Genomic DNA, 57,671 nt, shown 5'->3' with positions numbered 1-57,671 from the left:
CAATGGGGCTCATAACGCCCTTGCGCAGGGCATCCGGGATTCCCTTCACTACGTTCAAAAGCGCATGGTCATCGCGCTTGTCGAAGTATTCGAACAGCGGGCAGGCTGCTGCCATCAGAAGGATCGAGCTTGGCCCTTTATCTTCCCATTGCTTGTCGCGAAATGCCTTCAGGTAACGCACGACACGGATGAGTTGGTCACCCTTTTCCCGGCACTCGCGCTTGAACCAGTTTTTCATCGCCATGGGGTCGGACTTACGCCAGCCCTGCTCGCGATCAGCCAGCAGTATTTTATTCGAGGGCAGGGTCTTCCAGCTGTCACGCTCGGAGTTGATCGCGCTGTCGAATACGGCATGGCCACGGTTTTCCATGCTGGATTTGATCAGCAAAAAAAGCGTGTCAGGGATCACATATAACGGAAGATCAATGTGGGCATATGGGGAGATCGTCACCCGTACACAGGTGTCCTTGCTTTCGGTGTGCCACCCCTTGTCGGCGCACATCGGGCGAAGCACGTCGATAACGGCGTCAAAGAACAAGGTGATCGCAAGCTTGGGGCTGTTCTCCTCGCGCATGACACTCAGCGGAAGGTACACTCCATCGTCGATATCAGACTGTTGAGGTGGCGTCGTGCAGGGGCTGTTGAGAGTTTTGTAGGCACGCGAACCCTGAATGTAGAACCGAGGTTCACAGATCTCACCCTCCAGGCCTTTTTCACGGAGCACCCGAGGCAAGTCAGCCTTCAAGGCCTCCCGGATATCGTTACGAGCCCCATCGATTTCAGCCAGCTCATCGGGAGCCAGGTTGAGTTCATCAAGGAAGCAGGCTTCCCCGGTAGTAGTGAATAGCAAGGGACTAAAATTTGGCATGAAGCCTCCGCTCAAGCGCTAAATGAACGGTGCCTCCAGCAATTGCTGACCTTCACATCAAGACTACCGAGCGCTTATGCGCTCCTGAATCTCGTCACTGCCACCCTACGCCAACCACGTATTCCAAAGGGTGCAGTCCTTCCCGGCTGTCAGCTACCATGCTCGATGACACGTGCGAGATGACACAGTGCCACGCCACAACATATAGATCAACAAAAAATAAAAAACACTACATGTAGTGCATTTGACTCATCGTCGTGCTTAACAGGGCTGCATCAGAGGCGATCAGTCAGGTGGCTTTAGCCCTGGTAAATGTGACTTGCCCAGCCGTGTTGAGCCCCTCTGTCCACTTTCGGTCGGTGAAATACGTGCCTTCCATGATGATGTCATCGCCCGATTCCTTGACGAAGACCCGAGCAGCACCGGTGTGCGTATTTGTGTCAGTCGCCACAGGGATCTGGGTGTAATTGACGAACATGTAGTTCAGTTCAAGGATACCAGTCTGATCGCTGGGTCGAACGGAGACGCTGATCGTCTTGGACTCGGAGTACGGGATGTCCGAAATGAACTCCATTTTTACGCTGAACAGACGCGCCTTGATCTTGGCCTTTCCCTCAACGACGTAGAGCGAAGAGCCGTCGCCTTGCCCGAGCCATTTCTGCATAATCCCCCAATTGGATTGCAGTTTCATGTTCCATTCGCCGTCGATGGGCGGGAAAAATTTGCGAACAAAAGGCAGCTTGCACAACCATACGAACACAAAAGTTTGGCCCAGCACGTAGAAAACGGCGGCGCCGACTCCTACTGCTGATGTCACAGGCCGACGAAGATCGGTTAACGGCCCAGACAACAGCTCTGACATGTCTTTGTAGTGCAGCACCAGGAAAACGACCAGGCATGTGGTAGCAAAGTACCCGAGGGTCTTGGTGATCCCTATGACTTGATACATGCCAGTCCTCAATATCCGGGCATTAGCGCTCTACCCTATACGCTCGTCGACATGCTGTACATGGCGTTGAGCTTCGACACTATTGCCCGTGCCGCACGACCTTCAGCTCATCGCGAAATGGCTAGGATACCCAGCTCACCAACACATACGCGGCGATACCAGCAACTACGCCCTTGCAGCCGTGCATACCACCAGTAGACTTATGGCCTCATATCCGAAAGCTGCAAGCCAGGGACACTGGCTAAGCGGGCCGCTGCAGTAACCACCCTTGGCTTGGTCGGCCCAATCACGGACATGACCACAGATCATCACCGAGTGGTCTCAGGCCGTCCATAACACCTGGCGACAGTCAGTTTTCGCCTACAGCCATGATCTGATAAACCACGCTGTCGGAGCCAGTCACGTCAGCCCGCTGTGCAGCTATATGTTGATTGGCTAAGTGGTTGCCGAGTAGAAAAAACAAAGCCCCGGAGGTTCGCGGCTCCAGGGCTTCTATTTTCGCCTCCATCCCTTAATGGTTAGACGAACGTAGCCAAGACATTACCAGCGTCGCTTTGGTATTTCACTACGACTTTGGATAAACGTGTTCGATCAGCGAAGCATCGAGGAAAACGCTATGTCGTGTTTACCATTGACGCCGTTTCAACAGGAGGACTGCAAATGGATCTGAAATTCAGTCACGTAGATGTACTGGTCAAGAATCTCGACGAAGCCTGTACTTACTACGCGCAGATACTTAACGCCAGGATCTCCAAAACGCTCGTCTGGGAACGAGGTGGTCTGCATGTGCGCTACGCGATTGCGCTGATGGGCCAGGAGCGTTTCATGCTGGTACAGCCGTAGGTGGGGAATCTGAAAGAGCTATTGAAATCGTCAGGTGAGCGCCTGATCTGTTGCTCAAAATAGGTTGCCTGTCTTGTCGGCATTGATCTTCGATATCTACTAGGTCGGAGCTAGCCCAACCATCGGTGCAAGTGAGTGAAGCAATCAACTGTAGACTATGCTTCATGGCGTTTGTGGGGACGGCCTATCGCCAAGCTCCACCACGGATGGAGCGAAAATGCATGAGCCTGGTCGATGATTTATTGGTGTGGTCTGCCGAACTTAAAGATTGGCAAAGAGATGCTCTCAGGCGGCTATTTACCCAAGACACGCTAAGTCCTGCCGACCTTGATAGCCTGGTTGCGATGATCAAAGAGGCTCATGGGAATGGGCCTGCTTCCCCCGAACGTGCCTCACCACTCACTCAAGATCATGTAGCAGGAATTGGAAGTGGTTCAACTGTCCAACTTTTAGGTCTCTCCAATCTGTCTAACATCAATGGCTTCCCAGCAGGGCGTGGAGTAGATCTGCAGCCTAATGGTTTGACCGTGTTGTTCGGCGAAAATGGTGTCGGTAAATCAGGGTACGCAAGGCTACTCAAAAATACCTGTCGAGCTAGGCGACGCGACAATGTCCGCTGCAACGCATTCGGTGAGGCAGGAGTGCCAGCGGCGGATGTTTCTTACCTCGTCGATGGCCGTCCTCTGCAAAATACGTGGACGCAGGGGGAGCCTTCAAACTCAGATTTGAGCATGATCTCCGTGTATGACGCGGCATGCGCTATGGATTACGTGGAAGAAGAAGGAACGCCCGTCTTTTTACCCTATGGCTTGGGGCAAATGAATCGCCTTGTACTCGCACAGCGAGAGCTGCACCGTATCATCACAGTTGAGCGTGACGCAGTGGCCCTTAATGCTGGACTGTTTGACCCTGTACGCGGTGAGACAGAGGTGGGTGCTCTCATTAAAGAATTGGGCGTGGCGACTGACGTCGAAGTCATGAGAACACTAGGGACATTGAGCGCAGAAGACGAAACCCGCTTGCAGCAACTCGCACAAACCCTACAAGACATGAACCCGGAACCCAAGGCTCAAGCCTTGGACAGACAGTCCGAGCGGCTGGAGGTTGGCGCTCAGCACGCAGTGTCAGCTTATGCCCTAGTGTCTGATGAAGCCCTTCAGACTCTCAGGCGCCTTCATGATGAAAACATAGATGCCGAGGCGGCCTACCAGGCTGCACAGAAAAACTTACGCGAGGTGGATGAAGCAACGCTTCCTGGAACTGGAAACGGTCTTTGGAAATTACTCTTTGAGGCCGCCGAACGCTTTTCTACTACGGATGCGTACCCAAGGCACCCGTTTCCACACACAGAGGACGGAGCGAAATGCGTTTTATGTCAGACAGTTTTGGCCCCTGATGCACAGCAGCGCATGCGAGATTTTTCAACCTTCGTCAACGAGCATGCAGCGGCAAATGCAACCGCTGCTGCGAACGCACTTCGAGCAGCTTTAACTGTACTGAATAGTGCAAGCTTTACCCCGCTCGACGCCCCCTCATTGGCCGAATTGATAGCAATAGCACCGGATGAGCATGCTCATTTGGTAGCAGTTTGTGAGGCCTGGCAGTTACGCAGAGCATGGCTGAAAACGGCGGTCGAAACGAATGATTGGACTCCGGCGGCTCCGGACTTCCCTGACGGCGATCGGCTGGAAATCCGGTTACGCCGGTTAATAGAAGCAAACAAATTAGCTGCCAAAACGCTGCGCGAATCGGATGATCCGGAGAATCGAGCGCGACTTCAGGAGGAGCTTAAGCAGCTCAGGGCTCGTCAGGCGTTCGTATTGTTGCTGCCACAAGCTGAGCAATATGTTCAAAACAGCATCGTGCGGCAAAATCTCGATAAGTGCCTAGCAGCACTAAGTCCGACCGGTGTCTCAACAAAAATGACGAACCTCGCCAGGCTGTACGTCACTTCTGCTTTGGCCGAAGCTATGACGGCCGAGTTGCAGCTTCTAGGATATCGACGTGACATTGAACCTGAGCTCGCTGGGCGAACGAGTGCGGGCACAACCAAAGTCACACTGAAAATAAAAGGTTCCAATCTTGATGCTCACCATCTGCTTTCCGAGGGGGAACAACGAGCAATTGCACTGGCACTCTTCTTGGCCGAAATCCGCTCGTTGCCTCATCACTCCGCCGTCATATTCGATGACCCGTCGACATCATTGGATCACCGCTACCGCCGGAAAATGGCAGAACGTCTCGCATTATTGGCAGAGGAACGACAAGTCATTGTGCTCACCCATGACGCGGTTTTCCTCACAGAGCTGAACACCGCTCAACGAAAATCGGGAGTCGAGGCTAGCTACAAATCCGTTCGTTGGGATAACGCGCCAGGCCAAATAGTCGACGGTCTTACCTGGGAAACCATGAATTGCAAGATGCGTTTGGAGGACATCGCTGAGGTTGCCCAAGAAATACAAAAGACTATGGGGACGTATATGAATGACGACAGCGCGCAGGCTGTGACAAGGGCATACGGAAAATTACGGGGCACCATTGAAAGAGCTGTTCGCGAAGAATTTATGAACAATACCGTGCAGCCTTTTAGCGATGTCGTATCGGTTGAGTCCTTCGGAGCAGTGATCGGTCACACCCAAGCTGAGTGGGAAACATTGATCGACATTTATGACCGGTCGTGCGAGGCAATTGAAGCGCACGATACGCCCGCTGCACGTCAACTGCCGATCCCACCACCTGAACAACTGCTACGTGATGTCGAGGTAGCTATCGATCTAATAGGTGAAGCGACAAAGAGGAAAAAGGCGTACGAAAAGGCCAGATCAGATCGCAATGCGGCCAGGAAAAAGCCATTTCAAACGGCCTGACTTATCCGATATTCATGCTGTTTCCTAGACGAGCCCTGCTCGACAGCGTGCATTTTTTGAGCTTACTCACGGAAGAATCACAATGCCGAACGCAGACTTACTCCCTTCCCTACTCTTCAAGATCAATCAAAATCAGTTAGCGCTTGAAGCTGCGATCATGGAGCTGTCACTGTGGATTGAGCAGCGTGGATCAACAGAGGTTGCCGGCAACGTTCGTGGCGCTTTGGACACAATCAGCATGAACGAGGAATTCATCAACATGACGCTTGCGGTGCTGATGTCGCCAGAGTGATAGGTTTCGAGTTTGTAAGGCTAGCCGGGTCTGGTTTGCCCGAAGGCGCGACCTCTCCATTCACGCCACTTCATACCGCAGCCTGGCTATGGGCAAGCGACGACGCGAGCGCAGAACACTTTGAACACGCCCCCTCTCCTACCGGCCCGCGAGGTCTACCAGATGCTGACGGACGTCGCGCTCGGCAAACGCATCATGATGCGAAGCTCCATCCAGTCCTGGAGCGAGATCTACCACGGCCTCATGCCCGTGGAGATTGATGGCTGGCAGCTCACGCTTTTCAATGACTGTGACACCCTGGACTACTGCGATTACTGCAGGTCGCCTGATGGCCGAATCGGGACGCTTGAGCTCTGGGAGCGCGATGGAGTTGACCCTGTCGAGCTGTTGAGCGCCTGGGAGCGAGAACAGCTCGAACGATTGCTCGCTGCCCTCTGAGCCTCCATGCAAAAAAAGGCAGGTGAGGGTTTGGTTACTTCAGTCATCTCGAAAGCTGCATCCAAGACTGTAGCTATGACATCATTTTCATCACAGACGGTTGCCGCCAAGGCTTGGTAGGCTTACCAGGATTTTTAACCTGCAATCCGGGCAACTGCCAATCTGCGATGCAACCACGAAATAAACGGCCCTGCCCTTACCAACGGCTCAATGTACCAATCGAATGGCTAGTGCCTGGCTCCCGAATAGGAGTAACAAATTGCTGAACCGTCCCGACAAAGATGCGCTCCGTGCAATGCTGGAATCGCAAGTTCAAGAAAAGCTGCAGCACGATCCAGACGCGGTAACGACTTACGCAGCCCAGCCTGTACCTGACCGAAAACCATACACCAGCAAACCCACGGTTCAGGACAAGGCATTTCACAAAGAGCTCGACCAGATGCGTGCAGATGCTGAAGCCGGAGTGATACATACGCCCAAGCGCGAGCCGGAGGACGGAGGCGCTCCTAGCCTTAAGCTTGATGATTATCCGGATCTGTAAACGTGCCCCGGAGAATCTACTGGCGGGTACTGCTTGCCGGCTCATAGCAACGGCGACCAAACGTGAGGAGGTAAAGTGGAGCCGGGCTAAAGCCCGAAAGAGCGATAGCCGAAGTAGCTTTAGCTCCGCAGCCGAACACATCACCTATCGAATCTCACATGTGCCACCCGCGCAATGTATGGCGACCGCAGTCAGTCATAGAGCGAGTGCTGCCTCGATCAAGCGTGCGTTAGGTAAGGCTCGGCGCAGGTCTTCTATGGCGCCCTCTATTGCGTCATGTGCAGAGGCTGCTTCACGGACAAACTCCAATGCCAGGCGACCTGGCTGTCCGACTCCAACCAAAGCATCATCACAGCCTGCTTCCGCCAAGCGATCCATAATCGCATCCATATCTTTGTCGTCAGACAGCAATTGGTACGTCAGGGTAAAAGTACATTCCATCTCTAATCCTTCGTCTCAGCAAGTTCTTGATTGGTGTTTGGTTTTGCGGGATACAACGAGCAGTTGCTCAATAGGCAGGGTCGGTTTGATCGATGACAGCACCATACTACCGTCTCTGGTCAGTGCCCCCGACGTCATTCAAGCTGACTCAGCCGGGCCCGCCGGCCCGAAGCAGCGACCTTAAGAAAAATGCATCCTCACACCACCTACTGCTGAGCCGGCCTTCCCGCAAAGGCGAGTGCATTGCACTGTAATAAATTGTCTCAGCTGAAGCCCGTCCCGTTCTTGAAGTCGTCTCCTTTTGCGGGTACTTGTAGGACACCAATCTCATGCACGGAAAGCAACCATGCACCCAAGATTCAGAGTGATCGAGACCACCACACTGGACGATGGCAGCAAGCGATACAGGGTCGTCGATCTTGTTGAGGGAGGCTCAGCTAGCAAGCATGGAGTGTTCAAAGCGAGGCCTGAGGCAGAGGCGGTTTGCTCAAACTTGAATGCCGAGCATCCGATTCAGTTGATGCATGCATCGCCTAGTGCCCACTGAGCCGATGCGATGTCTCACTCGCCTCCACGCTGTTGCGCCCAGAGACCTGGTTTCTATCATAGGAGCATTGCCCTGAGCTCCCATGCGGCTCGAATAGGAATAACACCCGCCTGCTACGCTGACCTCTTTCTATGGAGGTATCCCGATGTCGAATGCAGACTTACTCCCTGCCGTACTCTTCAAAATCAACCAAAATCAATTGGCTCTTGAAGCAGCAATCATGGAACTCACGCTCTGGGTCGAACAGCGCGGATCAGCGGAGGTCGCCGGCAACGTACGCGGTGCTTTGGACACAATCAGCAAGAATGAAGAGTTCATCAATATGTCGCTCGCGGTGCTGATGGCACCAGAATGACAGTCGGCTATCCGCACTGCTTCAGGCAGCACCAATGGCGATCGACGTGATTCGCCTGGCCGGCGTCGATTATCTGGTCTGGTTGGGGGGCGGGATGATCATCAATAGTCGCCAACCCGTGACGGCAGAGCCGCTACGAAAGCTGGGGGTTTTGCGCGACAGCGTGGTAGTGGAAGTGCTCAACCCGAAAACGGCATTGTTTTTTCTGACCTTTCTACCGCAATTCGTCGATGCCACCAGCGCCGCGTCGGTATGGCTGCAATTTCTGTTGATTAGCAACTTCGTCAACCTGGTCTTTTCCCTGGCTGACGTGATGGCAGTGCCAGGCGCTTCGCTACTTCGCGGCCCATTCTCGGCGACAGGCTTCCAACGTTTGGTACCTTGCGTGAGCAGCGCCATCCTGATTGGGCTAGGCTGCATATTCGTGCTGCAAAGCGGCATACCCACGAAGTAGGTGCACGCACACCAAATGGAAGCACCGCCAGTAACCTGGCGCCCGCGAGTGGCTTGGCAATGCCGCGATATCACGTCGCTGCTGTAAGACGCAGAAATGAATGCCACCGCCTGATAGCCGATCAATAGGGAGAAATCTACGTCCCCCCCCTTTTCAAAGAATGCGTCCAATGTTCAGTCTCGGAATCCAAGATCAATCGTCATGCTTGTGTCTATGTTTATTCTTGTACTTATTTTTATGCTTGTAATCGGAATCGTGGTGGTCGTTGTCATCGGCCATATTGTTGCCGATAGCACCACCTGCTGCGCCGCCCAGTCCAGCGCCGATCAAGCCACCGGTGGAACCACCGACACTGTTGCCGATTACCTGTCCACCCGCTGCACCGAGCCCCCCGCCAATAGCTGACTCGGTCTTCTTGCCACTCTTCGCGGTCATTGCGCCCCCAGTCGCGCCACCTACGCCGGCTCCAATCGCAGCGCCAGTGCTCCCTCCCACAGCCTGACCGACGACGCTACCAAGGGCGCCACCGACACCGCCACCGATAGCCGTGTTGCTGGTTTCGCTGGCGAAGGAGTACTGCGATACAAGAAGGCTTAGTACAACGAAAGATAATACTTTACGCATCAGGCAGACCTCTAGAAAGAAAAAAGAGAAGAAAAGTTTGTTGGCACATCGCATTCAGGTCAATGCATAACCGGCTGTACATTAATTTGGATCAATCAATCGGTGAGTAGTACGACCGCTTGTCGTTCGAATATGAGCTGCGGATTATCCCGCTAAGCGATGAATAGATAGTTATCGGCCCAGGCTGTGTGAAAATGCTTGGATCGCTTGTTTCCCTATGCTGATCAACTTCCCGAATCAAACATTGTTGATCTGGTTCATGTAGAAGAAACTCAAGTAAATCCGACGCTACGCAACGGTTTTTTTTGCGTTGCTCATCCCGTGGCATAGCGTCATCGGTGCAGAAATCTCAACACACTCTATGTCCAGTTCGCCATCTGGAAGGCCAAGCGGGATCCAGAAGCAAGGCGTCTAGTGAATAGCACTCGGCACGGTCGAACCACATCGTGAGCAAAAATCGTTTCTCTACCCGCTACGTTTGTGCTGACAGGTGATCGCATCCTGCTCTGCTTCTCAACAAAAGTCTGGAACCTTGACTAGCGTGGCGACATTATGGCCGACCCCGGCCAGCTTGCGGCACAGGGTGCAATGGCAGCGATAATAAAATCTTGGTTCAACCCCAGGGAAAAGCGTACAGCCGCGCAAAGACCTTGCCCTGATGCCATTTACATCTCCATTGAAGAATGTTTCATCGGTATTTACCAGTTCGAACGTTGGTATCGGAAAAAGTGGCCGTCAGAGTACTGATCTTTCATTGCCATTGATAAAGACCTACTCAGCAGTCGCATTATTGTGCCGGGGTTCATAGCGGCTGAGCTCAGCGCACCAGATGCAGATAGTGCAAATAACGTTCGTACTGATTGAGGATATCGCCGATCACGTCCTCACGGCTCCAGCCCATGATGTCGTAGTCCTGCCCCCCTTCTCGCAGGTGGACTTCAGCGCGAAAGTATTTGCGGGCGTCAGAGCCATCCTCGCTATCACCAACCACGAAACTCGGGCTGGTGAACGCACGCGGGCGTACTTCATAGAGGAAGCGCCCTTCCCCTGCCTGCAACAACTCCAATACCACACTGCCACCCTCGGACTCATTCACCGTGACCTCATAACCCTGCTTGCGCAATTCGCCAGCCACCTCTTCACAAGCGGGTTTGACCACCTCGGTGATGAAGCGATTGACATGGGCACGTCGGGGACGCATCGCAATACCGCGCAATCGCCGCTGCCATCCGCCATGAGGGTGGCGGGTGTTATGCAGCCCAGGCAACGCCTGGTTGCGCAGCCCACGGCGGGTAGCGTCCAGACTGAGCGCCTTGAACAAACCCCATATGGACGCCAGCAGAATGATCGAGAACGGCAAGGCACTGGCGATCGTTGCGGTCTGCAGTGCCTTCAACCCATTGGCCAGCAGCAGTGCAATGGCCACTATTCCGATCGTCACCGACCAGAAAATGCGCTGCCATAATGGAGAGTGGTCATGCCCGGACGACGCCAGCATGTCGACCACCAGTGCCCCCGAATCGGCGGAGGTGACGAAAAACACCACCACCATCAGGACTGCCAGCATCGAGATCAAACCGGAAAAAGGGAAATGCTCTAGAAAGGCAAATAACGCCAGCGAACTGTCCTGATCAATCACCTTCGCCAACTCTGTGACGCCCTCGTTGAGAATCATATGGATTGCCGAATCGCCGAATATTGTCATCCACAACAACGTAAAGCCGGCCGGTACGAAGAGGACACCACAGACAAATTCGCGAATGGTTCTACCGCGCGATATGCGAGCAATAAACAACCCCACAAACGGTGACCAAGACAGCCACCAGCCCCAATACAACAGCGTCCATCCACCGATCCAGTCGGTGGGTTCGTAGGCGTACAAGTTGAATGTCTTGTTCACGATGTCTGACAAATACGCGCCAGTGTTTTGCACGTAAGCCTGAAGCAGAAAAACCGTCGGCCCCAGCAACAGTACAAAGATCATTAGCACTACGGCCAACCCGAGGTTGATCTCGGACAGTATGCGGATCCCCTTGTCCAGTCCGCTGGCGACCGACAGCGTTGCGAGCGCGCAAGTCGCCGTGATCAATATGACCTGAACCGTGGTGTTCACAGGCAGGCCGAACAAGTGATGGAAACCACTGTTGATCTGTAGCACGCCATAACCCAACGAAGTCGCCACACCAAACACGGTACCGAGGATGGCAAATACATCCACGGCATGACCAATCGGGCCGTAGATTCGCTCGCCAATCAACGGATATAACGCCGAGCGCAAGGTCAGTGGCAGGCCATTGCGAAAGCTGAAATAGGCCAGGATCAACGCAACCATTGCGTAGATCGCCCAGGCGTGCAGGCCCCAGTGAAAGAAAGTGATTTTCATCGCTTCGCGCGCTGCGGCGACTGTGCCACCCTCGCCCACTGGCGGGCTGGTGAAATGCATGACCGGCTCAGCCACCCCAAAAAACATCAAGCCGATGCCCATGCCTGCGGAAAACAGCATGGCAAACCAACTGCTATTGCGATAATCCGGCTCGCTGTGATCCGGCCCCAACTTGATATCCCCATAGCGACTCACGGCAAGAAACACCACGCTGATCAGAATCAGGGCGACAGCCAAGATATAAAACCAACTGGCATTAGTATTGATCCAGCGCTGTATGTGATCGAACTGAGTCTGGGCTTCGACCTGAAAGACGACGGTGTAAAGAACCAACAACAAAATCAGAATCGCGCTGGTATAGAACACCGGCGGATTTAGGGTGCTCTTTGGATTGGAGGGGCTGTCCATAAATGAGTCGCTCTCTTTTGAAGCAAAGAGTTCACATGTCCTGTCCAACATGCGCGTGGGCTACAACTACTCATCGAGTGTAGTCCAGAAGAATTTCATTTCATTTCCGCGTACTGTTCACCTTGGATAAAGCGCTTCATGGGCGGTTCCCTGCGATGAAATCCTCAGAAATCATAGCAAGGGTTCGCGCAGGCGTTTTTACACACTCTCGGCCAACAGCGGTCGCACGCATAAGGTCGCATATTAGTTGTTTCACCAGCTTGCACGCCTCAACCGCTACTCCTTTACCTAGAGCCTGGAGTTCGAGCGCTTCAAAATTTCAATCGATGAGGTGAAGGTCGCTTTCGTGCAGAACTCGGGGAACCGTAGAAGCCGTTTTTCTTATCCCGACACGTGATTGCTGGTACCGCATAAGTGATGCCACAATGCCACACGAAGTCCCGCACCCTAAGCAATAACCGCGACTCACGGACGACCACCATGCCCAGTCTCTGTTGCTGCTCTATCACGCCACGCCAGCCGGAGAGAGCCTTGTCGACTCGTCTGCGTCGACTGCTGTTCTTCGTGCTGCTCTCAGGTCAGGCCGCGTGGGCAAACCCCGTCACCCAACAGAATGACGACGTACAGGTGATTGACGTCCAGCTACGTTGGAAACATCAGTTCCAGTTCGCTGGCTACTACGCCGCCATCGCCCAGGGCTATTACCGCGAAGAAGGTCTGGAGGTGCGCCTACACGAAGGTGGCCCCAGCATCACACCGGTCGAAGAAGTGCTCTCCGGGCGCGCCCAGTACGGCGAAGCCAACAGCGAATTGCTCTACGCACGTTTGCAGGGCAAGCCCTTGGTGGCGCTGGCGGTGATTTTTCAACACTCCCCCTCAGTGCTCCTGGCTCGCGCCGACAAAGGTGTTCACTCCGTGCATGATCTGATCAGCAAGCCGGTGATGCTGATGGATGCACAGACCGATGCCGAGTTTCTGGCCATGTTTCGCCACGAGGGTATAGCCCTCGATAAACTGCAATTGCTACCCAGCAGTTTTAAAGTCGAGGATCTGGCCAACGACAAAGTGACGGCCTTCAACTCCTACCTGACCAACGAGCCCTTCTACCTGCAACAGCGCGGCATCGACTACAACATTATCGCGCCCATCACCTACGGGATCGACTTCTACAGCGACATCTTATTCACCAGCCAGGGCGAGATTGACGATCATCCACAACGGGCCGAGGCCTTCCGCCGCGCCAGTCTGCGTGGTTGGCGCTATGCGATGGACAACCCCGAGCAAATCATAGACCTGCTGCTCAATCAGTATTCGGTGAAGAAAAGCCGCGCACACCTGCAGTTCGAAGCTCAAGCCATGCGGGCGCTGGTGCTACCCGACCTGATCGAGATCGGCCACATGAACCCCGGGCGCTGGCAACGTATGGCTGAAGACTTCCTCGAACTGGGCATGGTCAGCAATATCGAAGGTCTGAAGGACTTCATCTATGATCCTAATCCGCCACAGCTTGAGCGACTGCGCAAAATTATTGTCCTGATCAGCATTGGCTGCGCGCTGGCGCTGATGCTCACCCTGATTCTGTTGAGGGCCCAGCGCCGCCTGCACAACGAGATCAAGTTACGCAAACAGGCCGAAGAAGAAGTACGCAAACTGGCTTTCAATGACAGCCTGACTGGTTTGCCCAATCGCAACAGTTTTATCCCCTTCGCTACTCAGAAGCTGCTCAACGCCGAGCGTTGTGGGGAGCACCTGGCGCTGTGCTATATCGATCTGAACAACTTTAAGCAGGTCAATGACCGTTTCGGCCACCAGGCGGGCGATGCCATCCTGATCCACGCGGCTTGGGCCATAAAATCCAATATTCGCGAGTTCGAAATAGCCGCGCGCATGGGCGGGGACGAATTCGTCGTGTTGCTCGACGGCGCGCATCACAGTAGCGATATCCAGCGTGTCACCCAGGAAATCTGCAAGGCCATCGCCTTGGCCATTCCTTGGAAAAACAGCCAGATCAAGGTCAGTGCCAGCCTTGGCGTGGCGCTGTACCCGGAAGATGGTGAATACCTCGACGAGCTGATGTTCAAGGCCGATACCGCCATGTTCCAAAGCAAAGCCAGTATCACTGCGCAGGGCTGAACCTGTTTACGAGCGGCTGTGCATCGGGCATGTGCCTTATCGATATTCCGATTCTCGATTATTAATCGAGCAGTTCCCCGTCATCTCGATGACTCCTCTACGACTCCCGCCTACTAGGGCTGGATCCCGGCAGGGAATGCCTGACTTCCCAGCGGCGCACCGTCAACGGTCTTACCGTAATAGCCCTGATCCGAGTCATGAAACGCTTTGGTGGTTCTTGATAGGTCACCGTCAAATCGGGGATCCTGCGGTCGTTCGCGGCTATTCATGAACGCCGCCACATCCCAGGCCTGCTGAACATCGAGTTGCACCCCCTTGCCCAGCGGCATGTTTTCGAAAATGAAAGTGGCGGCAGTATTGACCCTATGCATTCCGGCTCCCCAGTTGTAGGACTCCGGCCCCCAGAGTGCAGGGATGACGGGGACGCCGGCCATCAAGCGCCCTTGGCCTTGTTCACCATGACACACCGCGCAGTGCTGGGCGTAGACCTGTTTTCCACGTAAGGGAGACGCTGGCTGGGTTGGTTCCTGCAGAGCAGCAAATGCGCGGCCCGGCATGTGCTCGCGCCCGGCCAGCTTGACTTGACCTGTCAGTGGCCCAGGAAGGACGAACGAGTCGTCTCTCCCACCCAGTTGAAGTCGCGTGTCGTTGAGTTCGGGCACGGGCTTGTCCCGCATGCCGTACATATCGAGCAACCCACCCATTAGTAACCAATATGAATAAGCGGACATAGCCACCAACTCGGGGGAACCAATAGCTGGAGCTTTTCCATTCATCGAATAATTGAAGCAGCCTTGGATGCGCTCTGCAAAATTGCTCACCCGGTTATCCTTTTTGCGAAACGCTGGGTAGGCTAAATAGGCAGCCCACATTGGCGCGGCATAGGCTTTTGTACCGGCATCCAAATGACAGTTGGTGCAATTGAGCGTATTGCCAACATAACGACCCTTGAGTTGCTGGGTATCGACAAACAGCTCGTATCCCTTGCGCACCTTGTCACCAAAAGCGTCGTTGGGAATACGCGACAGGTCACGCGGCGTGAAATAGTGCAGGTCAGCCGCTTTGGGCTGGGCTGCAATTTCATCTTGCATGTCCGGATAGGCGCCCAGGACTAGATTCGGAAGTACACTGCAGAGCAGTATCACCTGCCTGAGTTTGGCAAATCTCATGACTGTTTCCTCACCGAATAGACGACAGATAGCTAGCTAGCGCCTGAATATCTTTTCCGCTCAAACGATTGGCGATGGTGCCCATCATGTTATCCGGGTCACCACTTCGCTCGCCCTTCTGCCAAGCTACTAATTGCGCACCCAGGTAATCCGCCTGCTGCCCAGCGAGACGCGGGAAGGGGCCTCCTCCCACTGCGGCCGGCCCATGGCAGCTAAAGCAAGCAGGTATATCCCGTGTGGGGTCACCCTGATAGTAGAGCTGCTCCGCGAGCGACTTAGGCTGACGCTGTCCTCGCAACTGCAATTGCGGTTGTTTCCCTTGGGCAGCGAAATAGGCTGCCACGGGTTCACGCAGTTGAGGGTCGGTATAGCCCTGAGCCATTGGGCTCATCTGTATGTTGCTGCGCCGCCCAGAAATGAAGTGCCCAATCTGTGCGTAAATGTATTCCTTCGACAGTCCTGCGAGCATCGGGCCTTTGGCTGTGCCCAAACCATGTTCGCCATGACAGGCGACACAGGGTTGTGCCTCTCTCGGCATTTCTTGTGCACAAACTGTTCCTACAACCCCGACTATAAGCAGCACCGCAGCCTTTCTCACAAGACGCATCTAGCACCCCCAATTCATCTAATTGGTCAAGAATGCCAACAGCATAGGTGAGAAATAACTGGAGGACTTGGAGCCATTCACTTTCTTGTACGCCTAATTTTCAATGACCTTCAGCCCTAACTGGTCGCCGCTGAGCTTGAATTTCATTAGCCTCGCCAAATGCGACAGAAAGTAGTGGCGAAATGACTGCAAGTGAGTTATTAATCTCACCGCTTGACAAGGAGATGGTTCAAGGAGAGATGTATGGTGACTGATCGCGAAATTGCACTTGAGCAGGCACTTGTTGCGTTTATTGGAGCTGTGGTTGCCAGCGGAATAGACTCGGCCGCTTTGGTTGAAAGTGCGACGGTTGGTTTACTTGAGGGTGAACATTACCGCTGGGTTGGCTTTCCCCATTTGTCGAATGCCATTCAGGTATTGCGTGTTGCCCATGAACAGGTGTTGAACAATACCTCAGAGTAACAAATGCCTGAGTGAAGGCGACAGACGGCATCGCCCCAAGTGGATTGACCCTATAAGGTTCATAGTCATCTACCCGCCCAACCGCAATCCATAGCGCTCAAACGAAACTGAACAAGACCTCTGCGCCATTTCGCATTGACGGCTAATGGTAAAACCATAAGTCCTTACATCATCCGTCACAGAATTAATAACGCTTCCTCGACCTCAATACAAGGCACACATTCGATTCGGCGCCTATTCGCAAGCCACTCCCTGGTTTTTCCCACATCGAAAATTTGCCCTTGCTCCATTAGCGTTAGAACCAACGCATCCGCCACGCGATACCGTCCGCAACTCGGGCAATCTCTTTCTTCCCAAGCCCCTTTGCAATTAATACGCTCTGCTGTACCAGCGCATATCAAACAGTTCATCGGCAGCCTCTTTTCTTCACTATTTTTTGCCACCTATACAGTTTTTTCCGCTGGAAGGCTACAGCGATTCGACCCGCCCCTCCTCCAATGCATCACGACACGCTTCCAACGACAAGCGGTTCCTGGTCTGGAGGTACTCACTCGACACACGGATGGGGAATCCAAATTTTGTACTAATCTGGAACGATCTATGGTCACAAGCTTTTCCCAGGGGAACAATATGAAAGCAGTGCTGCTCACCATAAAGCATGAAGTCATCAAGGCAATTCCACCTACGCTATTCTTTTTCGTCATTCTGCACATAGTAGCGGCCATCCGTTCGCTCATGATTAAAGGAACGGGCGTTTCGCTTCCGGTTTCAGCGTCGGTTCTGATTGCTTCTCTAATACTCGGCAAGTCAGTATTAGTTGCAGATATGTTGCCCTTTATTAACCGCTTTCCGGAAAAGCCACTGATTTGGAATGTCACCTGGAAGACGCTTATGTATACCTTGGTCGCGCTTGTTGTTCATTATTTGGAACGGCTATATGAGTTCTGGAAAGAAGCTCCGAGCATCATGGATGCGAACTCCACGCTTTGGAACTCTATGAATTGGCCCCAATTTTGGGCGGTACAGCTTCTGCTCGTTACGTTGATATTCATGTACTGCGTTATCTCGGAGCTTGCGCGTGCCATCGGACATGATCGTCTGAAAAAAATGTTCATAGGGCCGCTCCCATCGGTAGGCACCGAAAATCAAAGGCCATCCGAAAACCATACAAAGTGAGACGCTGAGTCATAGATGGGTTGGCAAGCTCGGCTGCGCCTAACGTCAAGTTGACAATGGAGATTAACCATGCGCATCCCTTTTCCTATCCCTACCTTCTTATGCCTAATCTCCTTGGTCAACACTCAGGGAGCAATTGCGCAGGAGCAAGAAAATGACTCCGCTAATGCGGTGGCGCAAAAACTCGCGAACCCGAACACCGATCTCGCCAAGCTAACATTTAAGAATGAGATGTACTGGTTTGATGGCAAGCTTCCCGGCGCCGATAAACATGGTTTCGGTACCCTCTTCCAGCCCTCATTTCCGATTAGTCTCGACGATGGTTATATGATTTTCGCCCGTCCCGCGATACCGATTATTTACGAGGGGCCTGTACACAACAATCAAACGGGAAACTTCCAAAACGAAACCGGCTTGGGCGATATGGGATTCGATCTCTCTTATGGGCATGGTTCCGCGTCAGGCAATATTTGGTCAGTCGGTATCACTGGCTCTTTGCCTACTGCCACCAAAAGCGAACTAGGTAACGGCCAAGTCAGTCTCGGCCCGGAGTTCTTTGTGGCTAAAAAGACTCAAACGTATATCGTGGGTATTTTCCCTTCCCACCAATGGGACGTGGCCGGTTGGGGCGAGACCCCCGTCAATCGAACCTCCATACAACCCTTGGCCCTCGTTCTTCCCGGTAATGCCTGGATCTACGGCACTAATCCGACCATGACTTACGATTGGGAAACCGATCAATGGACGGTGCCCATCAATCTCACAGTTGCCAAAACAATAATTATTGGCGACACACCTTGGCGTTTTGGTGTGGAAGTCAATTACTACACCGAGCGTTCCGATGCATTCGGCCCTCGGTGGATGCTTGGCTTCAATGTCACTCCCGTGGTTAAAAACATTTTCGCGGATTGGCTCCGGAAGCGAGCCCCTTGAAGCTTAGGCGTTCTACTAAGATGGCTATTACCAAGCATGCGTCAATTACCTGCTGGTTTAATTCAAAATCGATACCTTGAGGAATACTTCTCATTTTACAACGGTGCGCCGGGCCGTTTCATACCTTGTTCTGACAGGCTCTATTAATACTGCCTGTATGTACTCGATTTTTTTTCAATTCCTACTACTTTTAGATTAGCTCGTCGCTGCCCAGCTTTAATGGCGAATTGGCACTACAAGAAATGGAAGGTGAACCATGAGATACCGTCTAAGAAGCGCGCTGCAGCTTTTGGCCCGCTTAAGCGCAAGGCCCAGAAGTGGTATCCGCTCCTTAAAGAATATCCTCAACAGATGGCCGCACTCAAAAGCGCTACCGTCAGAGTAGCTGCCCTAGACGCCCTAACGATTTCAAAAAATTACTCTGGAGCCTTTATGCAAATTAAGCCAGTCGCCGTATGTGTATTGATCCTGGCGCTCGCCGGTTGCGCCAGCCCCTATGTTGATTCTGATCAGTACTCGGGCTTCCTCAAGGATTACAGCGCTCTAAAAGAGGAAAAGTCGCCATCGGGCGAACCCGTCATGCGCTGGATCGATCCGAAAGTGGACGCGAACCGCTACACCAGCGTTTTTGTCGAACATAGCCAGTTGTATCCACCACCGCAGCCAACCGAGAAAATTCCCCAAAGTGCCCTTAACGGCATTACTCAGTTTTATGATCAAGCCTTGAAAAATGCATTTGCCAGAGAGCTTCCATTAGCTACTGGCCCTGGCCCAGGCGTGTTGGTTGTGCGTCCAGCTATTACTGCTGTCAGTGCCAAGACTAAGGGGTTGCGTCCTTACGAGATCATCCCGATTGCCTTGGTGGCCGCTGGTGTCAGTGCAGCGACCGGCATTCGCGACCAGGACACTACCCTCGCCACTGAAGCGGCGTTTCTCGATGGTGGTAATAGTAAGGTAGTGGCTCAAGTGGTTCGTAAAGGCGCTGGTGCTGATCTGGAAAACTCCTCAGAAGTCGTGCAAGCCAAAGACTTCAGGGGAGTGCTCGATATTTGGGCACAAGATATCGTCAAATCATACAAACAGCTTAAAACCAAGTAGTACCTAAATACGGCCTAAAAGATTGCCTTGCCTTGACTCATTGCAATGCTTGACGCAGCCTGAGAGGTAAGCATCTTTGCGGCCGTTTTACTATCAGCACGCAAGATTTTCCTTCGTGCCTGAGAGCCTCGCAGAGGACGCGTAATGTATAGAAGCTCTTACTCTCTTCGGTTACCCTTATCGTTGGCTTTTGGTTTGAGCCTAGTCACCAGCAATGCCTGGGCTGGTGGCATCTTGATTTACGAGACAGGGCAGGAAGGCAACGGCCTGGCTAACGCGGGAGCCGCTGCACTGGCAACAGATCCAAGTGTGCTGATGAGTAACCCGGCGGGCATTACCGAACTGACTGGTACACAGGTCAATGCCAACGCTCAAGTTATTCTGGGTGATCTCACCTTTTCTCGCGACAGCCACAATCAATTCGACGGCAATGAAGGCGGCAACTCGTTGCAGTACCTGCCGGGCGCCAGTTTTTTTATCAGCCATCAGATTGACGAGCGCTCCGCCATCGGTTTCGGCATGTACGGTAACTTCGGCTTGGCTCTGGACTACGACGATGACTGGGCTGGTCGCTACTTTAACCAGGAGGCGGCGATCATTGGTGTTTCCTTCCAGCCGACATTGGCGCACAAATTCACCGACGACCTATCCATCGGTATTGGCCCACGCATCATGTACGCCTATTACCGCAACGAAACAGCCATCAACAATAACTTGCTCGGGCTACGCGACAGCCCAGATGGCCAGCTTGAATACAAGGACACCGATGTCGGTACAGGAATTAACCTTGGCTTGCTCTATCGGCTGAACGAACGCACCAAAATTGGCCTCGCCTACACCAGCAAGATTAATCTGGAATTCAAGGACAGCCCCAGCGTGCGAAAGGTCGACAACCCGATCATCAACGCTGCATTACGCCGCCTGGACGTCGACTCTCTGGAACTGGACATGTCGGTTCCACAAACAGCGCTGCTCAGCGTCGCGTACGATCTCGACCCGCAATGGAAGTTGCTCAGCAGTCTCGGTTGGCAGGATTGGAGTGAGTTCGGCAACATCGGGGTGGAGGTTGACGCGAACGCCACTAACGTCAGCCGTACTGTCGACCGTCAGTACAAGGATACCTGGCATGCCTCTCTCGGGGCTCAGTACCAAGCGAATTCAAAGCTGCGCTGGAGCATGGGCCTTGGCTACGACAGTTCAGCGGTGGACGACAAGGATCGCACCGTTGACAATCCCATGGGGGAGGCATGGCGCTTGGCCACCGGGATCAACTACAAGGTCGATGAAGAGCTGGACTTGCACGCGGCCTACACTCTCGTCTGGTTGGGAAATATGGACGTCGAGCAAACCAAGTCGCGCTCGGGAGAGACCCTTTCAGGCACCTATCGAAATTCGGCTTTGCACATCATAGGCGGCGGAGCAACCTGGCGCTTCTGATACGATGTTTCATAGCCCAAGTACGGAGTGAACCAAACTCTTCTGGAATTTTCCGCCCGCATTTTCTTGCGGGCTTTTATCTGCACGAAACTGTATATCCTTCCCGCATAACCGCAAACCAAGCGAGTCCTAGCATAAATCGGGCATGATAAATCCCTCAAAACGAGCTTTGTTTTTGAATAGGTTCATAGACAAATCTGCAGCGAGGTCAAGTGCTTCTTGGATATCCAGCGATACGTCATGGCGAAATACTTAACTGTTGAGCGATCCGCGTCTGCTTGAATATCGACTAAATATGCTTCGCCGACGGTCGACACCGTGTAACTCCGTTACTGCCAGATTCTTGCGTTGCCTCGGAATTTCCCTCAAAAACAGGCATATTCTGCCATGCATGCTGAACGTATTCAGCGATGACTTTATCGGTTTTTTTGAATGCAAAACCTGTTTAGGCTCTTCTTGCCGTATTTCGTTCTTGGTAGAAGTTGTGTATCCGTCAACAGCGCCCACGCTAACATCCATAAGACAGTCTTCATACTATTCCCTCGCAAAATTTTACATATATCTTAACTACGGAAAGTACAAAAAACACCTCCTCGCTTGGTAGCGCCTTGGAAGTGCACCCAAAGACGATCGAACAAATTTAGCAATTGCCTTGGATGCTTACTTGCATCAATCGAAGCTCCATCGCCAAACCATGCTCTATCCAAACCACCAACTTTCTTTTATCTTTCGTTAAGTCATTCGCGGTCGAATGCTCGCAAAGACTGCGTTCGCAACCCCCTAGGCGACGAATCAATTGCAACTTCAGAATTCGCTGCTACTCTGATCACAACAAAGATGACAATTGCGACGAGTCACACACATGATTTAATGCCCACAACCAAACTTCAATTTATTAATACGAACACCAGAAAAATACATTTATTTTCTTTGGAGGACAAAAACTTGTGCGCTACTTATAACTTCCCACTCAGCAAAATGCCACGCATCGAAAATGTCATCCAAGAATGCATGAGCTGGATATTATGCCTACCCCACACCAACTTCAAACCTGATGATATCAATCGAGTTAATCCTGACAATAACTTTGAGCTTTCAAACCTTCAAGAGCATATTATTTTCTCCAAGCCACAAGTAGAAAACACCTCATTAAGCTCATTGACATATCATAAAATGTCGCCAACGTATAACCTGACCATTCGAATCGAAACAAGAGTAGATAAAAGTCAACTCTGGATAAAATTTTGCTCACTTGAAGCCGTTAAGGAACTCCCTACCCAGCTTCCACGACTCAACAATTCGAGTTTAACCATTAGATTAGTCAGCCAATTCGGCGGTGGGCTGGACGGTGAACTCCCTATTGAGATCGCACCAATAACATTAAAAGACACTGAAGCCGATAGAAAAATTGCGCATTCTATATTTGATCAAAAGCTCAGCTGCTCATTGCCTATCATTTACATTAGCGCTAGCGAAAAAGACAAATACGCCGTAATTCCTGACAGGTTAGCTAGAAGCCTGTGTGGTTTGGCTCACATCGTTATTGAGCCAAGCAGATTATTTTCCCGCAAATTACGATGCGTGGTTGATTCTCGAAACATTTATGGGGGCATTGTAGGAATATATTGGCCCAATGGGGTGGGAGCGACGCTTTTCCGAAGAGGTTCTCAAGATGTAAAAGGATTTGAACGCTCAATTATTGACGAGGTTTTCAGGGATGCGTCCACACGGGATGGAAAAAAAGCTGAAGGCGTCCATTTCAAGCAAAATATTTGAGCGTTCCAGCGTTTCGTCTACTGTTTTATCTCATTGACTCTGACTTTCATGCTTAAAAAAGGAAAACCGCATGACAGCGCTCAACGACATAAACGCCCTGCAAGCCAGCATCGCCGAAGCGGTGTTGGGTCAAGATAAGGTGATCCGGCAGATCCTCGTGGGCCTGCTCGCTAACGGGCATTTGCTGCTTGAAAGTTTGCCCGGATTGGCCAAGACACGCACAGTCAAGGCATTGGCCAAACACCTGGACGCGAAGATGAGCCGCATCCAGTTCACGCCCGACCTGCTGCCCTCAGACATTACCGGTGCCGAGGTGCTGCATCAGGTTGACGGTAAAAACGAGATCCGTTTCCAGCCAGGGCCGTTATTCGGCAATCTGATTCTGGCCGACGAAATCAACCGCGCCCCGGCCAAAGTGCAGGCGGCATTGTTGGAGGCCATGGAAGAACGGCAAATCACTGTGGCCGGCAACAGTCACGCGCTGCCGGAGTTGTTCATCGTAGTGGCAACTCAAAACCCGATCGAACAGGAAGGTACCTACCCGCTGCCGGAAGCGCAGATGGATCGCTTTTTGATGAAGGTGTTGCTTGACTACCCGAGTGCGGATAACGAAAGCCAAGTGTTGCGCCTGTTACGTGAAGAAGAACAGGCCCTCGGCGCAAAAACCACCGCTATGCACGGCTTCAAACTCTCCCAGGACGTGGTTTTTGCCGCGCGTCGGGAAGTCAGTACGGTGCACGTATCCCCGGCCATCGACAGCTACCTGATCGACCTGATCAATGCCACCCGCCACCCCGCCGATTACGACGCCGACCTCGGCCGTTGGATCAATATCGGCGCCAGCCCCCGTGGCGGCATCGGCCTCGACCGTTGCGCCCGGGCCGACGCCTGGCTGCAGGGCCAGGACTTTGTTTCCCCGGACAACGTACGCGCCGTGGTGCACCCGGTGCTGCGCCATCGTTTGCAATTGAGCTACGACGCGGTAGCGGATGGCGTGACGGCCGATCAGGTACTCGACCGCCTGGTCGACAAAGTGGCCATTCCTGCCTGAGGTGGATAATGAACGCCGACGGATTGGTCTACGTCTCGCTTCAGCAATTGATGGCCCTGGAGTTCAAGGCCCGTGATCTGAGTTTCAGCGCACGCCAACCCCAGGGTAGCATCCTGGCCGGCAACCACGCATCGCGCCTGCGCGGGCGTGGCTTGAACTTTGACGAGTTGCGCCGCTATCAGCCCGGCGACGACTTGCGTCACCTCGACTGGCGCGCTTCCCTCCGCACCGGCAAACCGGTGGTGCGTACGTTTACCGAGGAGCGCGACCGCCCGGCGCTGATCCTTGTTGACCAACGCATGTCGATGTTCTTCGGCTCGCAACGCAGCTTCAAATCCGCGATCACCGCCGAACTCGGCACATTGGCCGCGTGGATGGTGTTCAACGCCGGTGACCGGGTCGGCGGACTGGTGTTCAACGATCAGCGCATCGACAGTATCGCCCCCCTTCGCAGTCGCAAACGCATCGAAGCGCTGTGCAGCCGCATCGCCGAACAGAATCAGGCGCTGAACGCAGCCAACCCGGATGCCGAAGGCGAAGACCAGCTCAACAAGGTACTGCAGCATTGCCTGGCCGTCGCCGGCCACGATCACCTGATTTGCATCGTCAGCGACTTTGCCGGGGCCGATGAACGCACCTTGCAACTGATGCGGCAACTGTCGGCGCACAACGATGTCATCGCCATGCAGGTCTACGACCCGTTGGCGCTGAACCTGCCAACCAATGGCCGGGTGTTGATCACCCAGGGCCAGTTGCAGGTGGAACTGGCAGTGGAGAAGCGTCAGGTGCATCAGCCCCTGGGGGATTTTCTCAGTGGCCGGCTCAAGGATGTTGCCACGTTGCTGCGGCGCAGCCAGGTGCCGTTGATGATGTTCAGCACCGCCAGCGACGCCCAGGAACAACTGCGCGCCGAACTGGGCAAGCTGGCCGGGGGACGCCGATGAATCCGAACATTCCGAGCATCGATCAACTCAAGGAAATGGCACTGCCGACGCCGGTCAGTTACGCGCCGCAGACCTGGGGCTGGTGGGTGCTTCTAGGTTTATTGGTGCTTGCTGTGGTGTTGGTGAGCGTACGGCGTTATTGGCAATGGCGTCGAGATCGGTATCGGCGTGAAGCCCTGCTGCGGTTTGCGGAGTTGCAGCAGCGCGGCAATGACCTCAATGCGCTGCGCGAGCTGCCGGAGTTACTGAAACGCGTGGCCCTCTCCATGCCAGCTACGGCCTCTGTTGGAGCGAGCCTGCTCGCGAAGGCGTCTGGTCAGCCAACATCGATGTCGAATGTTAGAGCCTCATCGGGAGCAGGCCCGCTTCTACCGGGGTCGCCGGCGGCCTTGGGGAAGGAGGACTGGCAGGCCTTTTTACAGCAGCACAGCAAACAGCCGTTGCCTGCCGACTTCAGCCAGCAACTGTCCCTGCTGGCGTACGCACCGGACGCCACGTTGCTTGCCCTGCCCAATGAGCAGCGTGAGGCGCTGTTCAGTACCTGCAAGAACTGGGTGGAGCATCACCATGTGGCAGCTTGATTACCCCTGGTTGTTGATCCTGCTGCCGCTGCCGTGGCTCGGCTATCGCTACCTACCCGACTACCGTGAAGCCCGCAGCGCCGTGCGCGTGCCGTTCTTCAGGGCGATGAGCCGCGCTGTCGGCCAGGCTCCGAGACAAGCTGGCACCCGCAGCAATCGCTGGCAACTGTTGCTGAATCTAGTGGTGTGGGCTTTGTTGCTGGTCGCTGCCAGTCGCCCGGTACTGGTGGAAAAACCCATCGAGCGCCAGCAACCGGTGCGTGATCTGATGTTGGCCATCGACTTGTCCCAATCCATGGAAACCACCGACTTCACCGACGTCAATGGCCAGAAAATCAATCGTCTGGCAGCGGTCAAGGAAGTGGTGCATGGTTTTATCGACAAGCGCAAAGAGGATCGCCTCGGCCTGATCGTGTTCGGCACCGGTGCTTATCCGCAGGCACCCTTGACCCTCGATCATGCCAGCCTGTCGCTGTTGCTGGACGACACCGGGATCGGCATGGCCGGGCCGAACACTGCCATCGGCGACGCCATTGGCTTGAGCCTGAAAATGCTGGATCAAGCTCACGAGCAGGAAAAGGTGCTGATCCTGCTCACCGACGGCAACGACACCAGTAGTGCCATCACCCCGGATCACGCGGCCGCTATGGCCGCTGCGAAAGGCGTGGTGATCCACACCATCGGCATCGGCGACCCGAATGCCGAGGGTGAAGCCAAGGTCAACCTGCAAGGCCTGCGCGACATTGCTAAAGCCACCGGCGGGCAGTTCTTCCGCGCCGAAGACCGCAATGCGTTGGATCAGGTCTATAGCACCCTCGACAAACTCACTCCGCATCAGGTGAAAACCCTAAGCCATCAGCCCAAGCGCGACCTGTTCTGGTGGCCACTGGGCGCGGCGATCGGCTTGTTGGCGCTGTATCACCTGGGTGCCCTGCTCCTTCCACGGCTGATGCTCGCGCGTCAAAAGCAGGAGGCCTGAGATGGACATCAATCTAAGCGACTTCCACTTCCTGCGCCCCTACTGGTTGCTGCTCGGTTTGTTCGGCGCATCGCTGCCCTTTTTTTGGCGGCACAGTCGTGATTTGCAAAAGCGTCTGCGCAACAGTATCGCGCCGCATCTATTGTCACATTTGTTGATAACCCCAAAAGATCCTCATCGCCTACGCCCTGTACATCTGGTGTGCGCGTTATTGATATTAGGTGCCATTGCGGCGGCTGGGCCAACCTGGGAACAGGATCGACCAGACTTTCTGGAAAACCGGGCGCCGCTGATCATCGCCGTCGACCTGTCACCCTCCATGGACGCCAGCGATGTCTCGCCCACACGCCTGGAAGCGACCAAACACAAGCTCCACGACCTGATCCAACGCCGCTCCGGCGCACGCAACGCCCTGATCGCCTATGCCGGCAGCGCCCATCTAGTGCTGCCAGCCACCGACGATCCAGCGTTGCTCGACACCTTTATCCAAGCCTTGAGCACCGACCTCATCAGCACACCAGGGAAAAGCGTCAGCGCCGTGATCGATCAGGCCAATCGCCTGCTCGCCGCCGAAAAAACTCCCGGTACCCTGCTGCTGATCACCGACGGCGCGGACACCTCGGCGCTTGACGGGCTCGACAAGCAACTCGATGGCAGTGAACTTCAAGTGATGATCCTGGCCGTCGGCAACACGGATGGTGGCATCATCCATGACGCGGGTGGCGGCCCTCGCACCGACAGCAACGGGCGCCCGCAGATCGGCAGTTTCGACCAGGACGCGCTCAAGCAACTTGCATCCGCGCTGGACGCCCCGTTGGGCAGCCTGACCCTCGACAACGACGATCTGGACTGGATCGAACTGCACGCCGAACAACACTTCCAGGCTGCCAGTGACGAGCAGCGCGAACTGCACTGGAAAGACGCCGGTTACTGGTTGTGCTGGCCGCTGCTGCTGATTGCGTTCTTCAGCGTGCGCAAGGGCTGGAGCCTGAACTGGATGGCCGGTTTATTGCTGGCCGTGGGCTTGGGATTGCAACCGGCGCCGGCTCAGGCCAATGCCTTGACGGACGCCTTCTTCACCCGCGACCAGCAGGGCCGCTGGGCTTTCGAACATGAACACTATCCGCAGGCCGCCGCGCTGTTCGTCGATCCGTACTGGAAAGGCGTGGCCGCGTACAACGCTGCGGACTTCGACCTGGCGCTTGCCAGCTTCGCGCGGCTGGACACGCCGCAAGCCTACTTTTATCTGGGCAATATCTACGTGCGCCGCTTCAAGTTCGATCAGGCCATCGCCGCCTATACCCAGGCGCTTAAATTACAGCCGCAGTTTCCGGAAGCCACGGCCAACCTGGCGCTGGCCATTGCCCTGGAGAAAGACACCGAAGACGCCGAAAAGAACACCCCCGAGGTTAAGCCTGATGAAATCAAGATGGACAAGGCGCCGGGCAAGGGACAAAGCAAAAAGGTGCAGACCGCGCAGGCCGCGTCCGATGAACAGTGGCTGCAAAACCTGACCACCTCGCCGGCCAAATTCCTCAAACAAAAATTCAGCTTGCAGGATCAGGTGGGGGGTAAACCATGATCAGCCTGAAAAATCACGTTGAGTCTATCGTAAGTCCATTTACTACAAAACTTCCTCTGATACTCCTTTGTCTGTTCGCGACTAACTCCTTCGCTGTCGAGCTGAAAGTCCAGGCCACCCTGCAACCTGCCGACTCGGTCATGGTTGGCAGCCTGGTCGAGTTGCAATTGGTGATTCTCACCGACACCTGGTTCACCGATGCACCAACCCTGCCTGACCTAAAAATATCCGGCGCACTGGTGCGCCCACCCGACGGCCATGCCGAGCACCTGAACCAGAACCTCGACGGCAAAACCTACGCTGGCATGCGCTACAGCTACTTCATCACGCCGAACCTGGCCCAGGAGTTCGACATTCCGGCACTGACCGTACACGTCACGCCCGGACAAGCCACCAATGAGCTGAGTGCGAACAGTCAGCCATTACACTTCACCGCTGCCCAGCCCCCGGGGTTCCAGCCCGATGAGCCGGTGCTGGTCGCTCAGGCGTTGCGCTTCACGCAAAAAATGACGCCTTCCGCCACACCGCTGAAGGCAGGCGACAGCATCACCCGGGAACTGACGCTGCAGGCCGATGGCGCCCTGGCCATGGCCTTGCCCACCCCGTCACTGGGCGACATCAAGGGCCTGAGCCGCTATCCGAAAGCGCCGCAGATCAACAACCTCAACGACGGCCGAGGCAACTTCACTGGCGGCCAGCGTATCGACACCGTGACTTACCGGATCGACACAGAAGGCCACTACACCTTGCCCGCCATCGAGCTGAAATGGTGGGACGCCGACAGTCGCCAGACGCGCACGGCGACCGTGCCGGCCCTGACTTTCGACGCGACGATCAATACCGCTTACCAGCCGGTGTTCTCGATCACCGAAGACCTGAAAAAACTCGGCCAGCAAAACCACCTGCACCTGTCCGGACACTGGGTCGGCTGGCTTGCGCTGCTGGCAGCAATAGTGGCCCTCGGCTGGTTCACCCGCCCCCTCGCCCACCGTCTATACATTGGCTGGCGGGCCCGACGCCAGGCCAGGCACGCCGCGTGGCAAGCGTCGGCCGACTACGCGTGGCAGCAAATCCCGGCACAAATCGACAGCAAGCCGGCACAGCTGAGTGCCCTGTATCTCTGGACGCGCCGCACCCGTCACGGCCTGAAGTTGACTCACCTCAGCCCGCACCTGCAAACCTTCCTGCGTGCCTGCTATGGCCGGGAATCGGTCAAAGATCAGGCACTGCGTCAACTGCGAGAATCCTTGTCTACGCTGCATAGTCAGGCCGAACGTGACAAGGCACCCGTCACTCCGGCGTTACGCCCACTCAACCCGGTTCAGGAGAAGGATTTCCCATGAAGAACTCGACATTTCAACGCCATTATCACTGGATGGTTTTCCTGTTGACCCTGGTCTTGAGCCTGCCCTTTCTAGTGCAGGCGGCCGAACCGTTGCCCTCCTGGAACGATGGCCCTTCGAAGAAACAGATCATCGAGTTCGTCCAGGCCGTGACCGACCAAGACAGCAAGGACTTCGTCAAACCCGAAGACCGCATCGCTGTGTTCGACAATGACGGTACCCTGTGGAGCGAGCAGCCGATGTACTTTGAGTTGCTGTTCGCTCTCGATGAGGTCAAGCGCACCGCGCCGCAGCACCCGGAATGGAAAACCACGCAGCCGTTCAAGGCTGTGCTGGAAAACGATCACAAGGCGTTGGCCTCTGCCGGCATGGACGGTTTGCTGAAGATTGTCGGCGCCACCCACACCGGCATCACCACCGAAGCGTTTGACGATTACGCCAAAACCTGGCTCAGCCAAGCCCGTCACCCGAAAACCGGCAAGCCCTACACCGAAATGATCTTCCAGCCGATGCTGGAAATGCTCGATTACCTGCGCAGCCAGGACTTCAAGACCTATATCGTGTCCGGTGGCGATACCGCGTTCATGCGCGCCTTTGCGCAAAAAGTTTATGGCATTCCACCGGAGCAGGTGATCGGTACGACGTTCGTCACCGCATTTCAGTTCAAGAACGGTAAGGCGTCGATCCTGCGCACGCCAAAACTGGCTCATAACGATGACGGCCCGGGCAAACCGGAAAGCATCGACGCGGTGATCGGCAAACGACCAATCCTGGCGTTCGGCAATTCCGACGGTGACCTGCAAATGCTGCAGTGGACTGCGCAAGGCCCGGGCAAAAGCCTAATGGGATTGGTGCATCACACCGACGCCAAGCGTGAATGGGCTTACGACCGACAATCCGATATTGGCCGATTGGATAAGGCTTTGGATGAAGCAAAATTTCAAGGTTGGACTATCGTAGACATGGCGTCTGAATGGCGTCGGGTCTATCCCTTTGATCTTCCTACACCCCAGCAAGTGCAATAAAAATGGTTTACGCAGGAACGTAAGACAAGTTGGTCGCGGATAAGCGACTGAAGCTAGCGAAAGGAGCACTCAATGAATCGCATACGCAAATGGCTACCGAAGCTCGCCCTGGTGGCAGCCTCGGTCATGGCAATTTCGGCAACAGCCGGGGCGGCCGAAAAACCCAACATACTCGTGATCTTCGGTGATGACATTGGCCAAACCAATATCAGCGCTTATTCGATGGGCGTGGTCGGTTACAAGACTCCGAACATCGATCGCATCGCCAAGGAAGGCATGATGTTCACCGACTACTATGCGGAGAACAGTTGCACCGCTGGACGGTCTTCGTTCATCACCGGCCAGACGCCGCTGCGCACCGGACTTTCAAAAGTCGGTATCCCAGGCGCTCCGGTGGGCCTGCAAAAGCGTGATATCACCATCGCCCAGGCGCTGAAGTCCCAAGGTTATGCCACCGGGCAGTTTGGTAAGAACCACTTGGGCGACAAGGACGAATACCTGCCGACAAATCATGGCTTCGACGAATTCTTTGGCAACCTGTATCACCTCAACGCAGAAGAAGAACCCGAGCGTCCGTATTGGCCAAAAGATGACCCGGAATTCGTCAAGGCGACGTCCCCTCGCGGTGTGATCCACAGTTTTGCCGATGGCAAAATTGAGGACACCGGTGCGTTGAATAAGAAACGCATGGAAACCATCGACGACGAAACCACCGCCGCTGCGCAAGCCTTCATCGAGAAACAGGCGAAAGCGGACAAACCGTTTTTTGTATGGATGAACACCACGCGAATGCATGCGTTCACCCACGTGCGTGATTCGATGAAGGGCCAGAGCGGCATGCCCGGCAATGATTACGCCGACGGCATGATCGAGCACGACGGTGATGTCGGTAAACTGCTGAAAACCCTCGATGACCTGAAAATCACCGACAACACTATCGTGGTTTACACCACCGACAATGGCCCTAACCAGTGGTCGTGGCCGGACGCGGCGACCACGCCGTTCCGTAACGAGAAAAACTCCAACTGGGAAGGCGCCTACCGTGTGCCAGCAATGATCCGCTGGCCGGGCAAGATCAAACCGGGTGAAGTCTCCAACGAGCTGTTCTCCGGTCTGGACTGGTTCCCGACACTGCTCGCCGCCGCAGGTGACACCGACGTCACCAACAAGCTGCTCAAAGGCTGGGCGCCGACATCCGGCGGCACCAGCTTCAAAGTACACCTGGATGGCTTCAACCAACTGCCGTACCTGACCGGCCAAAGTCCAAAAGGTGAGCGTAAGGAGTTCTACTACTTCAACGACGATGGCGTGCTGGTGTCGATGCGTTTCGGCAACTGGAAAGCCGTGTTCTGTGAACAACGAGCACCGGGTGGTTTCAAGGTCTGGAGCGAACCGTTCGTATGCTTGCGGGTACCGAAAGTCTTCAACCTGCGCATGGATCCGTATGAGCGTGCTGATATCGTTTCCGACCAGTACTACGACTGGGCGACCAAAAACGTTTATCTGACTGAAATGGCAGTCGGTAAGGCCGCAGCGTTCCTGCAGACTTTCATCGATTATCCGCCAAGCCAAAAACCGGCCAGCTTCAGCGTGGATCAGATCCGTGCTGCGGTAGACGCCAAAATCGCTGAAAAAATGAAAGCTACGCAGTAAGACTGCTTAACCACCGCTCGCCCTCGTTGGCGAGCGGTTTTTTATATTCTCGTTTTCTAATAAATACCTCTAAAAATATTAAACTTGATCGGAGCGCTCGAAAGCTCGTGCGCAAGACTATTTCTGCTAATTTGATAGGCAATAAATCTATGCCTTCACGTGTCGCCAGCAAGTCGTCGGCCATGCCTGTCCCTCAAATTGCTTCTCACACACTCCTGGCTCCCGCTCTATTACTGTTTTTCTCCGGCGCTGCGGCGCTGGTGTATCAGGTGTTATGGATAAAGCAGCTATCGCTGGTGGTGGGTGTCGAGGTCTACGCCATTACTACTGGGATCAGTGCGTTTTTTGCTGGTTTGGCCTTAGGCAGCTTGTTGTTCGGCCAATGGGCAGACCGCATGCGGCAACCGGTTCTATTGTATGCGGGGCTGGAAATACTGGTGGCCATAATCGGGGTCGGCGCAACCTTCGCCATGAGCCTGGCGGCCAGCCCGTTTGCCTGGCTGGAAGAACATGTTGGCCTGCTGGCCTGGGTGCTGCCTTTTGCTTTGGTGGGCACGCCCGCACTGTTGATGGGCGGTACGTTACCGGTGCTGGTTCGCTCTCTGGCCAGCAACCCGCAACAATTAGGCAAGGCCGGCGGCCAACTGTATGCGGCCAACACTGCTGGTGCCATCGCCGGCACCTTGATTGCCGCGTTCGTGCTGATCGCCACTTTCGGCGTTCGCGGCAGCGCGCTAGCCGCCGCGATGCTGAATCTGTTAGCCGCTTCCGGTGCCCTGTGGTTCCAGCGTCAACGCCCGGCGCCGATCTACGCCGTGGAAATACGTCACGCTGAAAAAGCCCCCGATCGCCTCGCACTCTGGCTCTACTGCATCGCAGGCGGAGTAGCATTGGGCTACGAAGTGGTGTGGTCGCAATCCATCGTGCAGTTCATGAGTACCCGTACCTATGCGTTTGCCGTAGTGCTGGCGACGTATCTCACCGGTCTGTTTCTCGGCAGCTTGCTGCTGGCCCGTCGGGTCGATCGCTTGCGAGATCCCTGGGGCGTGTTCGCCCTGCTGATTGCCGGGGCCGGACTAATTGCCCTGCTGGAAATCGCCCTCCTCGGGCGCTGGTTGGTGTTTGCCCAAAGCCTGGCGGAATCCTGGATGCTGGGCCTGGGTGGCAGTGAGCTGTTGGGCATGAGCACGCGGTTTGCCGTGGCGGCCCTGAGCATCGTGTTTGTGCCAACCTTGTTGTTGGGCGCGGCATTCCCCCTGGCATTGCGATTGAGCGTCGGGCCTGAACATGTCGGACGCAACGTCGGTGAGGTGGTGGCGTACAACACGTTGGGCGGAATCGTCGGCGTGATGCTCTGCGGCTTTGTGTTGATTCCACTGTTAGGTTTGGTGCGAACCCTGGGCTTGCTGGCAATCATCGCTGCCGCTGTCGCTTACATCGCAGCGCACAAGAGTCATGGCGTGAAGAAAGGCCGGCGTCAGGCGGTGATTGCCATCGGCGTGTTGTCGGTGGCCTTTGCCGCCTTCACACCGGTGAGCAAAATGGCGAGCCTGTTGCCCGGTGCGCGCAACGGTATCTTGACCTTCTACGAGGAAGGACGTGGCGGTACCGTTGCCGTCGTCGCTCAGGGCAAGGAGCAGAAACAGTTCCAACGTCTTTACATTCAAGGGGTGTCCAACACTGGCGATGCCATGCCGTCACTGCGCTACATGCGAATTCAGGCATTGCTGCCGCTGTTGATACATAACGGCGAACCGCGCTCGGCGATGGTAATCGGCTTCGGCACCGGCATCACCGCCGGTGCACTGACCCGTTATCCGGGCCTGGAGCATCGGGTGGTGGCTGAACTGTTGCCGTCGGTAGTCAACGCCGCGCCGCTGTTCAAAGGCAACTTCAATGTCGCGGCCGATCCGGATGTTGATGTGCGCTTGCGCGACGGTCGCCAGGAACTTCTACGCAATCCGCAAACCTATGACCTGATCACCCTCGAACCGCCGCCACCCTCCGCAGCCGGCGTGGTCAACTTGTATTCCCGGGACTTTTACCGACTCGCCGCCAGTCGTTTGAACAAGCAAGGATTGGTGGCGCAGTGGCTGCCGCTGCCAACGCAAAACATCGACGATTCTCGCTCTCTGGTGCGCAGCTTCCTCGATGTGTTTCCTCACGCTACCCTTTGGACAAGCGAGTTCCACGAGATGTTGCTGATTGGTTCAATGAATCCGATTGCACTGGACGTCACGAAGATTAATGAACGCTTCCAACAGGAGGGTGTGCGCAGCGCCTTGCAGGAAGTCGGCATAAGTTCAGCAGCAGCGCTGCTCGCCACCTGGGTAACTGACCGCGCAGGCCTTGAGCGCTTCGCTGCCGATGCCAAACCAGTTACTGACGATCAGCCACGCATCGAATACGCACCCTGGGTGCGCTCGAAGGAAATCAGTCGGGTGCTGCCGGCCCTGCTCGACCTGCATCAACCGGCGCCACTGGTCAACGCCGATGGTCAATTCACCGAACGCATGGACGTCCACCGGCAACGCCTGATGCAGTTCTATCAGGCGAGCCTGCATGCCTATGACGGCGACCGAGAGGCTTGGGCTCGGGATATGCGCGAAGTGATGCGGGCTGATGCAGGGAATCCGTATTACCGCTGGTTCATCGGACAATAGCTTTGCCCACTGTGCACTAACGTTTTTCAGTGAGCAAAATTTCACTAATACTGGTAACCAAACTTTCTGCTATTTAGTGTAAATAACTGACACAGCGCATTTCACAGCCGCAATAGGCGAGTGACCGCTCAGAGGGGTCAATTCTCACGGTTGCTTTCCAATAAAGCTGCATCGAGTTTCAGCCAGCGCCTGACGGCGAAAGCATCCGGACTATGGAAGTCGCAATGCCCAAGCATAAAAATAAATCGGTACATCCTGACCCGGATTTGTCTCAATCTTCACTTTCACGTTATCTGTTCCCCGTCTCCATCAGCGTGCTGCTGGCGGCTGTGGCGGGGATAGGCTGGTTTCTGTTCAGCCCTGCGCCCGTTACCGCGCCGATCACGGTGCCACCGATCAGTGCACCGGCGCCCGCGCCTGCCGCACCCAAGCCGCCACTGGTCGCGCTGAAACCGGCGACCATGGTCGACGAGCAGCAATGCCAAGGCTGCCACGGCGAGCAGGTCAAGGACTGGCAAGGCTCCCATCACCAGTTGGCGATGCAACCAGCCAACGCCGAGACCATGCTCGGCGACTTCAACAATGTCACCTTCAAGGCCGAAAAAGAGACCACGGTGTTCGCGCGCAAGGGCGACGAATTCTGGGTCAACACGCCGGGTATCGACGGCAAGAACGCCGATTTCAAAGTCGCCTACACCTTCGGCATTGCACCGTTGCAACAGTATTTGATCGAGGTCGGCGAGGGTCGGCTGCAAGCCCTCGGCGTGGCCTGGGATACCGAGAAACACCGCTGGTTCCATTTGTATCCGGGCCAGGGTGTGACTTTCAAGAACCCGCTGCACTGGAGCAAGCCGAGCCAGAACGCCAACTTCATGTGCGTCGAGTGTCACACCACCGGGTTCAAGCGTAATTTCGATGCGGCGAAAAACACCTTCGACAGTCACTGGAACAGCCTCGGCGTCGGCTGCCAGGCTTGCCATGGCCCGGCCTCCAATCACCTGGAATGGACGCAGAAAAAAGGCGACCTGATTCATCAGGGTTTCGACGTCGACCTCAACGACAAAAACGCCACGGTCGAGATCGAAACCTGCGCCCGTTGCCATGCGCGTCGTGCACCGTTGGGCGATGGCTACACGGCCGGCAAACGCTTGATGGACGACTACCTGCCTAGCACCCTAACCCGCGAACTGTATGCGCTGGACGGCAAGATCAAGGATGAAGTGTTCGAGCATGGCTCGTTCCTGCAAAGCAAAATGTTCGACAAAGGTGTGCGTTGCAGCAACTGCCACAACCCGCACAGCACGCAGCTGAAGGTGCCGGGCAATGGCGTGTGCCTGCAATGCCACAACACGGCGGGCAAGACTTCGGTTGAAGGGGTCGATGGCCGAGGCCTGCAAGCAAAAAACTACGACTCCATCGAACACACGCGTCACACCATGGGCCAACCGGGTTCGCAGTGCACGGATTGCCACATGCCCGGCAAGTTCTACATGGGCAACGACTTCCGCCACGACCACAGCTTCAGCATTCCCAACCCGGAACGTGCGCAGAAACTCGGCACCCCGGACGCCTGCCTGACCTGCCATCAGGGCAAGTCTGGCGACAAAATCACCGCGCAGTTCAAGCTGTGGGGCGCCTCCACCGCCCCGCAGGCACCGCGTTACGACGAGAGTCTGTGGCTGATCCGCAATGGCCAGCCCGGGGCTGCCGACGCGTTGTTTACGCAATTGCAGCGCAGCAACCTGCCGGCAATTCAACGCGCGACCTTGCTGGCAGAACTGCCGCTGTACCCAAGCGCGCTGGCATTGAAACTGGCCACGCAAGATCTGAAAAATCCTGAGCCACAGGTGCGTGAAAGTGCAGCGAGGGCAATCAGTGCATTTCTGCCGCCACCCGAACGTGCGCCGTTGCTGTCACCACTGCTGGAAGATCCGGTGAAAGCGGTGCGCATTGTTGTTGCGCGGGACTTGCTCAGCGTCGCCCGCAGTAATGGTCTCGGTGCAGCGCAAGCCAACTGGGAAGCGGCGATTGGCGAATACGAGGCGGTGCAGAAGAGTCTGCTCGAACGCGCCGAAGCAAACCTCAATCTGGCCATGCTTTATCAGGCCAGTGGGCGCAGTTCGGAAGTCGAGGCATTGCTGCGAGATGCGCTCAAGCGCGATCCGGACTTCTACCCGGCGCTGGTGACGCTAGTGCAATGGCTGGAGGCCAACGGTCGCGGTCAGGAAGCGCAAACACTGCTTGCTGACAGCCTCAAAGAACACCCGGAGGCTGCGCTGTTGCAACATACCCAGGGCCTGTCACTGATCCGCACCGGTAAAACCGACGAAGCGATGGCGGCGCTGCACAAGGCTGCACAACTGGAACCGCAGAACGCGCAGTACGGTTATGTGCTGGCGGTGGCGTTACACGACAGTGGCAAGGTTGATGAGGCGTGCTCGATACTGGAAGGCCTGCTCAAGGTGCAACCGGCCAACCGCAATGCACGGCTGTCGCTGATCCAGTACTACCTCGACAGCGGCCAAGAGCCGAAGGCGCAGGTGCTATTGCAGGGGTGGAAGAGAATGAATATGGGCGATCCGGCACTAAAATGATGTGATGATCTAATCAGTGTTCAGCATTCCAACGCTAAACATCTAGCTGTCTAGATCGCCGGAGATGTCAACAAACACGAAGTGGGCGTTCCTGAGTTTAACCATCACTGCCATCAGGAAATATCAACTTAGCCTACTTTTTTATTGATAGGTTTAAGCGACTCAATCGGAGTAATAGGTACGTATCGTACCATCGCAGAATCGTCACCACCGCTCCTCGGCATAGATTGGCGGTATCATAATTTGCGAGACTGGACAGGGGGCGACGGTCTCGTAGACAAGCGCGGCAGCGACGACCAGAGCATTCAGCTCATCATACCCATAGGGATAAATCCAATAGTTAACAGGCGCTCTTGAACCTGCCAAAGGCGAGCTTCACCCAACACGCCTTGGTTATTCGATGACTTCTATTGTACCGCGAACCATACTGAGGTCAGCACGGCGCACTGACATATGGAAAAGCACAAAAAAAGCTCTACGCTCATTAAGTCAGATAACCGGTGTCGCATACCCTTGTATGGTTCAAGGCGCCATACAAGGATTGAACATGCAATTTCGGCGATCTGGGTTTATCAATATCCATTTTGGTCTCAATGCACCTATGCCCATAGCTCTCAAGCTCCCCATTCTTAACTCCTAGGAGTTTGTGCTTTCACCGAACAGTCGCTATCAGGGCCCTCCTACACGGACAAGCAAAAGGGATTGAGTATGCCTAGTACTGCTATCCGGATTCTATGTATGGCCTTTACAGGGGCACTGGTACTTAGCGCCTGCTCTGCATTGGAGCTTAAACCCTCCACCGACGAAGAAAACCGTCAACGCATCATCTCTGACCAGTCCCGCATGTACTCCGACCAGGAACCGGTCACCGCACCCATTACCTTTTATGAAGCGGCCGCACGGGCCTTGAAATACAATCTCGACTACCGCCTCAAACTCATGGAAAGCGCGCTGGCCTCAGACCTGCGCGATGTCTCCAGCCATGAAATGCTGCCACGGTTGGTGGCCTCAGCCGGATATGCCGGACGCAACAATGACTCAGGAGGTACCTCGATCGGTATCGAAGACCGCCAGGTCAGCTTGCGGCCTTCGACCTCCGAAGAGCGTTACCGCGAAATCTATGGTCTAGGACTGAGCTGGAGCTTGCTGGATTTCGGCGTAGCGTATTACCGTACCCAGCAGAAGGCTGACCAGATCCTGATGGCCGAAGAGCGCCGGCGCAAAGTCGCGCAGAACGTCCTGCAAGACGTGCGCAATGCCTACTGGCGCGCTCTCGGTGCGCAACGCCTAATGCCGGAAGTTGACAAGCTGCTGATGCGCACCCACACCGCACTGACCTCGGCCCGAGAAGCCGAACAGCGCGGCCTATTGCCACGCCAGGAAATCCTCGCCTACCAGCGGGCTCTGCTCGATTCGATCTACCTGCTGACCGTACGGCGCCAAGATCTGGAGTTTGCCCAGGCTGAGCTTGCTGCGCTGATGTCGCTGCCACCGGGGACGAATATGGTCTTGGCCGACGTACCCGATCCGCCGCTGCCCGAGGTGCACCAGAGCATGGCGCAGCTTGAGCAGCTGTCAATGGAGCACCGTCCGGAAATCATGGAAGAGTGGTACCGCAAGCGGGTCAACCAGAAAGACCTGGACATCGCCAAGGCGCAATTGTGGCCTAATGTCAGCGTCGACTTCGGCTATCACTACGACTCCAACAAATACCTCTACAACAACGACTGGAACGCCACCGGCCTGCAAGTCTCGATGAACCTACTGCGCCTGTTGCAATTGCCATCGCTCAATGCCGCGCAAAAGTCCCAGAACGAAACCGACGATACACGTCGGGTGGCTCTGTCCATGGCAATCCTGACCCAGGTACGGGTCGGTACCCTGCGCTATCAACTGGCGCGCCAGGAAGTGGAATTCACCGAGGACAGTTTGCGGGTCGACCGCAGCCTGCTCGACTACGCCCAGGCGGCGAAAACCGGGAAGTTGGGCTCAGAACTGGAAGTGATTCGTTCCGAAGGGCGCTATCTGCTCTCGCGCTATCAGCGCGAAGCCGCATTCTCCAGTGCTCAGGCGGCTTGGGGCCGCTTGTACAACTCAGTGGGCCTAGATGTCCTGCCGACCGAAATATCTAAACACGACATCAAGACCTTGGCCCGGGAAATCCAACGCACTTTGAACGAACAGGAGCAGCAACGCCTACTCATCACTCAGCAAGGAGCGCCGAATGCACAAAACCGCCCTTGAGCCCAGTTTCGGCTTCCTGTTGTTGGCCTGTCTGATCTTGAGCACCAACGTCAACACCGACGCCCGGCCTGCCCCTAAAAATCAGCTTACATGAAACTGGCAAGCCCACGCTGCCTATGTCAGCGCCATCAAAGCGCGGTTCGAAGCCGTAGTTCAGACCGTCCAAATCGAAGCCCAGCTCGATCAGAAACACCCTAATTTATTGCTGGGAGGAGTGACGCCCCTTCTGTCAATTAAAGTGCTGAGCAAAAGCGCACGCAGCCGCAAGACGGCTAATGGCGTAGCTCATTTGTTGGCTATCTTACTTAGGGAAAGTGATTGCTGAAAAACACTCTAACCTGCGATGACAAAAATGATGATGGGCCCACACACGGCCAGCAATACGTTGGAAATGCCATAACACACGGTAAAGCCAATGACCGGAGTGTTACTGCCGGACTGTTCGATAATCTTGTTCATTGATGCGGCTTCCGTCTGTGCACCAGCTAGTGCGCCGAACAGGATCATCGGATGCAGACGAAGTATATATCGACCGAAATACAGCGCCACCAACGGAGGTACTATCGTCACTACCGCGCCGGATAACAGCAGCGCCAGACCTTGCTCTTTCATTGCGGCAAAAGCCGCCGGGCCCGCGAGCAAACCAACAACTGCACCAAACGCAGTCAGGCCAAATTCGGAAAACGCCCATTGCGCGGCCTTGGGTAGTGCTCCGACTTCTGGGTGACGGGAGTTGTACCAGCCTATCACCAGCGCCGCGACCAACACTCCGCCACCGATGCCGAGTTCCACTGGAATCATCCCGACATGAGTGGACAGCAAACCTAGCAGCGACCCCAGCACCATGCCCAAGGCATGTACGGCGATGTCACTTTTGTAGTTGCTCTCGCGAATCCGCCCAAGCCTCCTAGCCAACGCCTCGACGCCGGCCGTGCGTCCAGTGAGAGTAAGTACATCACCCCGGCGAAGCACAGTGTTAGGCAGTAACGGCAGTTCGTATCCCTGACGGGTAATGGTGTTAATGAAGCAACCTAGGCGCTGGGTATTTTCCAGAAGAGATTTGGCTTGATGGATGGTCTTTCCGGCGAACTCTGGCGAAGTCAGGATTAAGTCTACCTTGCGGGTCGGAAACGATAACGATACTGGATGGTCGATTTCCGGCCCGATCCATTGGGTTAGTGTTCCAACGGCTTCGCGTAAGGCGTACACACCGACAATATCGCCTGTCATTAGGGTGAAATCTTCATCGCGCTCGATGATCTGCCCGGCACGCACTACCCGCTCGAACGTCAGAGAGTCATGCAACTTTTCGATATCGACGATGCGTTGTCCAGCCGCCTCGCCATTGCTGGCAACTTGATGTGCACGCACAACAATGCGCGTGTACGGTACGGTAATTGCGTCTTCGTCTTTGGCGATTCCTAATTCCAACTCCAGTTCCCTTGCCGAAGCCCTAAGATCCACACCGAGCAATTTCGGGGCGATACTGCCTACAAAGACAACCAGACCGATCGTGCCAAACAGGTAGGTGATTGCATAGGCAATCGCCATATGACTGTTGAGCTGCGCCTTCGTGGCAGCGTCGATCGCCAGTTGATTGATCGAACTTGTTGCGGTACCCATGATCGCCGTGTCGGTGAGCGCACCAGCACCGAGGCCTGCGGTGAAACCGGCGTCAAAATGAAACACCGCGTTCATCAACAGAATGGTCGCCAGCGCCGTGGCGCACAGCACCACGGATAGCAGCACCAGTTTTAGCGTACCGCGATTGAGGCTTCCGAAAAACTCTGGCCCGCTCTTGAAGCCGACCGCGTAGATGAACATCACGAAAAACACCGACTTCAACCCGGTCGGCACTTCCAGGCCGATCTGGCCGATCAGCAGTCCCATCAGCAGCGCCCCGGCTACCGAGCCCAAGTGAAAACTGCCGATGTGGATGCGACCGATGAAAACGCCCAGGGCAATAGCGAGGAACACCGCAATCTCCGGGTTGGATCGAAAAGCATGGAGCACGAATTCAAGCATATTGCCCACTCCCTTTGAGACGACTCAGTAATCCTTCTGTTCTTGCGCAGGTGCCGTGTACCATTTGTCCTTGGGCACCCACTTCTCTTGCTGCGGATCGCCCAGATAGTGGGGCGACATGATCTGTACGCCGTACTCGTTGAACACATCCTGTATGTTGGCGTGCAGTATGCTGAGCAACACTGCTCGCGGTCGCGGCAGATTCGGAATGGCCTGGGCCACCAAGCGATACTCCGGGTAGAAATCTGACAGCGCGGTCTGAAACACTTGGGGTGATGGGTCTTCAAGAACGCCTACGGTGCGTCGGGCAGCTTCCAACAGCATACTTTCCACTTGCCTCCACGGGGTGTCGTAGCCAATCGTCACCACGGTGTCGACCACATACCCCATACCCTTGACCGCCCGCGAGTAGTTCTTCGTTACAGCACCTGTGATCAATGAGTTTGGCAGAGTTAACACCTCACCCAGACCAGTGCGGATACGCGTGGTGAACATACCCAGCTCAGTGACGGTTCCTTCGTATTCGCCAATACGCACGTACTCGCCTAGCCGCAGTGTTCGAGTGTAGGTCAGGATCAACCCGGCGGCGGCCTGCCCTACCACGCTGGTGGCCCCCAGGGAAATCATCAGGCCGACCAGCACCGATACTCCTTTGAATGCATCGGTGCCAGCACCCGGCAAATACGGATAGGCCATCGCCAAAGCAAACAGCCAGATGGCCAGGGAAGTGAGCTTTTGAGTCGGTTGCAGGGTCTCGTGGTTCAACCAGCTGAAGTTTCCAGGGCTAGAAATGCGACGCAGAATCCTGCTCGTAAATGCAGTAGCGCCGCGCGCGATGAAAAAAATTGCTAGGGCTATGACCAATCTTGGTATGGCACCGACAATCCCCTGCAAAAAATAATCGCCGACTTCCAATAGATAGCTATCAAGTCTTTCACCCCACGGTCGTGTGTAGGGAAAACGCAATAGGACAAAACCACACCACTCGTATGTCAGGAGCGACACAGCAATCCACCGCAGGAGCTCGAACAGACGGCCGACCAACGGATACATATAATTGGCGTCGAGCAACGGAATCCGCCCAATCTTTAACGCTCTGGTATGTTGATGCATCAACTCGGGGAGTTTTCTCAGCAAGCGCCGTCGCAGATTACTCACGCCCAAGAGTAGGGCGACATAAATGCCAGTTGCCAACAATGCGGCTCCCACTGACCAGAGGATCAGATGCAGGTTGCGCGCTTCTTGAGTTTCAGAGACCGCTTGGCGCAGCTTTTCCGCCGCCACTTCAGCTGCCTGCTGTACTGAGTCGAATTCGGACTCATTGAAGTCCTCAGGAGAAACAATGAAGGCCCTACGACTGCCCAACAACACCATATAGCTTTTCATGATCGGCTCGATGGTGACGTTTAGCCCGTCATCGGCTTCCAGGGCCTCACCAATGACCTCTTTCGCCCGCTTTGCTCGTAACTCGGGCACTTCACCGAGTATCGTCGCGTGAAAGACCATAACGCTACGATTCGCGACTTTAAGCTCGGCGAGGTTTTCTACCGGTTTTACTGTGGTGTCAGCCCAAAGGCTGACTGACCAAAGCATGCAAAAAACAACCATCCATATGACTGGCAATCTGATTCGCATGCGTGATGTCCTTATGATACGAAGATATCAAATCGCAGCGTAGTTCAGCGAAGAGCGAATGTCAGATCTGTGTCCTAGAAGCTTACTAAATGGATCTTTTTGAAAAAAGTACCAATAACCTAGAGCAGCCAATAGGGGATAAGGCCGACGGGATAAAGAGTCGCTCACTTCTGTTCCTGAGCGCTTTGGCAGAGATCTCATATGCGCTCGCCTGTATACAGAATTTTCAAAAAAATTGACCATCTGAAATCTCGCCTAAAACTACGGTCTCACGGCAGTGTTCCACTCAACTTTCTCGAAATCCGGTAACTTGAAAAATTTGTCGTTCAGTCACTTTTTTGCTCCATAAAAAGCATGGCTCGTAGCGCAGTCGAAGCTGCCCCAGTCACAGTACCAGCCTTTAAATATTGATCGTGGTCAACTCACCGAAGAAAACGAATGGGTCACCCTAAGTCGGGGGTAGGCAGGTAGAAACAGGCCGTTGGAGTCTTTACCACTCAACGGCACCAAGCTGGTTGTTTTGCAGCGCCAGGTCTGGTGCATGAACATCCTCTCTCTGCTTGATGTGAATATCCCCAAGGCAGATTTTTTCGGTCAAACATTACGCAGATTGATACGATACAAAACACAATGATGGATACTTTGGCGTTACCTGAGGGATCCGTAGCAAGACTCCCTTTTTGGAAGTTGTGTCATCGAGGAAACAAAAAAGTTACTGCCGCGCGAAACCCCCAGCCTTGAGCTCCGTCGTCCGGGCTTTCGAGCCAGTAACGTGGCCCTACCTGCAAGGTCAACGGTTGGCCACCGATCTTCAATAATTGGGTGACCATCAGATTGATTGGTATCGACCACTCACGAGTTTGCCAGTTGTAGGTGGACTCGCTATTCACACCGAAGGTGGTGAGACTACTTGTGGTGTAGGAGAGGAAGGGTTGCAGAAAGGTCTGATTGACCTTTTCCTTATCATCGGGCGGGCTGCCATTGAGCCCCCAGATATGGTTGGCCAGGATACCCCGCGTCCAGCCGTTTGATTGTTTCAACGCTACTGCTGTCGGGCCGAGTCCCCATTGTTCACTACTAAGCAACTCGTCACTGCCCGTAGGTATCAATATCGCAGGGCCAGCGCCGAGTATCCAGCCACTGCCCGTAGGCGCTTTCGGGGAGAAGAAAAAACTCTGCGTGATATCACCGACACCCGATTTGTCAGCTGCGCCATTGGGCATTAGCCCGTGTTGGTCGATGACTGGCAGAATGGTGCGAGAAATGAGATTCCAGTCATCGTTCAAGGTAAAAGGCAGTACCGGCTGTATGTTAGTGACGCTGTGCATGCCATCGCCGGTCGGGCCCATCTTTTGATCCCAGTTGTACTGCACAGGAAGACTGTACATGGCAGCGACTGGGTTAAGGGCCTTTTTAGCCAGCTCTGCTGAGTCCTCAGCCTGTGTCGTGGGCACAAAGCACAAGGCTGCAGTCAATACAGAAGCGATACAAATCAATCGATCTTTCGAATCCATCTCTAATCACCTAGCCGACAAAAGTGCGCTGCAAGTAACTAGCGTAGATAACATTGATCAATGCGCAATTTCTTCGGAAGATCGGTGTGTCTGGGGCGTATGATTTGTCACAGGTGACGAAAAAAACTACCGTTAATGAGGCAACTGCCCGTAGATCCAAAACTACTCAAATTTGGATTTGCAGACTACCCAATCAGGCCCACATTCAGTACGTAAATTCATGGCCCAATTCTTTCTGCATCCATTCAAGGAACCGTCGCACCCTCGGAAAATTTGAGTGAGCCCGAGGAAATACCAAATGGTGCGCCATAATCGGCGCGCTCAACTCTGGCGCCACTTCGACAAGCACTCCCCGAACGAGATAATCCTGCGCCAGCAATGTACTTTCGAGAGCAAAACCGAGGCCATGACTGGCAGCTTCCAACGTCATATATGAACGATCGAAGCTCAGGGTGTAGGGCTTTTCCGGTCGTGCAACACCATGCTGCGCAAACAACTGCGGCCACTTGATTAATGTTGCCTCAGACAGAATCAGGTTGCTGTCGAGCAAATCAGTAATCGTCTGTATCGGGCGTTTCGCCAACAGCTTCGGCGACGCCATCACCGCGATTTTTTCATCTCTGACTGTCCGTACTTCGAAGCTTGGCCAATTGGGTGTGCCATGGCGAATATCTACATCGATCTTGTCCCGGCTGAAATGCAACGACTCGTAGGAGCACGACAAGTTGAGTTGGATATCGGGATGACTTTCACGGAACTGCTCAAGGCGCGGCATCAACCAGAGCAGGCCGAAGCTCGGCGATGAGTGCAGGCGTAGACAGTCGAGGCTGACATCGCTGGCAGCGCGTTCGGTAGCGACTGCGAGGCTGTGGAGGATGCCGGACACTTCTTTGAGATATTGCTCGCCGACCGGTGTCAGCGTCACGCCTCGCGCTGTGCGCAAGAACAATTGCCGACCAATCATCGCCTCCAGTTTGGCCAGTTGGTGGCTGACTGCCGAAGGCGTCAGGTCGAGCAGTTCTGCTGCGCGAGCCACGTTGCCGAAACGAGCTGTCTGCTCGAAGGCATGAATGGATTTTAGGGGTGGCAGGATCGAAGGTAGATCGCCTGGTGAACTCATGTTTTTCATTATTCCACAACAAATGGCGTAGGCCGGGCGTTGAACTATTCAATCACTCGTTCCAGTTATTGGCGAGTGCTGAATTTTTTTCAGCATCGACTGACATTCGCGTTATTGCTCAGACCATCCCTGGAGAACAAGCTGAATCCATCGGTTCTTTACGGATCGACCCAATAAAAACAATTTGAGGTACTTCTCCATACTTCTCCAAGGCAAAGTCGCAATCATCACCGGTGCCGCATCTGCCCGTGGCATTGGCCGCGCTACAGCGACCACTTTCGCGCTACAAGGCGCTCACGTCGTGACCCTTGACCTGGATGAATCCGCTGCCCGTGATGCCGCTGCTTCCTTGGGCGAAGGTCATCTTGGTCTGGCGGCCAACGTTGCTGACGAATCGCAGGTTCAGCAAGCCGTTGCCAAAACCATTGAGCACTTCGGCCGCATCGACGTCCTCGTCAACAATGCTGGTATCACTCACCCCCTCAAGACCCTGGACATCCGCCCTTCGGACTACGACAAGGTGCTGGACGTCAGTCTGCGCGGCACCCTGCTGATGTCGCAGGCCGTGATTCCGGTCATGCGCCAACAATCTTCCGGCAGCATTGTGTGCATGTCTTCCGTTTCTGCTCAGCGGGGCGGCGGCATCTTTGGAGGCCCTCATTACAGTGCTGCCAAAGCCGGAGTGCTGGGTCTGGGCAAAGCCATGGCACGTGAACTGGGGCCGGATAACATTCGCGTCAACTCCATTGCCCCTGGTTTGATTCACACCGACATCACCGGAGGCCTGATGCAGGACGATCGCCGCCACGCGATCATCGACAGCATTCCCCTGGGCCGACTCGGTGCAGCACAGGATGTCGCCAACGCCGCCCTGTTCCTGGCCAGCGACCTATCCTCTTACCTCACAGGCATCACTCTGGATGTGAACGGCGGCATGCTGATTCATTGAGTACACCTGGGCGGGCCTGCGCGGCCCGTGCGGTTCTGGATCGATGACGTAGCCGGGTCTCATGGCCTGGCAGTCAATAAAAACAAGAGATCAGACCATCATGACTACCCTGTCACTCGAAGCGGTTTCGACCATGCGTTCCAACGCCTACCGGAAAACGGCCTGGCGCTTGATGCCCTTCCTGATGCTGTGCTACCTGTGCGCTTACCTTGATCGCGTCAACGTCGGCTTTGCGAAGCTGCAAATGATGAACGATCTAGCGCTTAGCGAAACGGTCTACGGGCTTGGCGCCGGCATGTTCTTCATCGGCTATTTCATCTGTGAAGTGCCTAGCAACATCATCTTACACAAGGTCGGGGCGCGGGTCTGGATCGCGCGAATCATGATCACCTGGGGCATCGTTTCCGCTCTGTTCGCCTTCGTCGAAACCGCCTGGCAGTTCTACGCCCTTCGCTTTCTTTTAGGCATTGCCGAAGCCGGTCTCGCGCCTGGCCTGTTGCTCTACCTGACCTACTGGTTTCCATCCTATCGTCGCGCACGCATGACCGTGTTGTGGTTCATCGCCATTCCTCTGTCGGGGATGGTGGGTGGCCCCCTCTCCGGCTGGATCATGAATCACTTCGCCGGCATGCATGGCTGGACGGGCTGGCAATGGATGTTCGTTCTTGAGGCCGTTCCGACCGTTGTTGTTGGTCTTTTGGTACTGAGCTACCTCAAAGACGGGGTGCATCAGGCCACCTGGCTCAACGACGAAGAAAAAGCACTGATCGATCGGGAGTTGGCCGAAGACGATCAGCAGAAAGTCACCCATGCCTCAGTCGGTGAATTCATCCGCGACCGTCGCTTGTGGCTGCTGGCTGCCATCTACTTTTGTGTGGTGATGGGACAGTACGCAATCACCTTCTGGCTGCCCACTCTGGTACGCAATTCAGGCGTTTCCGATCCACTACACATCGGCTTTCTGACCAGCCTACCTTACCTCTGTGCCATTGCCGCCATGCTGTTAGTGGGACGCAGTGGTGACAAGCATCGCGAGCGCCGCTGGCACCTCATCGTGCCGATGATTGCCGGCGCTATCGGCCTGAGTCTGGCGGCGCTGATGGGCGGCAATCCAACCCTGTCCATCCTCAGTCTTTGCCTGACCGCTTCCGGCATTTTGTCTGCGACGTCGTTGTTCTGGATGCTACCCACCACGCTCCTCGGAGGCGTTTCCGCCGCCGCAGGTATCGCGGCGGTCAACAGCTTCGCTAACCTCGCCGGCTTCTGCTCGCCTTATCTGATTGGCTGGATCACCACAATGACCGGCTCCAGTGCCATCGGCATGTACCTGATCACCGGCGTCCTGTTCGCCGGGGCCACCCTGGTACTGCGCATTCCCGCCGCCCTGGTCAATCGTTGAGTTAACGGAGTTTCATCATGACTACTAATCCTTCATACGCTACATCCACGACTCTGGTTGAACGCGCACACAACATTCGCCGCCATGCGCTGCGAATGGGTCAAGTCCAGGGACAGGGCTATGTTGGCCAGGCCCTCGGCGCCGCCGACCTGCTGGCGGTCTCTTACTTTCATGCCATGAACCATCGGCCTGCAGATCCTGAATGGGAAGAGCGTGATCGCTTCTATCTCTCCATCGGTCACTACGCCATTGCGCTGTACGCAGCCTTGATCGAAGCCGAAATCATCCCGCTCGATGAGCTGGAAACCTACGGCTCGGATGACAGCCGCCTGCCGATGTCGGGCATGGCCGCCTACACCCCTGGCATGGAAATCACCGGTGGCTCCCTCGGTCAGGGCCTGGGCATCGCAGTCGGCGCCTGCCTGGGTCTCAAGCGCAAGAAATTCTCCTCTTTCGTCTACAACCTGCTCTCGGACGGCGAGCTGAATGAAGGCTCGACCTGGGAAGCCGTGATGTCGGCCTCGCATTGGAAACTCGACAACCTGATCGCCATCGTCGACGTCAATAACCAGCAAGCCGATGGTTACTCCAGTGAAATCCTGTCGTTCGAACCCATCGTCGATCGCTGGCAAGCATTTGGTTGGTTCACTCAGCGCGTCGATGGCAATGACCTTGATGCACTCGTCAACGCCTTCGATGCCGCACGCAATCATCCTGGCACCCAACCCCGCGTAATCATTTGCGACACCAAAATGGGCAAAGGCGTGCCCTTCCTGGAAACCCGCGAGAAGACGCATTTCATTCGAGTGGAAGAACATGAATGGATTCTGGCACTGAGCAACCTTGAAGAAGGAAAAGACCAATTAGCAACGCCGCTAACAATCCGACTTCAACTGGCGAGCCAATCAAAAAACGTCTGACCACCTCAGCGATGATCGCTTCTATTGCCTCTGAAGGCCAAGCGACCAAATCGGCCCCGTTCGGACACGCATTAGCTGCATTGGCGGATCAGCGCTCGGACATCGTCGGCCTTTCCGCTGACTTGTCCAAGTACACCGACCTGCACATCTTCGCTAAGGCGCATCCGGATCGGTTTTATCAAATGGGCATGGCTGAACAATTGCTGATGAGTGCAGCCGCAGGTATGGCCAGGGAAGGTTTTGTCCCCTTCGCCACTACCTACGCCGTGTTTGCCTCCCGTCGCGCCTATGACTTCATCTGCATGGCCATCGCCGAGGAAAACCTCAACGTCAAGATCGTCTGCGGCTTGCCCGGCCTAACCACTGGTTACGGCCCAAGCCACCAGGCTACGGACGACCTGGCGATCTTCCGCGCCATGCCTAACTTGATGATCGTCGATCCGTGCGATGCACTCGAAATCGAACAGGCCGTGCCCGCCATCGCCGCGCATCAGGGGCCGGTGTACATGCGTTTGCTGCGTGGCAATGTCCCGTTGGTGCTGGACGAGTACGGGTACAAATTCGAGATCGGTAAAGCCAAGACTCTGCGCACTGGTAACGATGTCCTGATCATCTCTACGGGGCTGATGACGATGCGTTCATTGGAAGCGGCAAAGCAGCTCCAGGCAGACGGGATCGATGTTGCAGTGCTGCACGTCCCAACCATCAAGCCGCTAGATGAGCAGACAATCCTGGCCGAAGCCCGCAAGCCCGGACGCCTGGTAGTAACCGCCGAAAACAGCTCAATTATCGGTGGACTCGGCGAGGCTGTTGCTGGGCTACTTCTGCGTAACGGAGTGACGCCAACCTTCCGGCAAATCGCTTTACCCGACGCATTCCTGGACGCTGGCGCACTGCCGACGCTACATGATAGGTATGGGATCTCGACTCCAGCCGTTTGTGCGCAGATCAAAGCGTGGTTATAGGCCCAGCTTGCTGTAGTTCATCGTGAAGAACGCTTCGATTTGAGGCGCCCCTGACGTAGAAAAAGGATTGGGCGGCAAACCATTTGGCAGCTTGACGCTTGCCCAAGCACAAAGGTAACTGATCCATAAACCCCACCTATCCAAACAGTCGGCGCCTGAGGTGGGGAGGAATCAAATCATGCTGGCGCGGAGGTCATTCGCGGCGCAGTTACTTCATTTTTTCTGCCTGATATCCACCACCGTCCCCGCCTGTACGTTTTTGATCGGTGACAGTAAATGCGGCGAAATATTCCAGCGTTGGCCGGTGTCGGTTACCACTGTGACGGTCTTGCGATTGAACTTCATGACGGTACCGGACAGGCGCTCACCACTGGGTGAGTCGAAGCTTACCCGTGCTCCTGGATGGAACTGCATCATCGATTTATGAGCTTCCAACGACTCCAGCATCTTCAGCCGTTCGATAATGTGATGATTCAATGTCACTAACTCATCGACACTCAGATGATCAATATTGATACTCATGATGCCCTCCAATTCCAGGGTAGTAGCGCCTCAACGTCTTCAACCGACTCAGCCTGCGGTAATCGCTCCAGTACATGGCGCAGCCACGTATAGGGCTCCTGGCCGTTGGCTTTAGCCGTTTCGACCAGACTGTAGATCTGCGCACTGGCGGTGGCGCCCTTGGGCGTGTCACTGAATAGCCATGCTTTGCGACCGATCACAAACGGTTTGATTGCTCTTTCGGCGGCATTGTTGTCGATCGGTAAAAAGCCGGCCTCTACATAACGCTCCAGCCGGCTCCAGTTACCGGCCAGATAATTGACCGCTTTACCCAAGGCGCTTTGCGCAGTGACCTGCGGTTGAGTTTTCTCCAGCCAATTTTTTAACTGGCTGAGCACCGGCAAGCTCTGTTCCTGGCGACCGGCAAAGCGCTGCTCATCTGTCATTTCTTTCAAATCACGTTCGATACCGTACAACTTGTTGATCATCGTCAGCGCAACATCGGCCCGACCGGTTTTACCCTTGGGCTGCACTTTCTGCGCATCGACAAACTTGCGCCGTACATGGGCCATACAAGCCAAACGCTCGACGCCCGGCTGGGCGGCCAAGGCGTTATAGCCGGCGTAATCGTCAGTCATCAAATAGCCACGATAGTCGCCGAGCAGCCGCAACGGCACCTCCTGCGCTCGGCTGGTGGTGTAGTCAAAAAGAAGGATTGGTCGCTCCGGTGGGCCGCTGGCTTGTACCCACATCCAGGATTGGCTGGTCGGGTCTCGACCTGGCTCTTTCAGCACCTGCACTCGCGTTTCATCGCAGTGAACAATCGGACTTTCCAGTAACCGATCACGCATCAGATTCAACAGCGGTTGGAAGTGTTCGCAGCACTGGATCACCCAGCGCGCCAGAGTTTGACGCGGGATATCGACACCGTGGCGAGCGAGGACTTTTTCGAAGCGGTGCAGTGGCAGGCCATCGACGTACTTGGTGGTCAGCAGCATCGCCAATACGCTGGGGCTGGCCATGCTTTTTTCGATCAGTTGCGCGGGTTTGTCGGCGGTGACCGGTGCTGTTTCGCAGCCTCGGCAGCCGTAGACCTTGCGGATATGTTTGATCACCCGGATCTGCATCGGCACGATCTCCAGCTGTTCGCTGGTTTCTTCGCCGATGGCGTGTTTGCGGCAACCACAGACGCAAGTCAGTTCGTGCTCGGGTAGTTCGTGGATGACCTCGATACGCGGCAGATCGGCTGACAGTGGTTTGCGTTTGCCTCGGCGTTTAGTCGGGGCAACGACTTCTTCGTCAGAGGCATCGGAGACCGGAACCGCCAGGCTTTCGGGTTCATTAAAGAGCACGAACTGCGGCGTCTGCGGATCGACGGTTTGTTCTGACTTGCGCCCGAAAAAACGTTCACGCCATAGTTTGATCTGCTCTTTCAGGTCAACAATCTGGTCTTTGTCCACCTGACGCTCACTGAGCATCTGCACAAGCATTTGCTTGAGCAGAACCGGATCATCAGGGAGGTCGTCGGGCACGGAAATCATGGCCCGGATTATATCCAACTATGCGACAAATCGCGGCGTCAAAACCTGATGTGGCCGGTTGCGCCACAGATCAAAACCGTCGAGTAACCAGTTCAGTTCCTGAACCGTCAAGACAATGGCTTCATTCGTGTCGTCAGGGGAGGTTTTGAATCGTTCGGATTCGAGGCGTTTGAGCCAAAGACAGAAGCCGTTGCGCTCCCAATAAAGGATTTTTACACGATTACGGGGGCGATTCAGAAAGACAAAAAGCACGGGGTCGAACACGGCGACCTTGATATCCAATTCGACCAGGGCGGCGAGGCCGTCGATGGACTTTCGGAAGTCGACAGGCTTGGGGTAGAGATAGACTTTTTCGACTTTGGCGTCGGGTCGCATCATGAGGTGCTGGCTCCGGAAAGAGAGATCGGGAACGCAGCATCACGCTTCAATGGGCGGTTTTGAATGTGTAGGTGATGGATCGCTTACGCACAAAGCCCGGTCTTCAACCGGGCTTTGGAGGTTAAGCCCAAGGCAGGTTTGGAGATTACCCATGAATGACCCGAAGACGGAGCCTGTGCAGACTTTGTTTTTCCACCGCAACGACTGGGTGCCCAACAACCCACGCTTGCCGGTACTGATCTACCCCAAGGCCCTCACCGTTCAGGGCGCTAATAGGGCAGCCTTGTTCGAGCGCCTCTTTGCGTCCAATGGTTGGCCACCTCAATGGCGTGACGGGGTCTACGACTATCACCATTACCATACCGAGGGCCATGAAGTGCTGGGCATTGCCTCAGGCCACGCCCGCCTGATGCTGGGTGGCCCAACGGGACACGTACTGGACGTCACTGCGGGCGATGTGTTGTTGCTTCCAGCGGGTACCGGCCACTGCAACCTGGAGTGGAGCCATGACTTTCTGGTAGTGGGTGCCTATCCACCAGGACAGCGTCCGGACGTCTGCCATGAAGCGCCGAGTGTGGCGCAATTGCAACGCATTGAAGTATTGCCTTTCCCCGATGACGATCCGGTGCAAGGCCAAGAGGGTGCCGTTTATCAATACTGGGGCCAGCGATACGCATGCGTCAGCGATAACTCCTTGATCGAGTGAGACTCAGGGTGCTGATGCGGCTTTGCCGTAGTGAGCAACTGATTGCTAGGTATTCACACAGTTTGTCTCGAGCCCTTTTGTACTCAAATCAAACTCACTTGCTCAGCCAAGACTCGACAGTCGCGGAGCCGTGTTCAGCTTTCCATTCCTTCAGAGTCTTGTGGTTGCCGCCTTTAGTTTCGACGACTTCGCCGGTGTGCGGGTTTTTGTAGACCTTCAACTGGCGTGGCTTGCGACGACCGGTTTTGGGCTCGGCGGCTGGAGCGCGACGACGACCAGCTTGTGGATCAAGCAGGTTGATGATGTCTTTAAGGCTGTAGCCGTATTTTGCAAGCAAGGCGCGAAGCTTGGTTTCAAATTCGATTTCTTTCTTGAGCCCAGCGTCCCCTTTCAGCGCCTCGAGAGCTTGGAGCTGTTCGGCGAGGTGTTTTTCGAGTTGGCGGAATTCTGCGAGTTTAGACATAGAAGGCCTCTTAACTTTTAACGTTTAAACCATCGATTAAATTTGGATAACGTTTTTAGCCGCAACCTTGGCTGCGACGACATTGTAAATATCTGTATCGACCCCAGGTGTTCTGATTGAAATTATCAGCGAGTACCGGGCTGGTGTGTCATATCGCGCGAGAGCCGCTCTCGTCTTCCACCATCCTAGCGATGGATAAACAGCGATAAAACCTCGACTTGCCAACTCTGCTGCGGTACCGCTCCAAGTATCCTGATGAAGAGAGCCACGATGACGTTTCTGCTTACCTAAAACCCATGCAGGATCACCATCACGGCTAGCCATACCGTTCTCGTCATCGAGTGCTGCGGCGTTAATCCTTGACCTAAAATTATCAAGTTCTTCAGCGGGCCTCTTTGCGTCGAAACGAAGGCCATGTGATTCATAGCGATAACGAGAACGCCCCCTTGCTGAGGGATTGGGTTCGATGAAGTAAGATAGCGTCACAGTCATCTCGACTGGAGTTGCTCCTAACGCTTCCAGTTCATCCTTTGGCCATGGCAATGCATGCAGGTGCATGTCGCAAAGGGATGGCTCCTTCCCCTTTAACTTTTTGAAGGGATGGAGGGTATCTTCAATCATGAGTGTGAGTGAATCAGAAGCGCTCCACAGTGCTTTCTCAAGATTAGGAACCCCAAATCCACAATGCCGAACGAGGCGCTCATAATCTTGCTTTGTCGGTGAGCGGTCAGGAGGAAGAAACATGCTCCTCATCGCATCCGTCCACGTTGCTGAGTGAACGACCAAAGCTCGGATGCTTTCAGGCCATAGTTGAGGATATGCCCCCATAAGCTGAGCTGTCATGCGCGAACAGAGTGATGTCGCAGCACTGGTTGCAGTAACCAGCGTTAGAGGCCTTTCGATATGCATATGGTGCGTTGTGAGCAGCGATAGCTCACCGGCTGTTGCGGGCCCCATGAGGTCATCTTGGATAAGATTTCCACCTTCAAATAAAACGTCAGGCTTGAGGGGGTAATAATTTACCCATGTTTGAGACGTGGTACTGAATGGGCTGAGCGCTCCTTGCTCGGCAACTGCGCGCAAGCCAGGTGAGAGATCGACCAAGTCAGTGAAGGCACCTACCGTCAGCGCATTCCAAGATTGCGCAGGATCGCAAATACCCATCAGAGTATTACTGTCAGGGTAAGTCGCCCAATCAGACGGATTTCGAATATTGCCTGCCGACACAACGAATAGCCTCGGATTTGCCCCTTGCTCATCTGCATCGAAAGCGAGGCGGTCAAGCGTTGACGACCATGAAGAAGGACGCCCCCTATCTCGACCATCCAGTGTCGTGACTGCCATGCTGAACACGCGAGCTCTAAAGGGTGCGGTTATTTCAGTTCTGGCTACGGCTTCAATTGTGTTGACGCCGTATTGCTTTTCGTCACCAGTGCTCGCACCGCTACTTGGAAGTAACTTTACTGACTCCAAACGATGTCCGATGACTAGCGGATCCGCTGAGTGAAGAGAGTCTGAAAGATCTCCGTATAGGGCCAAGCCCGCCATATTGGTACCATGCCCATTGCGATCATCTACCCCCCAATCAGGCTCAATGGAGTGTAAATCCTCATCTGATATGGCAGGAATCAACAAAGGATGGCCGTGATTGACTCCGGTATCGATGATACAAACATGAGGCACATTGTTATGTTCAGCAAAACTCGTTCTCTCTAGTAGCTCTTGCCCCCACTGGTGTTGTTCGGCTGGAGTGAAAGAATCGAAAAAATCTGCTGTTTCTTTTGCGCGACGCAGCTCTGCTATGCAGTTTAGCGTTAGAACAGAGCGCTGTAATTGTGCTTTACTACTTTGAATTAAAACTACGGTTCGTTCAGGAAATTTGAGCGTTCCATTTAACACCCTAATTCCAAGCATTTCTGCGACTCTAGTGAATAATTCGAGTGTAGCTTCTCGACTATCCCTGATCGGCAACCAAGCTTCCCACCAAATAACTTCATCTTCATCTGCCGGTAGTAGTTCGAGGCTGTCTGTCCAAAGTGCTTCGAGTTGCGCAACATGAATAGATCTAATGGTGTTTATTAACGCCTTGTGATCAAGGCTTTGCCCCTTAGCACCCTTGCGATCATTAAGATACTCAACAATAATTTTTTCAAAATAGGCAAGCTTTCCGTCGGGAACGAATACAGTTGCAAAACTCTGCTCCCCCTCCTCCTTATAATTGAGAAGTTCAATACCTTGAGGTTTATTGGCCAAGCTTTCAAACGCCAACTTAACATCATTGAAGCTTTCAAACTGAACACGTAGGCCAATCCCGTCTTGGATACCCAACGCCTGCTGCTCAACCTTGGCTTGCTCTGCCATGGGCTGGAGCTGCTGAACCTGCCCTTGCAATGCACTGCCATGCTGGGCGCGGTCTCGATCAGGCAAGGGAGCCGACCTAACAATAACCCTATGAGACGTAAACGGCTCTTTTGTTGATGTATTTTGAGGGAATATATGGGGAAGATTGGCTTGGCGTTGATCCGTCATCGCGATACAGCTCTTTAAGTTAAGGGTCGATTACGAGTTTTTTGCTGATCAGCTTCCGCTCTTCCAGCATTCGAAAGACATCCGCATCGGTAATTACTGCACGGTCATGAATGATCGCATCCTTAAGGCTATCGTCAGCAGCACGTGCAATATCTGCATAACTCAAGCCTTTTGCTCGCTCAGCGAGTTTAATCCAAGACAACCGTTTTGGTTTGAAACTGGCTAAGCGATTTTTAAGAACTGCAATAATTTGCTCAGGTTCGGGAAGCCCATATTGGATCATGTCATCAAAACGGCGAAACAAAGCGTAATCTAGAATCTCAGGGTGATTGGTGGCTGCGATTACAAGGCTGTGAGATTGATCTTGCTCAAGCATTTGCAGGAAGCTATTTAGCACGCGGCGAATCTCGCCAACGTCATTAGCCAATCCACGTTGCGAGCCAATCGCATCGAACTCGTCAAAGAAGTAGACGCCACGAACATCGGAGATCGTATCAAAAACCTGACGAAGCTTAGCTGCAGTCTCACCCATGTATTTGGTGATTAACGCGTCCAGCCTAACTACAAATAGAGGGATACCCAGCTCACCTGCCAAAGCTGAAGCAGTCAGAGTTTTACCCGTACCTGGTGGGCCGACCAAGAGCAATTTACGTCTTGGTGACAGGCCATGTGCACGAATCTTTGCATGACTTTGCTGCTCTTTGATGATCCGATTTAGGCGCATCGCAACATGCTCGTCCAGTATCATGTCGGATAATCGAGCTTGGGGGTAGGACGCTTGAAGAAGGTCGGCCAGTTCACCACGGGGTTGGCTGATGGGAACAGTTTTACTGGCATTTTTTAAAGTCGGGCGTGCCTTCGCAGCATCGATGAGAGCTTTAAGCTCCTCTGCTAGCTTTCCGTGACCTAGCTTGGCCTCGTGCGCCGCAACCTGCATAGCCACAGAGAAGAAGTGACTCTCATCACCAGTGATATGCGATTTCAGCAGTGCTTTGACCTGTTCTGCGCTTGCCATATTTGACCTCATACAAGCCGGGCATTATAGGCCTCATTGGCCCTCGTTTGCAGAAAACTAGCGTCCTTACCTAATCCCAGTTGCGAAGGTAGATTAGCTCCAAATCAAAGCTCATATCACATGCACAGAGGCGTGGAGGCGTTGAGGAGAACGTGAGAAGGTCGACTGGGGCCTCTCGCTCGACGGTAATGCGACCAACGGTACTGATAAATCGCACCACCTTGAAGACGATTGAGTGCTATCCACCCTCTCTCCCCTATTTGAGCATATGACCTATTTACAAAATACAGTCCATAGCTGATCCACTCTCGTCGTGAAGCTCTGGCTCATCATCTTTCGACGCATCCCCCAATCTGGATTGGTCGGCACACTGGCCAAGCGCAGTGTCCCCCTACTCCTTCTGAGTGGCGACCGGCTCCGAGATCGAGGGAAGGTCTTCGGTGCATTCGCTTTTTTGACAGAGGGTGGCGAAGAGAACTTCAGCTTTGCTGTATTTAAAAATAAGGTCGGAAATGCGATACACCGCCTCCACGGCTTTTGTCATCAGCCGG

General features: G+C 54.6%; 46 protein-coding genes and 2 pseudogenes (2 of these 48 running past the window's edge). 30 read left to right on the top strand and 18 right to left on the bottom strand.

From position 1 onward, the window contains the following. Nucleotides 1-868, bottom strand: the 5' portion of a protein-coding gene (locus ACYP2Q_RS15075) for a CBASS cGAMP synthase (protein ID WP_459731158.1). Its footprint begins 272 nt before the window's first position; 868 of the gene's 1,140 nt are visible here — the first part of the coding sequence; the start codon lies at nucleotides 866-868; its stop codon lies off the left edge, out of view. Between the two features lie 289 nt (nucleotides 869-1,157). Further along, the gene (locus tag ACYP2Q_RS15070; protein WP_447764723.1) at nucleotides 1,158-1,817 is read right to left on the bottom strand and encodes a hypothetical protein; all 660 of its coding nucleotides are present in this window, start codon (nucleotides 1,815-1,817) and stop codon (nucleotides 1,158-1,160) included. A gap of 660 nt (nucleotides 1,818-2,477) precedes the next feature. On the opposite strand from ACYP2Q_RS15070, the pseudogene ACYP2Q_RS15065 reads away from it, so the two are divergent. From ACYP2Q_RS15065 to ACYP2Q_RS15045, 5 genes and pseudogenes are all read left to right on the top strand, one after another. Continuing rightward, nucleotides 2,478-2,657 (top strand): annotated as a pseudogene (locus ACYP2Q_RS15065) (VOC family protein); the annotation flags it as partial. Nucleotides 2,658-2,881: 224 nt separating this feature from the next. Next, nucleotides 2,882-5,527 carry an AAA family ATPase gene (locus ACYP2Q_RS15060; protein WP_459731157.1) on the top strand — a complete coding sequence of 882 codons (2,646 nt, stop codon included), beginning with the start codon at nucleotides 2,882-2,884 and terminating at the stop codon, nucleotides 5,525-5,527. 82 nt (nucleotides 5,528-5,609) lie between these two features. Next, the gene (locus ACYP2Q_RS15055; protein ID WP_339555573.1) at nucleotides 5,610-5,819 is read left to right on the top strand and encodes a hypothetical protein; all 210 of its coding nucleotides are present in this window, start codon (nucleotides 5,610-5,612) and stop codon (nucleotides 5,817-5,819) included. Nucleotides 5,820-5,939: 120 nt separating this feature from the next. Beyond that, on the top strand, nucleotides 5,940-6,257 hold the full coding sequence (locus tag ACYP2Q_RS15050; RefSeq protein WP_445262226.1) for a DUF7693 family protein: 318 nt from the start codon (nucleotides 5,940-5,942) through the stop codon (nucleotides 6,255-6,257). A gap of 259 nt (nucleotides 6,258-6,516) precedes the next feature. After that, nucleotides 6,517-6,798 (top strand): hypothetical protein, encoded by a 282-nt coding sequence (locus tag ACYP2Q_RS15045; RefSeq protein WP_339555571.1) that lies wholly within the window; start codon nucleotides 6,517-6,519, stop codon nucleotides 6,796-6,798. 195 nt (nucleotides 6,799-6,993) lie between these two features. On the opposite strand, the gene ACYP2Q_RS15040 is transcribed toward ACYP2Q_RS15045, so the two are convergent. Further along, nucleotides 6,994-7,239 (bottom strand): hypothetical protein, encoded by a 246-nt coding sequence (locus ACYP2Q_RS15040; protein WP_445262225.1) that lies wholly within the window; start codon nucleotides 7,237-7,239, stop codon nucleotides 6,994-6,996. A 692-nt stretch (nucleotides 7,240-7,931) separates the two neighbouring features. On the opposite strand from ACYP2Q_RS15040, the gene ACYP2Q_RS15035 reads away from it, so the two are divergent. Next, nucleotides 7,932-8,141, top strand: coding sequence for a hypothetical protein (locus tag ACYP2Q_RS15035; RefSeq protein ID WP_339555570.1), 210 nt, complete (start codon nucleotides 7,932-7,934; stop codon nucleotides 8,139-8,141). A 16-nt stretch (nucleotides 8,142-8,157) separates the two neighbouring features. Then, complete coding sequence (locus tag ACYP2Q_RS15030) at nucleotides 8,158-8,595, top strand: LysE family translocator (RefSeq protein ID WP_339555597.1); 438 nt, start codon at nucleotides 8,158-8,160, stop codon at nucleotides 8,593-8,595. Between the two features lie 192 nt (nucleotides 8,596-8,787). Here the strand turns inward: ACYP2Q_RS15030 and ACYP2Q_RS15025 are convergent, their stop codons facing one another. Beyond that, nucleotides 8,788-9,219 carry a glycine zipper domain-containing protein gene (locus tag ACYP2Q_RS15025; protein ID WP_459731156.1) on the bottom strand — a complete coding sequence of 144 codons (432 nt, stop codon included), beginning with the start codon at nucleotides 9,217-9,219 and terminating at the stop codon, nucleotides 8,788-8,790. An 817-nt stretch (nucleotides 9,220-10,036) separates the two neighbouring features. Then, entirely contained in the window at nucleotides 10,037-12,010 is a 1,974-nt protein-coding gene (locus ACYP2Q_RS15020; protein ID WP_339555569.1) for a BCCT family transporter, read from the bottom strand. A gap of 531 nt (nucleotides 12,011-12,541) precedes the next feature. Between ACYP2Q_RS15020 and ACYP2Q_RS15015 the strand changes: the two genes are divergently transcribed. Continuing rightward, nucleotides 12,542-14,143 carry an ABC transporter substrate-binding protein gene (locus ACYP2Q_RS15015; protein ID WP_339555568.1) on the top strand — a complete coding sequence of 534 codons (1,602 nt, stop codon included), beginning with the start codon at nucleotides 12,542-12,544 and terminating at the stop codon, nucleotides 14,141-14,143. A gap of 113 nt (nucleotides 14,144-14,256) precedes the next feature. On the opposite strand, the gene ACYP2Q_RS15010 is transcribed toward ACYP2Q_RS15015, so the two are convergent. Beyond that, the gene (locus tag ACYP2Q_RS15010; protein WP_105754993.1) at nucleotides 14,257-15,312 is read right to left on the bottom strand and encodes a c-type cytochrome; all 1,056 of its coding nucleotides are present in this window, start codon (nucleotides 15,310-15,312) and stop codon (nucleotides 14,257-14,259) included. A gap of 10 nt (nucleotides 15,313-15,322) precedes the next feature. Beyond that, nucleotides 15,323-15,919, bottom strand: coding sequence for a c-type cytochrome (locus ACYP2Q_RS15005; RefSeq protein WP_339555567.1), 597 nt, complete (start codon nucleotides 15,917-15,919; stop codon nucleotides 15,323-15,325). Between the two features lie 243 nt (nucleotides 15,920-16,162). Here ACYP2Q_RS15005 and ACYP2Q_RS15000 point away from each other — a divergent pair, with 243 nt between their 5' ends. From ACYP2Q_RS15000 to ACYP2Q_RS14920, 17 genes are all read left to right on the top strand, one after another. Next, nucleotides 16,163-16,381 carry a hypothetical protein gene (locus ACYP2Q_RS15000; RefSeq protein ID WP_339555566.1) on the top strand — a complete coding sequence of 73 codons (219 nt, stop codon included), beginning with the start codon at nucleotides 16,163-16,165 and terminating at the stop codon, nucleotides 16,379-16,381. A 630-nt stretch (nucleotides 16,382-17,011) separates the two neighbouring features. Continuing rightward, nucleotides 17,012-17,557 carry a hypothetical protein gene (locus ACYP2Q_RS14995; RefSeq protein ID WP_339555565.1) on the top strand — a complete coding sequence of 182 codons (546 nt, stop codon included), beginning with the start codon at nucleotides 17,012-17,014 and terminating at the stop codon, nucleotides 17,555-17,557. A 69-nt stretch (nucleotides 17,558-17,626) separates the two neighbouring features. After that, the gene (locus tag ACYP2Q_RS14990; protein ID WP_459731154.1) at nucleotides 17,627-18,490 is read left to right on the top strand and encodes a hypothetical protein; all 864 of its coding nucleotides are present in this window, start codon (nucleotides 17,627-17,629) and stop codon (nucleotides 18,488-18,490) included. 432 nt (nucleotides 18,491-18,922) lie between these two features. After that, a complete protein-coding gene (locus ACYP2Q_RS14985) occupies nucleotides 18,923-19,588 on the top strand; it encodes a DUF3313 domain-containing protein (protein ID WP_459731431.1) in 666 nt (221 codons plus the stop codon). Between the two features lie 144 nt (nucleotides 19,589-19,732). Continuing rightward, nucleotides 19,733-21,025, top strand: a complete 1,293-nt coding sequence (locus ACYP2Q_RS14980) for an OmpP1/FadL family transporter (protein WP_459731153.1) — start codon at nucleotides 19,733-19,735, stop codon at nucleotides 21,023-21,025. Between the two features lie 945 nt (nucleotides 21,026-21,970). Continuing rightward, nucleotides 21,971-22,801: a hypothetical protein gene (locus tag ACYP2Q_RS14975; RefSeq protein WP_459731152.1), complete on the top strand. Its 831-nt coding sequence runs from the start codon at nucleotides 21,971-21,973 to the stop codon at nucleotides 22,799-22,801. A 70-nt stretch (nucleotides 22,802-22,871) separates the two neighbouring features. Further along, nucleotides 22,872-23,852, top strand: a complete 981-nt coding sequence (locus ACYP2Q_RS14970; protein WP_459731151.1) for an AAA family ATPase — start codon at nucleotides 22,872-22,874, stop codon at nucleotides 23,850-23,852. 8 nt (nucleotides 23,853-23,860) lie between these two features. Continuing rightward, nucleotides 23,861-24,796 (top strand): DUF58 domain-containing protein, encoded by a 936-nt coding sequence (locus ACYP2Q_RS14965; protein ID WP_459731150.1) that lies wholly within the window; start codon nucleotides 23,861-23,863, stop codon nucleotides 24,794-24,796. Continuing rightward, entirely contained in the window at nucleotides 24,793-25,377 is a 585-nt protein-coding gene (locus ACYP2Q_RS14960) for a DUF4381 domain-containing protein (protein WP_459731149.1), read from the top strand. The genes ACYP2Q_RS14965 and ACYP2Q_RS14960 overlap by 4 nt, the downstream gene beginning before the upstream one ends. Further along, nucleotides 25,364-26,356, top strand: a complete 993-nt coding sequence (locus ACYP2Q_RS14955; protein WP_459731148.1) for a vWA domain-containing protein — start codon at nucleotides 25,364-25,366, stop codon at nucleotides 26,354-26,356. Before ACYP2Q_RS14960 ends, ACYP2Q_RS14955 begins: the two co-directional genes overlap by 14 nt. Before the next feature lies 1 nt (nucleotide 26,357). Further along, the gene (locus tag ACYP2Q_RS14950) at nucleotides 26,358-27,938 is read left to right on the top strand and encodes a VWA domain-containing protein (RefSeq protein ID WP_459731147.1); all 1,581 of its coding nucleotides are present in this window, start codon (nucleotides 26,358-26,360) and stop codon (nucleotides 27,936-27,938) included. Next, nucleotides 27,935-29,281: a hypothetical protein gene (locus ACYP2Q_RS14945; RefSeq protein ID WP_459731146.1), complete on the top strand. Its 1,347-nt coding sequence runs from the start codon at nucleotides 27,935-27,937 to the stop codon at nucleotides 29,279-29,281. Before ACYP2Q_RS14950 ends, ACYP2Q_RS14945 begins: the two co-directional genes overlap by 4 nt. After that, on the top strand, nucleotides 29,278-30,306 hold the full coding sequence (locus ACYP2Q_RS14940) for an HAD family hydrolase (protein ID WP_105755009.1): 1,029 nt from the start codon (nucleotides 29,278-29,280) through the stop codon (nucleotides 30,304-30,306). The genes ACYP2Q_RS14945 and ACYP2Q_RS14940 overlap by 4 nt, the downstream gene beginning before the upstream one ends. Nucleotides 30,307-30,378: 72 nt before the next feature. Next, nucleotides 30,379-31,959 (top strand): arylsulfatase, encoded by a 1,581-nt coding sequence (locus ACYP2Q_RS14935; protein WP_105755010.1) that lies wholly within the window; start codon nucleotides 30,379-30,381, stop codon nucleotides 31,957-31,959. Between the two features lie 149 nt (nucleotides 31,960-32,108). Beyond that, entirely contained in the window at nucleotides 32,109-34,622 is a 2,514-nt protein-coding gene (locus ACYP2Q_RS14930) for a fused MFS/spermidine synthase (protein WP_459731145.1), read from the top strand. Between the two features lie 224 nt (nucleotides 34,623-34,846). After that, on the top strand, nucleotides 34,847-37,216 hold the full coding sequence (locus ACYP2Q_RS14925) for a tetratricopeptide repeat protein (RefSeq protein WP_459731144.1): 2,370 nt from the start codon (nucleotides 34,847-34,849) through the stop codon (nucleotides 37,214-37,216). A gap of 738 nt (nucleotides 37,217-37,954) precedes the next feature. Continuing rightward, complete coding sequence (locus tag ACYP2Q_RS14920) at nucleotides 37,955-39,460, top strand: TolC family protein (RefSeq protein WP_371321430.1); 1,506 nt, start codon at nucleotides 37,955-37,957, stop codon at nucleotides 39,458-39,460. Between the two features lie 333 nt (nucleotides 39,461-39,793). Here ACYP2Q_RS14920 and aspT read toward each other — a convergent pair whose 3' ends face one another. The 4 genes from aspT to ACYP2Q_RS14900 form a co-directional block, all read right to left on the bottom strand. Further along, nucleotides 39,794-41,485 (bottom strand): aspartate-alanine antiporter, encoded by a 1,692-nt coding sequence (aspT, locus tag ACYP2Q_RS14915; protein WP_459731143.1) that lies wholly within the window; start codon nucleotides 41,483-41,485, stop codon nucleotides 39,794-39,796. Between the two features lie 24 nt (nucleotides 41,486-41,509). Continuing rightward, nucleotides 41,510-43,120, bottom strand: coding sequence for a mechanosensitive ion channel family protein (locus tag ACYP2Q_RS14910; protein ID WP_459731142.1), 1,611 nt, complete (start codon nucleotides 43,118-43,120; stop codon nucleotides 41,510-41,512). Nucleotides 43,121-43,812: 692 nt separating this feature from the next. After that, the gene (locus ACYP2Q_RS14905) at nucleotides 43,813-44,634 is read right to left on the bottom strand and encodes a transporter (RefSeq protein ID WP_459731140.1); all 822 of its coding nucleotides are present in this window, start codon (nucleotides 44,632-44,634) and stop codon (nucleotides 43,813-43,815) included. Nucleotides 44,635-44,839: 205 nt separating this feature from the next. Further along, nucleotides 44,840-45,754, bottom strand: coding sequence for a LysR substrate-binding domain-containing protein (locus tag ACYP2Q_RS14900; RefSeq protein WP_459731430.1), 915 nt, complete (start codon nucleotides 45,752-45,754; stop codon nucleotides 44,840-44,842). A gap of 199 nt (nucleotides 45,755-45,953) precedes the next feature. Between ACYP2Q_RS14900 and ACYP2Q_RS14895 the strand changes: the two genes are divergently transcribed. The 4 genes from ACYP2Q_RS14895 to ACYP2Q_RS14880 all read left to right on the top strand — a co-directional run bounded on the left by ACYP2Q_RS14895 (nucleotide 45,954) and on the right by ACYP2Q_RS14880 (nucleotide 49,987). Further along, a complete protein-coding gene (locus ACYP2Q_RS14895; protein ID WP_459731429.1) occupies nucleotides 45,954-46,703 on the top strand; it encodes an SDR family NAD(P)-dependent oxidoreductase in 750 nt (249 codons plus the stop codon). Nucleotides 46,704-46,803: 100 nt separating this feature from the next. Next, the gene (locus tag ACYP2Q_RS14890) at nucleotides 46,804-48,102 is read left to right on the top strand and encodes an MFS transporter (protein ID WP_459731428.1); all 1,299 of its coding nucleotides are present in this window, start codon (nucleotides 46,804-46,806) and stop codon (nucleotides 48,100-48,102) included. A gap of 17 nt (nucleotides 48,103-48,119) precedes the next feature. Beyond that, nucleotides 48,120-49,022, top strand: coding sequence for a transketolase (locus ACYP2Q_RS14885; RefSeq protein WP_459731139.1), 903 nt, complete (start codon nucleotides 48,120-48,122; stop codon nucleotides 49,020-49,022). Continuing rightward, the gene (locus ACYP2Q_RS14880) at nucleotides 48,965-49,987 is read left to right on the top strand and encodes a transketolase family protein (protein WP_459731427.1); all 1,023 of its coding nucleotides are present in this window, start codon (nucleotides 48,965-48,967) and stop codon (nucleotides 49,985-49,987) included. Before ACYP2Q_RS14885 ends, ACYP2Q_RS14880 begins: the two co-directional genes overlap by 58 nt. A 213-nt stretch (nucleotides 49,988-50,200) precedes the next feature. Here ACYP2Q_RS14880 and ACYP2Q_RS14875 read toward each other — a convergent pair whose 3' ends face one another. Genes ACYP2Q_RS14875 through tnpB form a run of 3 tightly spaced genes read right to left on the bottom strand, consistent with a single transcriptional unit; the run spans nucleotide 50,201 to nucleotide 52,407 of the window. Then, on the bottom strand, nucleotides 50,201-50,509 hold the full coding sequence (locus tag ACYP2Q_RS14875) for a hypothetical protein (protein WP_033044384.1): 309 nt from the start codon (nucleotides 50,507-50,509) through the stop codon (nucleotides 50,201-50,203). Then, complete coding sequence (tnpC, locus tag ACYP2Q_RS14870; protein ID WP_459731138.1) at nucleotides 50,506-52,029, bottom strand: IS66 family transposase; 1,524 nt, start codon at nucleotides 52,027-52,029, stop codon at nucleotides 50,506-50,508. Before tnpC ends, ACYP2Q_RS14875 begins: the two co-directional genes overlap by 4 nt. Before the next feature lie 18 nt (nucleotides 52,030-52,047). Beyond that, entirely contained in the window at nucleotides 52,048-52,407 is a 360-nt protein-coding gene (gene tnpB, locus ACYP2Q_RS14865) for an IS66 family insertion sequence element accessory protein TnpB (protein WP_033044667.1), read from the bottom strand. A 151-nt stretch (nucleotides 52,408-52,558) separates the two neighbouring features. Here tnpB and ACYP2Q_RS14860 point away from each other — a divergent pair, with 151 nt between their 5' ends. Beyond that, nucleotides 52,559-53,113, top strand: a complete 555-nt coding sequence (locus ACYP2Q_RS14860; RefSeq protein ID WP_459731137.1) for a cupin — start codon at nucleotides 52,559-52,561, stop codon at nucleotides 53,111-53,113. Between the two features lie 94 nt (nucleotides 53,114-53,207). On the opposite strand, the gene ACYP2Q_RS14855 is transcribed toward ACYP2Q_RS14860, so the two are convergent. The 4 genes and pseudogenes from ACYP2Q_RS14855 to ACYP2Q_RS14840 all read right to left on the bottom strand — a co-directional run. Further along, nucleotides 53,208-53,576, bottom strand: coding sequence for a histone-like nucleoid-structuring protein, MvaT/MvaU family (locus ACYP2Q_RS14855; RefSeq protein WP_459731136.1), 369 nt, complete (start codon nucleotides 53,574-53,576; stop codon nucleotides 53,208-53,210). A 36-nt stretch (nucleotides 53,577-53,612) separates the two neighbouring features. Next, the gene (locus ACYP2Q_RS14850) at nucleotides 53,613-56,105 is read right to left on the bottom strand and encodes a S8 family peptidase (protein ID WP_459731135.1); all 2,493 of its coding nucleotides are present in this window, start codon (nucleotides 56,103-56,105) and stop codon (nucleotides 53,613-53,615) included. Nucleotides 56,106-56,124: 19 nt separating this feature from the next. Beyond that, nucleotides 56,125-57,120 carry an AAA family ATPase gene (locus ACYP2Q_RS14845; protein WP_459731134.1) on the bottom strand — a complete coding sequence of 332 codons (996 nt, stop codon included), beginning with the start codon at nucleotides 57,118-57,120 and terminating at the stop codon, nucleotides 56,125-56,127. A 273-nt stretch (nucleotides 57,121-57,393) separates the two neighbouring features. Continuing rightward, a pseudogene (locus tag ACYP2Q_RS14840) lies at nucleotides 57,394-57,671 on the bottom strand (DUF4113 domain-containing protein) (its annotated part continues 17 nt past the right edge of the window); the annotation flags it as partial.

The organism is Pseudomonas sp. MHK4 (assembly GCF_054600775.1).
This window is presented reverse-complemented; position numbering and strand designations above follow the sequence as displayed.

Bases quoted from the DNA above. Each gene is read 5' to 3' on its own strand.
- ACYP2Q_RS15070 (WP_447764723.1), bottom strand. From the start codon at position 1,817: ATGTATCAAGTCATAGGGATCACCAAGACCCTCGGGTACTTTGCTACC.
- ACYP2Q_RS15060 (WP_459731157.1), top strand. From the start codon at position 2,882: ATGAGCCTGGTCGATGATTTATTGGTGTGGTCTGCCGAACTTAAAGAT.
- ACYP2Q_RS15055 (WP_339555573.1), top strand. From the start codon at position 5,610: ATGCCGAACGCAGACTTACTCCCTTCCCTACTCTTCAAGATCAATCAA.
- ACYP2Q_RS15040 (WP_445262225.1), bottom strand. From the start codon at position 7,239: ATGGAATGTACTTTTACCCTGACGTACCAATTGCTGTCTGACGACAAA.
- ACYP2Q_RS15035 (WP_339555570.1), top strand. From the start codon at position 7,932: ATGTCGAATGCAGACTTACTCCCTGCCGTACTCTTCAAAATCAACCAA.
- ACYP2Q_RS15025 (WP_459731156.1), bottom strand. From the start codon at position 9,219: ATGCGTAAAGTATTATCTTTCGTTGTACTAAGCCTTCTTGTATCGCAG.
- ACYP2Q_RS15020 (WP_339555569.1), bottom strand. From the start codon at position 12,010: ATGGACAGCCCCTCCAATCCAAAGAGCACCCTAAATCCGCCGGTGTTC.
- ACYP2Q_RS15010 (WP_105754993.1), bottom strand. From the start codon at position 15,312: ATGAGATTTGCCAAACTCAGGCAGGTGATACTGCTCTGCAGTGTACTT.
- ACYP2Q_RS15005 (WP_339555567.1), bottom strand. From the start codon at position 15,919: ATGCGTCTTGTGAGAAAGGCTGCGGTGCTGCTTATAGTCGGGGTTGTA.
- ACYP2Q_RS15000 (WP_339555566.1), top strand. From the start codon at position 16,163: ATGGTGACTGATCGCGAAATTGCACTTGAGCAGGCACTTGTTGCGTTT.
- ACYP2Q_RS14995 (WP_339555565.1), top strand. From the start codon at position 17,012: ATGAAAGCAGTGCTGCTCACCATAAAGCATGAAGTCATCAAGGCAATT.
- ACYP2Q_RS14990 (WP_459731154.1), top strand. From the start codon at position 17,627: ATGCGCATCCCTTTTCCTATCCCTACCTTCTTATGCCTAATCTCCTTG.
- ACYP2Q_RS14985 (WP_459731431.1), top strand. From the start codon at position 18,923: ATGCAAATTAAGCCAGTCGCCGTATGTGTATTGATCCTGGCGCTCGCC.
- ACYP2Q_RS14980 (WP_459731153.1), top strand. From the start codon at position 19,733: ATGTATAGAAGCTCTTACTCTCTTCGGTTACCCTTATCGTTGGCTTTT.
- ACYP2Q_RS14970 (WP_459731151.1), top strand. From the start codon at position 22,872: ATGACAGCGCTCAACGACATAAACGCCCTGCAAGCCAGCATCGCCGAA.
- ACYP2Q_RS14965 (WP_459731150.1), top strand. From the start codon at position 23,861: ATGAACGCCGACGGATTGGTCTACGTCTCGCTTCAGCAATTGATGGCC.
- ACYP2Q_RS14960 (WP_459731149.1), top strand. From the start codon at position 24,793: ATGAATCCGAACATTCCGAGCATCGATCAACTCAAGGAAATGGCACTG.
- ACYP2Q_RS14955 (WP_459731148.1), top strand. From the start codon at position 25,364: ATGTGGCAGCTTGATTACCCCTGGTTGTTGATCCTGCTGCCGCTGCCG.
- ACYP2Q_RS14950 (WP_459731147.1), top strand. From the start codon at position 26,358: ATGGACATCAATCTAAGCGACTTCCACTTCCTGCGCCCCTACTGGTTG.
- ACYP2Q_RS14945 (WP_459731146.1), top strand. From the start codon at position 27,935: ATGATCAGCCTGAAAAATCACGTTGAGTCTATCGTAAGTCCATTTACT.
- ACYP2Q_RS14940 (WP_105755009.1), top strand. From the start codon at position 29,278: ATGAAGAACTCGACATTTCAACGCCATTATCACTGGATGGTTTTCCTG.
- ACYP2Q_RS14935 (WP_105755010.1), top strand. From the start codon at position 30,379: ATGAATCGCATACGCAAATGGCTACCGAAGCTCGCCCTGGTGGCAGCC.
- ACYP2Q_RS14930 (WP_459731145.1), top strand. From the start codon at position 32,109: ATGCCTTCACGTGTCGCCAGCAAGTCGTCGGCCATGCCTGTCCCTCAA.
- ACYP2Q_RS14925 (WP_459731144.1), top strand. From the start codon at position 34,847: ATGCCCAAGCATAAAAATAAATCGGTACATCCTGACCCGGATTTGTCT.
- ACYP2Q_RS14920 (WP_371321430.1), top strand. From the start codon at position 37,955: ATGGCCTTTACAGGGGCACTGGTACTTAGCGCCTGCTCTGCATTGGAG.
- aspT (WP_459731143.1), bottom strand. From the start codon at position 41,485: ATGCTTGAATTCGTGCTCCATGCTTTTCGATCCAACCCGGAGATTGCG.
- ACYP2Q_RS14910 (WP_459731142.1), bottom strand. From the start codon at position 43,120: ATGCGAATCAGATTGCCAGTCATATGGATGGTTGTTTTTTGCATGCTT.
- ACYP2Q_RS14905 (WP_459731140.1), bottom strand. From the start codon at position 44,634: ATGGATTCGAAAGATCGATTGATTTGTATCGCTTCTGTATTGACTGCA.
- ACYP2Q_RS14900 (WP_459731430.1), bottom strand. From the start codon at position 45,754: ATGAGTTCACCAGGCGATCTACCTTCGATCCTGCCACCCCTAAAATCC.
- ACYP2Q_RS14890 (WP_459731428.1), top strand. From the start codon at position 46,804: ATGACTACCCTGTCACTCGAAGCGGTTTCGACCATGCGTTCCAACGCC.
- ACYP2Q_RS14885 (WP_459731139.1), top strand. From the start codon at position 48,120: ATGACTACTAATCCTTCATACGCTACATCCACGACTCTGGTTGAACGC.
- ACYP2Q_RS14875 (WP_033044384.1), bottom strand. From the start codon at position 50,509: ATGAGTATCAATATTGATCATCTGAGTGTCGATGAGTTAGTGACATTG.
- tnpC (WP_459731138.1), bottom strand. From the start codon at position 52,029: ATGATTTCCGTGCCCGACGACCTCCCTGATGATCCGGTTCTGCTCAAG.
- tnpB (WP_033044667.1), bottom strand. From the start codon at position 52,407: ATGATGCGACCCGACGCCAAAGTCGAAAAAGTCTATCTCTACCCCAAG.
- ACYP2Q_RS14860 (WP_459731137.1), top strand. From the start codon at position 52,559: ATGAATGACCCGAAGACGGAGCCTGTGCAGACTTTGTTTTTCCACCGC.
- ACYP2Q_RS14855 (WP_459731136.1), bottom strand. From the start codon at position 53,576: ATGTCTAAACTCGCAGAATTCCGCCAACTCGAAAAACACCTCGCCGAA.
- ACYP2Q_RS14850 (WP_459731135.1), bottom strand. From the start codon at position 56,105: ATGACGGATCAACGCCAAGCCAATCTTCCCCATATATTCCCTCAAAAT.
- ACYP2Q_RS14845 (WP_459731134.1), bottom strand. From the start codon at position 57,120: ATGGCAAGCGCAGAACAGGTCAAAGCACTGCTGAAATCGCATATCACT.